Source organism: Maricaulis sp. (assembly GCF_048270095.1).
GTDB lineage: Bacteria > Pseudomonadota > Alphaproteobacteria > Caulobacterales > Maricaulaceae > Maricaulis.
In genome coordinates this window covers 1-56,566 of record NZ_JBLWTL010000018.1, presented here as the reverse complement: position 1 = coordinate 56,566, position 56,566 = coordinate 1, and the positions used below count along the sequence as shown (strand labels likewise).

Sequence of the window (56,566 nt, the reverse complement as noted above, 5' to 3'; positions counted from 1 at the left end):
TGGAACGCTGGCGCAGTGATGGCCGTGATTTCCCGGTCCTGATCCTGACGGCGCGCGATCGCTGGAGTGAAAAAGTCGCCGGCTTTGACGCCGGTGCCGATGACTATCTGACCAAGCCTTTCCATACCGAGGAATTGCTGGCGCGGTTGCGGGCCCTGACCCGGCGTGCGGCTGGCCATTCGACCTCGACGATTGAATGCGGTGGCCTGTCGATCGATACGCGCGGCGCGCGGGTCTTCATCGAGGGCAGCCCGGTGAAGGTGACCTCGCATGAATTCCGCATGTTGAGCTATCTCGCCCATCACCAGGACCGCGTCATCTCGCGCACTGAACTGGTCGAGCATATCTATGACCAGGATTTCGACCGCGACAGCAATACGATCGAGGTCTTTGTCGGCCGTCTGCGCAAGAAGATCGGCCAGGACCGGATCGAAACGGTTCGCGGTCTCGGTTATCGCCTGGTCGAACCGGTGACCCCACCCGTCTCGTGACCTCGCGCGTCTCCCTTGCCTTCCGGCTGTTTGCCGGCGCGGCGGCCTGGGCGCTGGCATTGCTGCTGGTTGGCGCGATCGCATTGAGCACGCTGTACCAACGCTCGGTCATCCGCACGCTGGATGACCGGCTGACCAGTATCGTCGGCGCTCTGGTCGCGGCGGCCGAGACCGACGCCGAAGGCGCGGTGGCACTGGCACGGCGCCCGTCGGATCCCGCCTATGGCCGCGTCTTCTCCGGGCGCTACTGGCAAATCGTCGACACTGCGCAGAGTGGCGAGGACAGCATCCTCATTGTCTCCCGCTCCTTGTGGGACGAGACACTTGCGGCCTCTCAGGGATTGCGCAACCGGGCCCAGGCCTCTCCAGGCCAGATTGTCACCGGGCGCGCCAAGGGTCCGGCCGGCGAGCCGTTGCGCGTCGTTGCCCAGGCCGTTCTCCTGCCGGACCGCGAAGGCGTCGTGATCATGATGGCCGGCGAGGATCGGCGGCCCGCAGATCGCGATGTTCGCAATTTCGCCATTACCTCGGCCGTGCTGCTGCTCGGTTTTGCGGCAGCGATCGCGGCGGGCGTCTTCTTCCAGGTCCGGATCGGTCTCGCGCCGGTCTTGCGCATGCGCAATAGTGTTGCCGATGTCCGCGAAGGACGGAGCGAACGCGTCGATGGCCAGTTTCCCACCGAGTTGCAACCGCTGGCCGACGAGCTCAACGCCATGCTCGATCATTCGCGTGAGCTGGTCGAGCGCTCGCGCACCCATGTCGGCAATCTGGCCCACGCCCTGAAAACCCCGATCGCAGTCCTGACCAATGAGGCGCGCGAAGCCGGGGATGATTTTGGCGATCTGGTCGGGCGCCAGACCGCCATCATGGCCGAACAGGTTGATCATCATTTGCGCCGGGCCCGCGCCGCGGCGCATGCCAAGGCGATCGGGGCCCGCACGGAAGTTGGTTCTACCGTCAGTGATCTCGCCCGTACCCTGACCAAGATCTACGCCCGGCGCGGCATTACCATCGATACGGCGCTGGCCGACGGTCTGTATTTCCGGGGTGAACGTCAGGATCTCGAGGAGATGGTCGGCAATCTGATGGACAATGCCGGCAAGTGGGCCGAATCGCGTGTTCTGGTCACCGCGCGCCAGGGCGACGAGCGCACACTTGAACTCCTGATTGAAGACGACGGACCGGGCCTCGACGCGGCTGGTTGCGAGAGCGCACTACAACGTGGAGTTCGTCTCGACGAAAAAGCACCTGGCTCGGGACTTGGCCTCGCCATAGTATCCGATCTCGCAAAGGCTTATGATGGCGAGGTTATTCTGTCTCGTTCCAGTCTTGGCGGCCTCTGCGTGCGCCTGGTTTTACCAGCCACGGCACGCTAAAGCGCCGTTAACCCAAACTGCTGAATACTCGACTTGCTTAAACATGGTCAGTATTTACGAATGGCAAATCTTTCGCCGACCCAACGGACCAAGCTTGAGGCGCTCTGGCGCAGCATGCCGTCGCGGATGCGCGCCGGCCTGTATGCGGCAGCGCAGGCGGGCGCTGCGACCGACCCCCAATCCGGGGATCTGCTCGCGGTGTTCGACGAACTCGAAGCGCTGATGACCGAGCCGGCTGGCGATCTCGCCAAGGCCTATCTGTTCGAACCCTTGCGGGCCCTGACCGCGGAGCCGGACTCGGTGCCGCCCTCGAAATTCCGCTTCAGTCCCGATGACCTCAGCAAGATGTGGGGGTGGCTCGGTCGGCAGATTGCCAAGGATCTTGTCGAGGAGGCGCGCAAATGCCGCAAGCCCGTCAGCGATCCGGTCTGGCATGATTTCCGGGCCCGTGCGGCCGCGGCCCTGGCCGAGGCCGTGGCCCGGGCAGACCGGGTGCCCAAGGATATGACGGCGCTGGACAAGCGCTTTGGCCCTCATTGCCGCTCCATGCTCCATGACGCGATTGATCTGCTTCGGTTCAGCGAACGGATCGCGGAGGTGATGGTGGGTATCCCGGCCGTCGTCGATGATTTCGATGCCGAGCTTTGCGAACAAGTCCGCGCGCAGCACGAGCAATTGATCACCGAAGCGCCCGAATCGGCAGTCTGGTTCCTTCTGCTCGTGATGGGGCGGCTGACCTCACCCTGGCAAATCTTTCGTGTCGTCGAGAAGATCGGCCGGCGCGGCGATGATCTCGTTGTCTCAAAGACCGAGCTCGCGGCGGTCGGGGACACGGTGCTGGCCGATACCGGCTATTTCTCGGCGAAGCTGAAACAGCCGCCGGCGAGCCGGGCCGAGGCCGAGCGCTATTTCGAGCTATTCGCGCGCTATGTCGGCTATTCAACCGGAATGGTGCAGGAATTCGGCATCCGCAAGGATGGCCGCTGGGGGCGCTCACTGTTCGGCTTGCGCGCCGAGGCCTCGACCAATGTCGAGAAGGTGATGGAGAAGGTGCCGCTCGCGCTCGATACCGGCCTGCCCGAGCCGCGCCGTGGCAAGAGCGGCCGCATCATCCCCGCTCAATTGCCGCCGACCGCCGCAATCGAGCGCGCCAACGGGCTGCTCTACTTCCTGCATCGTGCCCGCGAGCATGCCAATGCCGCGGCAATCGCCAGCGCCCAGAAGCGCCTTTACGATCAGGCAGAGCGACGGATGCAGGACGCGGGCAAGATGCTGGTTGATCTAGTGGCTGGCAGTTCGGGACAGAGCCGCGTCAGCGCCCAGGAATGCCTCGCCATTGTCGCCGACCTGCTCGACGCGGCAGGCAGCAGCGAGACCGCGGAATTGCTGCGCCGCCGGGGCAGCGCTGCCGCGGCATAGCGTCCTGGCGCGCAAGCCCGGCTTGCCATCTTCGCCCGGCACCCCTAATTCGCCCTGATGACTGATCCTTCCCCAACCGAGATCGCGCTTGAAGCGCGCCTGTCCGATGCGGCGCGGCTGTTTTCGCCGAGTGCGGCGCGCAATCGCGACGTGATCGGTGATTTGCTGGCGGGCCTGCTGCCGCCATCCGCTCGCGTGCTGGAGATTGGTTCGGGGACGGGCGAGCATGCCGTGTCGGTCTGTCAACGCCGGCCGGATATCGATTGGCAACCCAGCGACCCCGATGCCGCCTCCCGCGCCAGCCAGAATGCCTGGGCGGCCGAGGCGGCGCCGAATATGCGCCCTTCGCTCGATCTCGACCTAACCCGCCCAGGCTGGGCTGAGCCACTGGATGGCGTTGATGCCCTGGTCTGCCTGAACGTGATCCATATCGCGCCCTGGGCCGTGGCCGAGGCGATTGCAGCGGCGAGCCGTACGTTGCTGACGGGTGGTGGCCTGGTCTATCTCTATGGTCCCTATCTGGAGGGCGACGCGACAGCGCCGTCCAATATCGGTTTCGACCGCTCGCTCAAATCGCGCAATTCCCAATGGGGTGTGCGGGCGCGAAGTGATGTGGAGGCGCTGTTTGCCGACGCCGGCTGGGCTGCACCGGACCGTCATCAAATGCCCGCCAATAATCTGTCCCTCGTGTTTCGCCGCCGGAGTGCTTTGTGATGCGTCACCGTAATCGCCGTCTCGCCACGATTGGCCTGTCCGCGCTTGTCCTCGCTGCCGCCGTGGCGCTGGGCCTGTTTGCGCTGCGCGATTCGGTGGTCTTCTTCTATAGTCCGAGCGAGATCGCGAGCGCGCCGCCGGAGGCTGGCGAACGCGTGCGGGTTGGCGGGCTGGTGCTGGAGGAGTCCATCGATACCACAGGCGCTACGGACGGTGCCGCCTTTGCCATCACTGACCGGGTCGAGACTGTGCACGTCGTCTATGCCGGGATTTTGCCGGACCTGTTCCGGGAAGGTCAGGGCGTGATTGCCGAGGGCCGCTTTCGCGATGATGGCGTGTTTCAGGCCGAGACCGTGCTGGCCAAGCATGATGAGACCTATATGCCGCCGGAGGTCGCTGAAGCCCTGCGGGAGGCGGGCGTCTGGCAAGGCGATGAGACGGTCGGGGCTGCCGATCAAGCAGACGTGACCGCGCCGTCACAGCGATAGATTTGGCGTTGCCGGTCGCGGCCCTTATCTCTGTTCACCAGACAGGGAGACGATAATGGCCAGATCTGAACGCGTTGAATTCCCCGGGGCCCTTGGCGAAACGCTCGCCGCGCGGCTGGAGACTCCTGACGGGACGCCGCGCGCCTATGCGCTGTTCGCGCATTGCTTTTCCTGCTCCAAGGATATTCATGCCGCCAGTCGGATTTCGCGCCGCCTGGCACAGGCCGGTTTCGCGGTCCTGCGATTCGATTTCACCGGATTGGGGCAGTCGGACGGCGAATTCGCCAATACCAATTTTTCCTCCAATATCCAGGACCTGGTGAAGGCCGGCGAGTTTCTCGCCGAGCGCCATGAAGCGCCAGCCCTGATGGTCGGACACAGCCTTGGCGGCGCGGCGGTGATCGCGGCGGCGGTGCATCTGCCCTCGGTCCGTGCGATCGCAACACTGGCGGCGCCGGCCGATGCCGCGCATGTGCGGCATGCCTTCCACCCCGACATTGCCGAGATCGAGGCCAAGGGCGAGGCCGAGGTAATGCTGGGCGGGCGCCCCTTCCGCATCCGCAAGCAATTCCTCGAGGATATCGAGGACCATTCGCTGGAGGATGCCATTGCCGCGCTCAAGCCGGCACTGCTGATTGCGCATTCGCCGACGGACAATATTGTTGGCGTCGAGAATGCCACGCGGTTGTTCCGCGCCGCGCGCCATTCGCGCAGCTATCTCGACCTCGACGGCGCCGACCATCTGCTCAGTGACCCGGCCGATGCACGCCATGCCGCCGACGTGATCGCCGCCTGGGCCCAGCGCTATATCGGTGCCGACAAGACTGTCGGGGATGAGCGCACCGATACGCCGGCGCCGGCCGGTGAGGGCGGTGTCGTGGTGCGCGAAACCGGGCAGGGGCCCTATGCCAATCATGTCGTCGCCGGCCATCATGTGATGATCGCCGATGAACCGACCGATCTCGGCGGCGGTGATCGCGGCCCTGGGCCCTATGGCTTCCTCAATGCCGCGCTGGGCAGCTGTACCTCGATCACACTGCGCATGTATGCGACCCGCAAATCACTGCCCCTCGACCGCGTGACGGTCACTGTGCGTCACCGCAAGGGGGAGGTTGAGGGTCATGAAGGCAAGGTCGATATCTTTGATCGAGCCATCCGGCTGGAAGGCGATCTCGATGCAGACCAGCGCCGGCGTCTGCTTGAAATCGCCGATAAATGCCCGGTACACCGGACCTTGCACGGGCCAGCCCTGGTGCAGACGCGCGAGGAAGGCGGGGCCACTGAAATGTGACGGGTTGGTTACCGCCTGTAATGTTATTGTAATGTTTGAGACACGCCGCCGTCAGCTTCGCCCTGCCTAATCTGGCGACGGCTCGAACAAGAAAGGTCTGTCTTACCCATGTTGTCAGTTTCCAAAATCCGTCGCCTTGGCGGGGTTTCCGTTCTGGTCCTTGCTGCGCTCGCTGCCGGCTCCCTGCTCAATCAATCCATCGCCCCGGCTCATGCCATGCAGGCGATTTCGGAGCCGAATTTCGCAGCCGCCATCCCGACCGGCGCGCCGATGTCCTTCGCCGACCTGATCGAACATGTCAGCCCGGCTGTGGTGACAATCCAGGCCAGCTCGACGCCGGACGAGGCGCCTGCCGGCGTTGACCTCGATAATATGCCACCGCAAATGCGCGAATGGCTGGAGCGGCAGTTTGGCGGTCGCGCCGGGCCACAGGCCGCCCAGCCGCGCGAATCCCTCGGTTCGGGCTTCTTCATTTCCGCCGACGGCTATCTGGTCACCAATAATCACGTTGTCGATGGCGCCACCGAGATCACGATCGGTACCGCCGGTGGCGACACCTATCCCGCCCGCGTGATCGGCCTCGATCCGCAGACCGACCTGGCCCTGCTCAAGGTCGATGAAGAGATCGATTTCCCCTTCGTCACGCTCGAGGATCAGCCGCATTACCGCGTCGGTGACTGGGTTGTCGCCGTCGGCAATCCCTTCGGCCTCGGCGGTACGGCCACGGCAGGCATCATCTCGGCGACGGGCCGTGAAATCGGAAATTCCACCTATAATGATTTCCTGCAGATCGATGCCCCGATCAATCGCGGCAATTCCGGCGGCCCGACCTTCAGCCTTGACGGCAAGGTTGTCGGCGTGAACTCGCAGATCTTCTCGCCCACCGGCGGCAGTGTCGGGATTGGCTTTGCCATTCCGTCAGATGTCGCAGCACGCGTCGTCGCCGCCTTGCGTGAGAATGGCCATGTGTCGCGCGGCTGGCTCGGTGTCGGCATCCAGAATGTCACCGAGGATATCGCCAGTGCGATGGGACTTGAAGCCTCGACCGGCGCGATCATCAGCTCAGTCGTCGCGGGCGGCCCGGCTGACGAGGCCGGCTTCGAGCGCGAAGATGTCGTGCTGGAGGTCAATGGTGCCAGCGTCGAGAACTCACGCGACCTCACGCGCCGGATTGGCGATTTTTCGTCCGGCACCGAGGTCCGCTTCCGTATCCTGCGTGACGGCCGCGAACGTAATTTGCGCGTCGAACTGGGCGAACGCCCTGATGACACCACACTGACCCAGCTGCCGAGCCGGGAACAAGCCGAGGCGAGTGTCGATATTTTCGGCATGACCCTGTCGCAACTGAGCGACGAAGTGCGCGATGGCCGCGGCCTTGCCGCGGGTACGGTGGGTCTGGTGATCGAAACCCTGGAACCGGGCGGCGAAGCATCCCGCAAGGGTCTCTCGCGCGGCGATATCATTCTTGAGGCCGGTGGCCGTGCTGTCGGCACGACCGACGCGTTGAGAGACGCGATCAATGCGGCGCGGGCTGGCAATCGCAATGCGATTCTCCTGCTCGTCGAAACCCAGGCCGGCCAGCGCTATATCGCGCTCCAGCTCGGCGAAGCCGAATAACCGGGAGGACATATCCATGCGTATCCTGATTGTCGAAGACGACCGCGAAGCGGCAAATTATATTCGCAAGGGCTTGCGCGAATCCGGTCATGTGGCCGATCACGCGGCTGATGGCGAAGAGGGGCTGGAAATGGCCCGTGCCGCAGAATACGACGTGCTCGTCGTTGACCGGATGATGCCGCGCATGGATGGTCTGACGATGGTCGCCGCGCTGCGCGGTGACAATATCAGGACCCCGGTTCTGATCCTGTCAGCCCTCGGCGAGGTCGATGACCGCGTCGAGGGGCTGAAGGCTGGCGGCGATGACTATCTGGTCAAACCCTATGCCTTCGCTGAATTGCTCGCCCGGGTCGAGGCGCTGGCACGCCGGCGCGATCCCGATGCGGTCAAGACCCGGCTGGTGGTCGGCGATCTGGAAATGGATCTGCTGGCTCGCAAGGTGCTGCGCGGCGAGGAAGAAATCCTGCTGCAGCCGCGTGAATTCCGTCTGCTGGAATTCCTCATGAAACACTCCGGCCAGGTGGTGACACGGACCATGTTGCTGGAGAAGGTGTGGGATTATCATTTCGACCCCCAGACCAATGTGATTGATGTCCATATTTCCCGCCTGCGCTCCAAGATCGACAAACCCTTCCCGCGTGCATTGCTGCACACGGTACGCGGGGCCGGCTACCGCTTGCAGGCCTGACCGCGGGTGAGCAATCGCGGCGCCGCCTTTCTGAGAACAACGGCCTTCCGGCAAACCCTCCTGTCGGCCGGCCTGTTCGCCCTGTCGAGTTTCGTCATCCTGGCCTTCGTCTATGTGGCGTCGGCCGGGATGATGATGCGGCGCGCTGACGACGCGGTCCTCGAGGAGATGGAAGCGCTCGAAGCACGTTTCCAGGTGGGCGGCATTCGCGACATCAACCGTTATATCCTTCAGCGAACGGTCGGCGGCGGTGCGGACTATCTATACCTGCTGGTTCATCCATCAGGACGCGCCCTGTCGGGCAATCTCTCAGGCTTGCCCGATATCCAGCCCGATGATGAGGGGCGGCTGCAATTCACCTATCGGCGCCCCCCCGCCGGTGGCACCACCGAAACCGACAAGGATGAGCGGGCGGGCCGCGGCCGCGTCATCGAACTGCCCAGTGGCTATCGCCTGTTTGTCGGCCTCGATGTCGATGAGGAAAACCGCCTCGTCGGGCGGATGCTCAACACGATCCTGGCCGCCTCGGCGCTGGCCCTGGCGCTGGGCGTGGCGGCCGGCATTTTCGTCAGCCGCCGTTTCGTGCGCCGTCTGGATGGCATCAACGCGGTCGCGCGCAGCGTCAAGGCGGGTGACCTGAAGCGACGGGCGGCCCGAAATTTCACGGGCGATGAACTCGATGAATTGTCAGAAAACTTCAATGCCATGCTCGACCGGGTCGAGGCGCTGATGCATCGCATGCGACATACTGGCGACAGTATCGCCCATGATTTGCGGACACCGCTGACACGCATGCGCAACCGGCTCGATGAAGCCCTGCGCGAGGATGGGGATATCGAAGCGCGCGAGCAGGCGCTGGAACGCGCCGTCGCCGATACCGATGAATTGCTCGGGATCTTCAACGCCATTCTCAGCTTGTCGCGGCTGGAAGCGGGCGAAAGTCGCAGCGCCATGTCGCGGCTTGATCCGGCGGAAATCGCCATCGACCTCGCCGAGCTGTACCAGCCGGTTTGCGAGGATGAGGGCCTGTCATTTGACAGCGAAGTCCAGCAGGGGCTGCGGATGATGGGGGACCGCGGATTGTTGTCCCAGGCGCTCGCCAATTTGCTCGACAATGCCGTCAAATATACCCCCTCGGGCGGGGCTGTGGCGCTGCGTCTGCGCCAGACCGCCGACGGGCTGATCGAGTTCTCCGTCACCGACACTGGTCCTGGCGTGCCCGAAGCCGATCGCGAGCGCGTGGTCCAGCGCTTTGTGCGGCTCGACAATTCCCGCACCCTGCCAGGGTCCGGGCTCGGCCTGTCGCTGGTTCAGGCGATCAGCGATATCCATAATGGCCTGTTCCGGATCGAGGAAGGCCCCGGCCTCGTCGACGGCGAGCATGGCCCCGGTCTGCGCGCCTCGTTGAGCTTTCCTGTCGCGACAAAAGAGAGCAAGGCATAGGGCTTCCCCCGGCCGGGCAATCACGCCAGTTTGAGCCGATGTCTGACACACTTCCACTTCTCCATGGCGATCTTGCGCCCTTGCCCGGCCTCAGCCCCGGTCAGTGCGATCATCTGTTTGCCAGCTTGCCAGCCCATGTGCAGGCCGCGACCGCGTCAGTGCGGCCGTTTCTCGATAGTGCGTTTGCCGCTGCCCCCTATCTGGGGCGCCTGGCCCAGCGCCGCCCGGAGGGGCTGGCCGCCTGCACGCAGCAGAGCGCGGCCGCCCGGCTGGAGCAGGCCCTTGATGACGTCACCAATGCGGGCTCGGAATTCCCCGATATCGCCAGCCTCGATGCGGCCCTGCGCCGCGCCAAGGCGGATATGCATTTGCTGGTCGCGCTCGCTGATCTGTCCGGGCGCTGGGGTGTTCCGGACGTGACCGCTGCGGTTAGCTGTTTCGCTGACGCGGCGGTGCAGGCCGCCCTGTCTGGCCATGTCCGCTTCGCGGCGGCAGCCGGACGGGCCTTGTCTGTGCAGGATGCGGCCAACCCGCTGCCGGGCCTCTTCGTCTTCGCCCTCGGCAAGATGGGCACGGGCGAGCTCAATTATTCGTCCGACATTGATCTGGTCGCATTGTTTGATGCAGATGCGCTGTGCATGCCGGAGGACCAGGAGCCGCGCCAGCGCTTGCCGCGATTGCTGCAGGCAATCGTGCGCACGCTCCAGGATGTCACCGCCGACGGCTATGTTTTCCGGACCGATCTGCGGCTGCGCCCGGATCCGGGTTCGACCCCGGTGGTCCTGTCGACGGACGCGGCGCTGAATTATTATGAGTCCTACGGTCAGACCTGGGAGCGCGCAGCCTGGATCAAGGCGCGCTATTGCGCCGGGGATGCCGCTGCGGCACAGGCTTATCTCGACCAGATGCAACCCTTCATCTGGCGCCGGGCGCTGGATTTTGCGGCGATCGAGGATATTCGCGGCCTCGCCCGCCAGATCCAGACCGTCGGCCGCCGCGGCGAAATACAGCCCGCCGGGCATGATCTCAAACTGGGGCGCGGCGGTATTCGCGAGATCGAATTCTTCGCCCAGGTCCCGCAATTGGTGTTCGGTGGCCGCGATCCCAGCGTGCGGGTTTCGCCGACCCTGAAGGCGCTGGCGGCGCTGGAGGCGCGCGGCGTGGTTGATGCCGCAACGGTACAGTCCCTGAGCGAGGATTACCGCAGCCTGCGTTCGTGGGAACACCGCATCCAGATGCGCCAGGATGAGCCGAGCCAGACCCTGCCCCTTCGGGACGCCGATCGCCGCCATGTCGCGGCGATGGCTGGATATCCCGACCTCGCCGCCTTCGACTCTGAGGTTGAAGCCTTGTTGCGCCGCGTGCATGGCCATTTCTCTGATCAGTTCGAGGATGACGCCTCTTTGTCCTCGCAGGCGGGGACCTTGATCCTCACCGGAGTCGAACCAACGCCCGACACATTGGCAACACTGGAAACGCTCGGTTTCCAGCACGCCGACCAGGTCTGGAAACGGCTCAATGGCTGGGCTGGCGGCAAGGTGAGGGCGGCGCGCAGCCCGCGGGCGCGAACCCTGCTGGCCCAGATCGCGCCCCGGCTGGTCGACATCATGGCCGCTACCGGCGAGCCGGACGCGGCCTTTGTGCGTTTTGCCGCTTTCTTCGAGAACCTGCCGATGGGCGTGCAACCGCTTTCCCTGTTGATGAATGAGCCGGGTCTGGCGGCGGATCTGATCTCCATCCTGACGATTGCCCCGCGCATGGCCGCCGATCTCGCGCGCCGGCCCGACATGCTCGATGTGATGCTGGACAGCCGTTTTTCCGTGCCCCTGGTGCAGGACCCGCCCGATGACTTCCGGATCCGGTTGGGGGCGATGGTGTCGGCCTGCCACACCTATGAGGCCGCGCTCAATGCGGCGCGCCGGCTGGTCCGTGAAGAGCGTTTCCGGGTCGGTACCCAGATCGTGCGCGGCACAGCCGACGCGCAGACAGCCGGTGCCGCCTATTCCTCAATCGCTGATGCGGCGGTTGAATTCATGGCGCAAGCCGCTGAGCGCGAAACGGCGCGGCGCTCGGGCGACATGCCTGGTCGCTATGCGGTGCTCGGTCTGGGCAAGTTGGGTGGCCGCGAGCTGTCGGCGGATTCCGATCTCGATCTGATGATTGTCTATGACGGCGACGAGACCGCCCAGACCTGGTTCTCGCGCTTCGCCCAACGGCTGATCAGCGCCCTGTCCGCGCCGACCGAGGAGGGCGACCTCTATGAGGTCGACATGCAATTGCGGCCCTCGGGCAAGGCAGGACCCGTGGCCGTCCGGCTGACGCGTTTCGGCCAGTATTATTTCGACGAGGCCTGGACCTGGGAGCTGATGGCGCTGACACGGGCACGGGTGATCGCCGGCGACGAGGGGGTGAATGACGATCTTATCGCTGCGATCGAGGCGGCGCTGACGCGCCGGCGTCCGCGCCAGCAGGTGATCGCCGATGCGCGTGAAATGCGGCAGCGGCTCGAGGCCGCCCGGCCAGCCCGGACCGAATGGGATGTCAAGAGCCGCATTGGCGGGCTGCAGGACATTGAATTCATCGTCCAGACGCTGCAATTGGTCACCGCTCCCGATGGTCAGGTGATCCAGCATTCCACCGCGGCCGCACTCGCCGCGCTGGCGCGGTCCGGGGTCATCGCGGCGGATGATGCGGCCTTGCTTGCCGACACGGTCCATCTCTATCTCGGCATGGCGCAATTGCTGCGCGCGACGCACGGGACGGGTTTTGATCCGGCCGGCGCCAGCGCCGGCTTCATCCGCAGCCTGGTGGCGATGGCCCGGGTTGAGGATATGGACGGGTTGCGGGTGGCGCTAGACACCCGGTGTGTCACTGTGCGGGCCCTGTTTGAGCGCTATCTGGAGACGCGCTGAAAAAGCCGCGACGGATTTGCCGCCGGTCTGCGTTGAAGGGGTATGCGAGGACGCTGACAAACAGGATTACCCCGATGAAAAAACCATTTCTCACAATGATGCTGGCCGGATCGGCCATGCTTGTCGCCGGTGCCGTTGCGCAGGCCCAGCCCGGTCGTGGCGGTCATGACGGTCCCGGCCGGCATGGCGGCGGACAGGGTGGCGGCATGATGATGCTGCACCTGGCCGATGCCAATGGCGACGGCTCGGTCACACGCGCTGAAGTCGATGCCCTTCAGGCCGAGATGTTCGAGTGGAAGGATCGCAATGGCGATGGCTATCTCGATGCGGCCGACCAGTCGCCGGTTCGCCAACGGATGCGTGCCATGCATGAGGCCCGTGCCGATGAGGCCGCTGACCAGCCAGACGGCGAGGAGCGACGCTCCATGCGCCGTGGACATCGCGGTGAACGCGGCGATCAAGCCGAACGCGGTGACCGCGGTGATCGCGCCGAACGGGGCGGTCGTGGCGGACGTGGTGGCCGGGGCGATGCGGGCTTGCGCCGTGCCGATACTGATGACGACCAGCGGATCTCCCGCGCCGAATTCCTGGCCATGGAACGGCCCGGGTTTGACCGGCTTGACCAGGACAGCGATGGCGTGATCACGCCAGCCGAGCTGGACGCCGCTGCTGACGCGCGCCATGATCGGCGTCGCTGGTGGCGTAACTAGTGCCTTTGCCATGTTTGACGGGTACGGAATGGCAAATGAACCCCCGATCGCCAATGATCGGGTGGCCAGCCGTACCCGTAGCATGGCGATGGACATGACGGCTGGCGAGACCGATGAGGCGCTGATGGCGCGGATTGCCGATGGCGACCGCGCGGCTGCCGGTGAGTTGATGAACCGGCGCCTGCCGCGCATCATCGGTCTCGCGACCCGCATGCTCAATGATGCCGCCGCGGCGGAAGATGTGGCTCAGGAGACGTTTATTCGCGTCTGGAAGGCGGCCGCAAACTGGCAGCCTGGCCGCGCCCAGGTTTCCACCTGGATGAGTCGGATCGCGATCAATCTCTGCCATGATCGGCGCCGCAAGCATCGAGAATCCCTGCCGGAAACCCTGCCGGATCGCCCCGATCCGGGCCTGGGCCAGGAGGGGCAGCTGGTGCGTGCCGAGACTGAAAACCGGATCGCCGACGCTATGGTGCAATTGCCCGAGCGGCAAAGGCAGGCGATGGAACTCGTGCATTTCCAGGAGTTGAGCAATATCGATGCAGCTGACATTTTGTCCGTCAGCGTTGATGCCCTGGAATCCCTGCTCGCGCGGGGGAGGCGCAATCTCCGATCCATCCTGATCGGGGAAGCCGAAGATTTGATGTCGGGCTATCGGGCCCCGCAGCCACCGCAGACAGGTACAGAGCCATGACAGAAGAGCGATTTCGCCAGATCCTGAGTGCCTATGGCGCCAATCCGCAGCGCTGGCCGTCGGCCGAACGCGCGCAAGCCGAGGCTTTTGCGGCGCGCCACCCGGCCCAACTGGCTGCGGCGCTGGCCGCCGAAGCCGAACTCGATGCGCTGCTTGGCAAGGCCGAGCGCCAGCCGGGCGAGCTGCTGCAGCGTCGGATCTTGCGCAGCCTGCCGGAGGTCACCGTCTGGAATTGGCGCGCGCCCATGGCGGCCGCTGCGGCCCTGGTTCTGGGTGTCATGCTCGGCTTTTCCAGTGGCGCCCTGATTACACCGGCCGATGAGGTCGAGACTTATTATGCCGATGCTTTCACCGGTCTGGATGACGACTGGGTGGATTGGCTGGGAGGAGACGCATGAGATCGCCCACACCCTGGATTGCCGCCCTTCTGGTCTCCGTTCTGTTGAATGGCGCCCTGATCGGCTTCCTGGCCCATCGCAGCGCGGACGGACCGTCCTGGCGCAGCCATTCAGAGCGTGATCGCATGCATGGCCCATCGCCCCATGGCGGGTCCATGTCGTCCGGTTTTGATGTTCGCGGATTTCTTGGCGCCTTGCCGGAAGCCGAGCGCGAGTTGGCCGGTCAGCGTCTGCGCGCGAATATGGAGACGATGCGCGAAATCGGCCGCCAGGCTTTCGAGGCCCGGCGTGAGGCTGATGCGGTGCTGGCCGCCGAGCCCTTCGATCCGGAGGCGGCACGGGCCGCCCTCCAACGAGTCCGGGAAACCCGCCTCGGCTTCGAGGCCGGGATGGAAGCTTCGCTGATCGAGGTCATCGCCGGTCTGGATCCGGATGTGCGCGCCGCAGCGCTGGAAGCCGGCCGTCGCAACAGTTTTCGCGAGCGCCGGGGCCGCGGTGAGGGGCCGCGGGGTGAACGCCGCCGTCCAGAACCGGAGCATCGCCCCGAACCCGACCGGCCTTAACCGGCTTGATTATTCGTTGGCGATTAACCGGGATTTGACCGGCTCGCTGACGAATTCATCTTCATCCTCATCGAAATGTCCCGGGATCGCCTCGATCCCGGGAAGGCTGGCCGCAGCCGGAGCGGAATCGAGGGGCTGGTTCTGGCTGATCGGCAGTACGAAGCTCACCGTGGTGCCTTCGCCCAGCCGGGAGTCGATCGACAGCGAGCCGCCATGCAGTTCAATCAGGGATTTCGACAGCGCCAGGCCAAGTCCGGAGCCCTGATGGCTCTTGGAGTGCTGGCTCTCGATTTGTTCGAAGGGGCGACCAAGCCGCGGCAGGTCATCGGCCGCAATACCGATGCCGGTATCGGAGACCTGGAAGGCAACGCCAAGCCCTGACATGAAGCCGCGTATGGTCACGCGGCCGCCCTCAGGGGTGAATTTCACGGCGTTGGAAACCAGGTTGATCATTACCTGTTTGAACGCGCGCGGATCAACTTCGATCTCCGGCAGATCCGAAACATCGGCATGCAGACGCAATTGTTTTTCCTCGGCGCGGCCGCGGACGATGCGCACACATTGCTCGACCAGGTCGGCAGCATCGGTCGGTTCGGTCTGGAGCTGCATTTTGCCCGCTTCGATCTTCGACATGTCGAGGATGTCATTGATCAGGGCAAGCAGGTGCTGACCCGAGCCGAGAATATCCTTCATATACCCGACATAGCGCTGGTCCCCGATCGGGCCGAACATTTCGCGCAACATGATTTCCGAGAAACCGTTGATGGCGTTGAGCGGCGTGCGGAGTTCATGGCTCATATTGGCGAGGAATTCGCTCTTCGAGCGATTGGCTTCCTCGGCCCGGATCTTCTCTTCCTCGTACTTCTTGGCCAGATCGGCAATGCGGGCCTGGCTCCGCTTGACGTCGTCGACGGTCTTGCGTAGCTGCGCCTCGTTTTCGGTCAGCGCGGCTTCATGATGTTTGAGATCGGTGATGTCGGCACCGACGCTGACCAGGCCGCCATCGGCGGTGGCGCGCTCGGAATAGTGCAGCCAGCGGCCATCAGCCAATTCAATCTCATAGGTCTCGGTGCCCTCGGTATCACCATGGACGGCCTTGATGGCCAGGGCCGCGGCCTGCTCGACGGCGCCATAGGACATACCGGGCTTCAGCCGGCCGTCGGAGAAATTGAACAGGTCGCGGAACTTGCGGTTCCACAGCACGAGGCGTTGGCGGGAATCCCACAGCACGAAGGATTCTGTCATTGATTCCAGCGCCGCCCGCAGGCGGGTTTCGGCTGCGACGACGCGCGCCTGGGCACCCTTGCGATCGGTGACGTCAATCGCGACACCGACGATGCGCGCCTTGGTCGCGTCGCCGGCTTCGTTGAGAATGCCACCGCGCATTTGCAGCCAGACCGGGGCCGAGGCCGCCAGGACTTCCAGGTCGACTTCGCCACCCGTCGGTGCGCCGCGCATGGCGGCGCGCAGCTTGTCGCGATCCGGGCGGCTGAACAGCTTGAGGAATTCAGTACCGCTGCACTGCATTGCCTCACCAAGGCCAAGAATGCGCGCCAGCGAGTCGGTGACGAAGACAGTATCGGCCTCGGGATTCCAGTCCCAGACGCCGCAGCGTGCGCCCTCGATCGCGAAGCGGAAACGCTGTTCATTGTCGGCCAGTTGTTGGCGGGTTGAACGCAGTCGGCCCATCTGCATGAAAACCAGTGCGCTCAGCCCCAGCGCGACAAAAATCGGGGCGATGAACATCAACCCGTAGAAGAACAGCGTGCGGTACCAGGCATTCTGATTGATACGCATGGCGCCAAGCGCGTAGACGTGCAGATCCGTGCCGCTGATCGGCGCGACCGCAAACGTCACCTGTTCCTCACCGAAATGCGCCTGCGAGCTCGCACCACCACCGCCGGCGGCAAGCTGGTTGATGTAGGCATGCGTCAGCCCAAAGCGTTCGGCGAGCGGCGTGCCCGGGCGGGCGCCGGTGATACGTGGCCGGATCGCGAGCATCCCGCCGGCACCATCGGCGAGGGCGACAACGCGTTCCTCGCCCCAGTCGGGCAGGATGGTGAGAGCGGGCAGGCGTGCGACATAGGCACCCACGGTTCCGTCGCTGAGCTGCGCCGGCACGGCGAGGACCAGAAAAGCTTCGCCGGCAGCCGTGATCTCGGTCGTGAATCCTGACGGTGTGTCGAGGGCGGTGCCGGCAATCTCGCGCAGGCCGGTACCAGCCTCGCCTGACGCGAGCACGCGGCCATCGGGCAGTAGAAGTGCGAGCTCCGCGATCAGTTCGGACTCGGCCAGCGTGGCAAGGCGGGCCCTGGCAACCGTCTCGATGTCGCGCATTGCGGTATTGCGCAGATCGGTGCTGGCGAAAGACAGGGCGTAGCGCGCCTCGGCCAGCCGCCCGGTCACGCGCTCGGCCAGATAGCCGGCGGCATTGGCCTGCGACCGCTCCGCTTCGCTCACGAGCGCCTCGCGCTCCTGCTGGATTTTGACCAGAAGTATGCCGCCATAGGCGAGTGAAAACAGCACCATAGCGATGATGATCCACCCGGCGCCGCCATTGCGGCCGGGTTTGCGCGCGCGCGCACCCGGTGCCCGGGCCTGCGTCCGCGATGCGGCGCTGTCGGAGCGGGAGCTGTCGGTGCGGGTGGCATCCTGAATCATGACGACAAACTACGTTGCGTTTGCAGCCTCTGTCGACAGCCGATCCTCGTGACTCTCGCGGTCACGCTGCGTCGATGCCGTCCTCGCAACCCTCGCCCTCTTTAACGGCCTCGGTCTTGGCGCCAGCACGCCGGTCCGGACCGTGATAGCTGTGCTGTTCGCTGCTGGCGCGGCGACGGTCCGGTCCAAAATAGGTCTTGTTGCGGATAAAAGGGCGCGGCGCGTTGATGACCGAGGTCAGCTTGGCAAACATGTCGCGCGCGGTGATTGGTTTGCAGCAGAATTCGGTCACGCCGGCATCGCGGGCCGATTTTACCCGGCTGCGTTCGGAATAGGCGCTCAACATGACAATCGGGACCATCGGATTGGGGCTGTCATCTGCGGTGCGCACCAGGCGCACAAAGTCCAGACCATCCAGGATGTCCATCTGATAGTCGGTGATGATGATGTCGATGCCGTCCGAACGCACCATGTCGAACGCATCCGCCGGGTCGCGAGATTCGAAGATCGTCTTGATGCCGAAACCGTGCAGCAGAGTCCGCATGATCGTCAGCATGTAGCTATTGTCGTCGACGATGAGAACTTTCAACCGGCTGAGGTCTACCGCCATGATCTACCTATTGTCACATCAGGCGGCGCGCGAGGGGATGCGCCGCGGATCTGACAGCATCTTAAGCGGCAGAGGCTTACCGAAATAGTAACCCTGACCGTAAGTCACACCCAGCGCCTGCATTTGCTTGGCGCGTTGCTCGGTTTCGATCATTTCCGCAACCGTGTCGAGCTTGAGAGCCTGACACAGTGAGACCATGCCCTGGAGGATGGCGGTATCGCGTTCGCCGATCTCTTGCTGGCGCACATATGAGCCGTCAATCTTGACGATGTCGGCGGGAAATTCGCGCAGATACTGGAAACCGGCGGCGCCGGAACCGAAATCGTCGAGGCAGACCCTGTGGCCGCGTTCGCGGATTTTCTGGATGACCGCATTGGCGGTCTTGACGTTCTTGACGGTGGCGGTTTCTGTCAGCTCGAAGTGAAGGCGGCGGCGGTCGATCCGCAAATCGGCGAGCATTTGCAGGAATTTTTTACCCCAGGTGGGGTTCTCCAGCGATCGGCCTGACAGGTTGACGGCCAAGGCCGGACGATCGAAATCATCGCGCAGGAAATTGGCTGCAATCTCGACCATGGCCATATCGATCTCATAGATCAGGCCGGTGCTCTCGGCAAAACCGACGCTCTCTGAGATGGGCTGTCCGCCGGGCAGGCGCAGCAGGAGTTCGTAGTGCGCGACTTTGCCGGTGGCGAGCTCGACGATGGCCTGGGCATGGGGTTCGATCACACGCCCTGCGATGGTCGCCCGGATTTCATTCATCCGCTTGCGCGTATCCTCCATCATTTCGGCTGCAACTTTTTGCAGGCTCTGGACGTCGAGCACATTGGCGCTGTCGGCGGCCATATTGACGGCATGCAGGAAGGCCTGGATGGCGATTTCAGGTTCGAGTTCCGGCGCATCGGGGATGGAATCGATACGCACGCGGGTATTCTTGAGCGTATTGTCCTGAAGCAATTCCTCAATGCTGGCGCAAAGGGTTTTGAGGTCGGCGGAGACCGGATGGATCAGGGCGATACGGGCTGTGTCGACCTGTTTGGCAATGCCGCCGGTGCCGACTGTGTTCATGCATTCCGCCGTGATCGCCTGACGCAGCATATCCGCACGTTTGGCGCCGATCAGCCTGCTGAGGTCGTCAATCCCGTCGATTTGCAGGACCGACATGCTCATGGGAACGCCGGATTCGCGTGCTGTCGCGATAGCTCCCTGCGCGGCCCTGGCGAAGGCCTGCGGGTCGACCTCGGCCGGTGCGCTGAGGGCGGAAAATGACATCGCCCATCGAATTTTGTCGTCGTCACCGAGCAACCAGGCGCTCAACTGAGCCTCACGGCCACCCACAGCGACCCGTACAGGGCCGACGCGACGACCGGGTTTCAAACTCCGCATCAGGGCCGTCACGATGGGGCGCGATGTTCGATCAAGCCGCTGGGAAAAATCGACGTTTCCGCTATCGATGCTGGGTTCGCCGAGCGTCGCTGTCGCGCCGGCGGCGTAACAGGTCAACCCGTTCAAATCAGTCTCGATCAGAATGTCGGCCGCCGCAAAAGCGAAAGACAAAAACCGGTTTCTTTGTTCAATCAGCGACATTTAGAGCTTGGTTACCTCAAGACTAAACTCAACTTTGTGCCAAATTCATTAGAGTTGCGTTAAAGTACGCCGCGCTGTCAGGCGAGGTGAGGCGGGCTCACCGGGGCCGGAGCCGCGGGTTTGATGTTGATTTCGCGGACAATCTCATTGGCGCGGCGGGCCAGCGCACTCACGGCATCGGGCAGCTCGGTTTCCTCCGAGGCCAGCTTGATCAGTTGTTCGGCCAGCTCCAACAGCCCCGGGCTGCGGCTGAGAAGTCTTGCCTGGGCTTCGATCCGCACCGGATCGCGATCATACTCCGCCGCCGGGACGCGCCAGCCTCCCCAGTCTTTCGGATCCGTCACAACGACCGGGAATGTACCGGGAAAAGGGTGCCGGCTACACTCTTCCAGGCTTTGCCATTTATTCTTGGCGCGTAGCACCCGCCAATTTTCGCCGTCGACGCTTTCGACCTGTTCGGCCGCCAGCTCGTGCGTGGTGAAGTCGCGCCCGAGGCCGCAATCATAATAGACGCGGACCGGCTCCTCGACGTCTTTCACCCAATGAGGTTTGACGTGTTCGACGATCGCCCAGGTGCCGACCGGCGCCACGTAAACGCGTTGGTGTTTGTGAAACAGTGCTTTCGCCATCACTCATCCCTCCAGGCGGTGCCAGAGAAACACACGCGGATTGAAACGGGGTGAATCCCTTGTGCGGCATTTGAATCTTTGAGCGCCGGGCGGAAGACACAAATTGCCCAAGGGGCGCGTGCGCGCTATGTGGCGGCATGAGCCCTGATCGAACGCCCGATCGCCGCCTCAGCGTGGCGCCCATGATGGACTGGACCGACCGGCATTGCCGGGCCTTTCACCGTGTCCTGAGCCGGCACGCATTGCTGTATACGGAAATGGCGGTCGACAAGGCGTTGATCCATGGTGACCCTGAGCGGATTATCGGCTTCGATCCGGTTGAGCAGCCGGTTGCCCTGCAGCTCGGTGGCTCCGTGCCGGACGACCTCGCCCGGGCGGCGCGGATCGGGGCCGATTTTGGCTATGCCGAGATCAATCTCAATATCGGCTGCCCCTCGGATCGGGTGCAGTCAGGCCGGTTTGGCGCCTGCCTGATGCAGGAGCCCGAACTGGTCGCGGAGTGCGTCAGGGCGATGCGGGATGCCGTCGAAATGCCGGTGACGGTGAAATGCCGGATCGGCGTTGATGATCAGGATCCGGAAACCGCGCTGTTCGGCTTTGTCGATACGGTTGCGGCGGCGGGGGTGAGCAGCTTCGCAGTGCATGCGCGCAAGGCCTGGCTAAAGGGGCTGAGCCCGAAGGAAAACCGCACCATTCCGCCGCTCGATTATGATCTTGTACGGCGGCTGAAACAGCGTCGGCCCGAGCTTGAAATTATCCTCAATGGCGGACTGGAAAGCCTCGACCAGGCGCTCGCCGAGAGCGCCGGGCTGGACGGGGCCATGATTGGCCGCGCGGCCTATCACGACCCTTGGGTGCTGGCACGGGTGGATTCGCGGATTTTCGGACAACCAGACCCGGTCCCGACCCGCCATGACGCCTTGCTCGCCTATCGGCCCTATCTGCAGGCCCGGCTCGACGAAGGCGTGTCATTACATTCCATGACGCGTCACGTGCTGGGCCTGTTCCAGGGCTTGCCGGGCGCCCGCCATTGGCGACGCATCCTCTCGGAGAAAGCCAATCGGCCGGGTGCCGGCCTGGATGTGCTCGACGAGGCCAGTGCTGCTGTGCCGCAACAAGATGAGGCCGCATGATGACGGATATGCTTGTGTTGATCGGCGCCATGGCCGCGACGGGCGCCTTTGCCGGCCTGGTGGCCGGCCTGTTCGGGATTGGTGGCGGCGTCGTGATGGTGCCGGCCATGTATTACGCCCTCTCGGCGCTCGGCTATCAGGATGACAAGCTGATGCATGTCGCCGTCGGCACCTCGCTGGCCGTCATCGTCGCAACCTCGATGCGCAGCCTCTCGGCTCATGCCAAGCGCGGCGCGGTGGATTTTCAGGTGCTACGCAGCTGGGGGCCGTGGATTGTCGGCGGGACGCTGCTTGGCTCTGTGATCGCTGACCAGGTGTCGGGTCGGGTGCTGACGGGCTTGTTCGGCGGCATGGCGCTGTTGCTGTCGCTGCAATTCTTCTTCGGGCGTCCCGACTGGAAATTGCGCGACGAACTCCCGGGTGGTGCGGCGCGGGCCGGGCTGGGCGGACTGATCGGCATCATGTCGGCGATGATGGGGATTGGCGGCGGCGTGTTTGGCGTCACTCTGATGACGCTGTGCGGCAAGTCGATCCACAAGGCTGTCGCGACAGCGGCCGGTTTCGGTGTCGCCATCGGCCTGCCCGGCGCAGTCGGCTATATCGCCAATGGCTGGGGCTCCAACATTGTGCCCTATTCGCTGGGTTATGTGAATCTGCCCGCCTTCCTGCTGCTCGCGGGATCGGCTTTCTTCGTCGCACCGATCGGTGCCCGCCTGGCGCATGATCTGCCGGCAGCGACCCTGAAGCGCTTCTTTGCGATCGGCCTCGTGGTCGTTGGCGGGATGCTGCTGAAGGAGGCGGTTTTTGGGGGTTAGCGGAGCATTTTCAGCAAAAGTGGGCACCGGTTTTGCGGTTCGAAAATGCGACCACCGAGAATTAAGGCCGCAGGACCAGCTCATCGCCGCGGATCTCGACGCCGGAGAGGCGATTGAGGGCGGACATGCCGAGCAGGGATTGCGAACCGTCAATCATCACCATCGCGTCGACATCACGCAGTTCCAGACCACCCAGCCGCAGCGAGCGCAGGCGCACACCGGCCGCCGACGACGTGCCAGAGGCAGTCTGGACCGGCTGATTGAAGCGTAGCGCAGCGGTATCAATGCCGGCGCGTTCAGCATCGGCGCGGCTTAGCGCGACCATTGAGGCACCGGTGTCGACCAAGAATAGCACGGGTCGGTCATCGATCTCGGCGACGATGTAGAAATGTCCGTCGGCATGGCGCCGGATCGTCTGGGCGCCGCCGGCTTCGCCCTGGGCCCGTGCCGGCACCAGATTGCCGGCCATGCGCGCGCCGACCGTGGCGAAATCATCGCGCAGGGAATAACCGGCCAGCAGGACGAGACCGATCCCGATCCAGATGGCGAGATCGCGTATGGCGTGGCCGGGGCGAGTGGCAATGGCGCCGACCAGCCCGCCAGAAATCAGCACGACCAGACCGACCGCCTGGACCAGGCGCAGGGCGGTATCGCCCTCGTCGAGACTGCCGGGCGCGGCATAGCGCATCGCCAGCAGCACGGCGGCGGTGACCAGGGCGGCGAGGGCGAGATGGGGCAGCCAGCGTTTCACGATACCGCTCCGTTCGGGCCTGGATGCTGATCGGCATAATGCGCCTCGCGACCCGGCAGGGAGGCCAGGATCGCCTCGCGTTCGGCGTCGGAATACTTCGTCCAGCGGCCAAGTTCTTCCATCGTCCGGAAACAGCCGACGCACAGGCCGGCTGCCGGGTCGACGAAGCAGACTTTGACACAAGGGGTCTTGATCGGGGCAGGGTTCATGGCATGCAGCATTTCGCGCTGCGGCGCTTGAGGCAAGTACTTGCCGCCGCATGACCGGCCGGAATAGGGTGCTGCAGCGTTTTGCGGGGGATCAGATGGAAGATATGACGCTGCAATTGCGCAGTTTTGCCGGCCTGTTCGTGTTTGCCGGTCTGGCCTGGACCCTGGGGCCACGCCAGCGCTTCCCCGTCCTGCTCCTGCTTGGTTCGATCGGGATGCAATTGCTGATTGCCTGGCTGCTCTATTCCGTCACGCCCTTCCGCGCATTCCTGCAATCACTGACCGGCGTTGTGATGGTGTTGCAGGAGGTGACGAATGAGGGGGCGCAATTCGTGTTCGGCTACCTCTCCGGTGCGCCATCACCCTTCGTGCTCGATCCCGACGGCGGCAGCCTCTTCCTGTTTGCATTCCAGGCCCTGCCGATGGTGATTGTGCTCTCGGCACTGTCAGCCCTGCTCTGGCGCTGGCGTATTCTCGAACTCCTGGTGCGTGGCTTCGCCTATGCCTTCCGGCGACTGCTCAATCTGTCCGGCGCAGCCAGCCTGGGTGCGGCAGCGAATATTTTCCTGGGCATGACGGAAAGCCCGGTCCTGATCCGGCCGCGTCTGCCACAGATGAGCAAGTCCGACCTTTTCCTGATCATGACCGTCGGCTTTGCCACCGTCGCCGGATCGGTGATGGCGCTCTATGTCAGCCAGCTGACCGGCGTCATCGCGAATGCTGCCGGGCATATTTTTACCGCATCGTTGATTTCGGTGCCGGCGGCCGTATTGCTCGCACGCCTGATGATGCCCGCTGAACCGGACTCGGTGGAGGCGGACGCCGAGAAGATTCCCGCTCCGATCTATAATTCCTCGATGGACGCCCTGACGACCGGCGTGTCGGACGGGATGCGACTCTATTTCAACATCATTTTCATGCTGCTGGTCTTCACCGCCTTGGTAGCGCTGACGAATGTCCTGCTGGCCCTGCTGCCTGATGTGCATGACGTCCCCCTGAGCGCGGAGCGGATCTTGGGATGGCTATTCGCGCCGATCGTCTGGCTGGCCGGTATCCCCTGGAGCGAAGCGACGACAGCCGGTTCCCTGATGGGGCTCAAGACGGCCCTCAACGAGATTTACGCCTATGACCAGCTGGCCCGGTTGGGCGATGCCCTGAGCCCGCGCTCCAACCTGATCATGACCTATGCCCTGTGTGGTTTCGCCAATTTCGCCAGCGTCGGCATTTTGACCGGCGGCCTGGTCGCCATCGCGCCCTCGCGGCGTGAGGATATTCTCAACCTGGCACCGAAGGCATTGATCTCCGGCACGTTGGCGACCCTGATGACGGGCGCGGCGATCGGCGTCTTCCCGATGAGCCTGTTCGGCAGCTAGACGCCGTGGCGGGGCCAGAGCTTCGAGCTGAGCCAGCCTGTGGTGGAATTATCCTTCAACGCATCGCGATAGGCGTTTTCCATAAAGGCCTCCAGCCCGTCGAGATCGCCAAGCAGGTCGAGCCTTGTCTTCATCGGCAGTTCGGGATCCAGCCGTTTGACAAGGCGGGCGGGATTGCCAGCCATCACTGCATAGGGTTCGACATCCTTGGTGATGACGGCTCGGGCGCCGATCACGGCATGATCGCCAATCGTCACACCCTTGCCGATAAAGGCGCCATCGCCCACCCAGACATTCTTGCCCAGTTTCACAGGCTTGAAGGGAGGGGCCGGATCGACGCGATCATAGAGGGAATGCCAGTCGCAATCGGTGATCACTGATTCACGAGCGATCAGGCAGGCATCGCCAATCTCGATCGATCCCGCTGCCAGCAATCGTGTGCCGCCCGCCATGAAAACCCCGTCGCCCAATGTGATCCGGCCTTGCTGATCCTGCGGCGACCAGACAGTCAGACGCACCGGATCGGCAGCGCTGGCAATGATGTGCAGCTTGTCGCCGGCGATGATGTTCGGGCCGAAGACCTCGACATGCCAGGGGCGGACAATCTTGGGATCGCTGCCCAGGGTCTCGAAATGCGGTTTGAGGAAATGCCGTGTCCAGGCATTCTCATAGCCTTCCCAGAAATGGTGCATCCAGTAGGGGCGGTGATCACGGCGCATGGTGGCCTCTGGCAATGGCGGGAAAGCTGGAATAGAGAACGTCCATGACCGATACATCATCCGACGACCCGATCGAAGCCGTTATCCTGCAATTGGTGAAAGCCGCTCCCGAGGGGCGCTCCATCGCCCCGGAGGATGTCGCGCGCGCCGCCGATCCTGATAATTGGCACAAGCGCTTCGGCCATGTGCGCCAGGCCGCCATCCGGCTGATGCAAAAGGGTCAGGTGAACATCCTGCGCAAGGGCAAGCCTGTAACCGATGCCGAGACCTTCAAAGGGGTCTACCGGATTGGCCGCGTCTGACCTTTCTCCGCTTCTGAGTGAGATCCGGGCCTGCCGGATTTGCGCACCCCACATGCCGCATGAACCGCGCCCGATCGTGCAGGCTGCGCCTGACGCCAGAATTCTCATCATCGGTCAGGCCCCGGGCACGCGTGTGCAGGCTTCGGGTCGGCCGTTTACCGACCCGTCCGGTGACCGCCTGAGAGACTGGATGGGTGTTGATGAGACGGTATTCTATGACCCGTCGAAAATTGCCATTGCCCCGATGGGCTTCTGCTTTCCCGGGCTCGATGCGACCGGAGCCGATCTGCCACCTCGCACGGAATGCGCCCCGCTCTGGCAGGAAAGACTGATCGCTCGGCTGGGCAAAGTCCGGCTAACCCTTCTGGTCGGACTACATGCGCAGCGCTTTCATCTTGGTTCGCAGGTGCGAAAAACCATGACAGAGACAGTGCGCGAGGCTGAGGCCTTCGGGCCAGATTATATCCCCTTACCGCACCCGTCATGGCGGAATAGTGCCTGGTTGCGTAAAAACCCCTGGTTTGAGGCAAAAATTCTCCCATTGCTGCGCTGCCGCATAAAAGATTTGTTACAATAGCGTCTGATCACGATGTTTTCTCGCGCTTGTAACTGGCGGTGCGAAAGGGTATTCGAGCGCCGAATTTTGCAGCGATCACGCTGCGCCCATGGAAAAAGGGTCTGCGCTTCATGAGTGTCTTCGAGCACCCGTCTTTTGACAATCACGAGAAAGTCCTGTTCGCGACCGACGAACAGACCGGGCTGAAAGCCATTATCGGCGTTCATTCCACGGCCAGTGGTCCAGCTTGCGGCGGTTGCCGCATGTGGACCTATCCCAGTTCGACCGAGGCGTTGAATGACGCGCTGCGCCTGTCCCAGGGCATGAGCTACAAGAATATCATGGCCGACCTGCCGATTGGCGGCGGCAAAAGCGTGATCATGAAGCCGGCGGGCGATTTCGACCGCGTGGCCCTGTTTGAAGCTTTTGGCCGCGCCGTTGAAAGCCTGAATGGCGAATATATCAGTGCCGAGGATGTCGGCGTCAGCCCGGCTGACATGATGGCCGTGCGCCGCTTCACGACCCATGTGGTTGGCTTGCCGGAAGGCAAGGATGCGTCGGGCGACCCCTCACCGGTCACCGCTGAAGGCGTGTTCCGTGGCATGAAAGTATGTATCGAGCGCGCGCTCGGCAAAACCGATCTCTCCGGTGTCACCGTGGCGATCCAGGGCGCGGCGGGCCATGTCGGCTCCTATTTGAGCGGGCATTTGGCCAGAGCCGGCGCCAAGCTCATCATCACCGATATCAATGTCGACGGGCTCGAGCGCCTGAAGGCCGAATATGGCGCAACGATTGTCGGGCTCGATGAAATCTACGACCAGGATGCCGAGGTCTTCGCGCCGTGCGCATTGGGCTCCATCATCAATCCGGACACGATTGGCCGCATCAAGGCGAAGATCATTGCCGGCGCTGCCAATAACCAGCTCGCGACCCGCGATATGGGGGCCGAAATCATGAAGCGCGGCATCGTCTATGCGCCTGATTATGTGCTCAATGCGGGCGGTATCATCAACGTCATGGGCGAGATTGCCGGCGATTTCGACCCGGCCTGGGTGCAGGGCAAGCTGACCGGCCTCGAGCAGACGCTGGGCGAAATTCTCGACCAGTCCGACAAGGAAGGCCGCCCTTCCAATGTGATCGCCGACGAGATCGCCCGCCAGCGCATCGAGGAAAAACGCGCCGCCAAGGCCGCGTAGGCTCCGGCGCCTCCCGTCATAGTGATTCAAGTCGCCCCTGCCTTACGGCGGGGGCGATTTTTTGTGTCTGGAGGGGCGCTGCTAGACAGCCACTACCCGCACATAGACGGGGTCCAGCGCCACATTCACCCGATCGCCCGTGATGATCGAAATGGGAGAGGGCGCTTGCGCCGTCCATTCGCCCATCTCCCCTGAAAACCTGTAGGTCAGGTGCGGACCGGCAGAGCGGTGGCGGGTCATTGTGAAGGCGCCATTCTCGGCGGGTGTCAGGACAAAGGCGCGAGGCCGGATCAGGACGTTGACGCGCTGGCCCGCCGCAAGGCCCGGGGCCTCGGCTGGTCCGAAAGGCGTCGCGGCCCGGCCGTCGCTGACGCGGCTTTCGATGATTTCGACATCGCCGAGAAGTTTCGCTGCGGTGGCGCTCACCGGGTTCATCCACACCTCGCCCGGGGCACCGGTCTGGATGATCCGGCCGCCATCCATCAAGGCCAGCTCGTCGGCTACGGCCATGGCTTCCTCGGCATCATGGGTGACGATCAGCGCCGTCGTCCTGGCGGCTCTCAGCGTGTCCACAGTGCGCTCGCGCAGTTCGCCACGCAATCGGCGATCAAGGCCGGAGAAAGGCTCGTCCAGCAGCACGACAGCGGGGTGGGGCGCCAATGCGCGCGCAAGCGCGACGCGTTGCTGCTCTCCACCGGACAGCTCGTGTGGATAGGCTTTGGCGCGGTGACCAAGCTCGGCCACTTCCAGCTGGGCCAATGCGCGAGCCTTCTTGTCGGCACCGGAGAGCCCGAAAGCCACGTTCGCCAGTGCCGTCATGTGTGGAAAGAGGGCATAGTCCTGGAACACCATGCCGACCCGGCGCGCTTCCGGCGGCAGATGGATTTGCTTGTCATCCCAGATCGTCTCGCCGAGCCGGATCGAACCGGCGTCCAGGCGTTCCAGGCCGGCAATGGCTCGCAACAGGGTGGATTTGCCGCTGCCAGACGGCCCGAGCAGGGCGGTGATGTGGCCGGCGCGCAGGTTGAGATCTGCACCCGCCAGAGCGGCGTGATCGGCGCGGTAGCGATGTTCGGCACCGCGAATACTCAAGACTGTTTGCGCCTGCGTCATGCGGGCTCCCCCGGGCAGCATTCTAGCGATCCTGTCGCGACAGGTAGCGGGCGACGAAGATCATGGGAAGCAGCGCCACCAGCGGGATCAGGAGGGAGGGCAGGGCGGCCTCGCCGAGCCGCTCATCGCTCGCGTAATTATGCGCGATGATCGCCAGCGTGTCATAATTGAATGGGCGCAAGATCATCGTCGCTGGCAATTCCTTGAGGACTTCCACGAAGACCAGCAGACCCGCCGAGGTGACCCCGGCAGCGATCAGCGGCCAGTGGATCTGCCAGATCCGGCGGCGCTGTGTCGCGCCGAGTGTGCGCGCCGCGCCATCGAGCGACGCGGTGACGCGCGCCAGTGCGGTCTCGGCCGGGCTGATCGCGGCGGCGGCAAAGCGCGAGAGATAGGCCAGGACCAGGGCGGCGCCGGTGCTGGTGAGCAGAATCGGGAAGACATTGCCGGTCAGGCTGCGCCAGGCCGGGTCGATCAGGGCCTGGGTACCGGACAGGAGGGCGATCACACCAACCGCAGCCACCGCGCCGGGGACGGCATAGCCGAGACCGGCGGCGCGTGCGGCCAGGGTTGCAATCGCGGTGCGGCTGCGCAGGGCATAGGCGGTGCCCAGGCCAAGCGCTGCAGCGATCAGCGCGGTGATGCCGGCCAGGGTGAGGCTGTGCAGGCTGGCCGCAGCGAGCCCGCTCGCGGTCTCGGTTCGCAGTGCCAGCCAGGCCAGTCGCCCAAGCGGGATGATCATCCCCAGCATCAAGGGCAGCAGGCAGGCCATGAGCGCCGCCAGTGCGGTTATCCGGGTCAGCTGCAGCCGCGGGGCAGGCCTGTGGCGGCCGGCGGCGTTGATATTGCGGGCGCGGGTGCGCTGGGCGCGTTCCAGCCCGAAGACGAGGATGGCGACAAGGACAAGGACCAGTGAAAGCCGGGCGGCATCAACCAGCGAACCGGCGCCGCTCCAGGCTCGGATCAGGCCGATCGACAGGGTGGGGGCGCCGAGATGCGAGACGGTGCCGTAATCGGCCAGGCTCTCCATTACCACCAGCGCCAGACCGGCGGCGATGGCTGGACGCGCCATCGGCAGGGAGGTGCGCCAGAATGCGTTGAACGGTCCCGCTCCGAGCGTGCGTGCGGCGTTGTAGGCATCGGCCGATTGTCCGGCGAAGGCGTTGCGCGCCAGCAGATAGACATAGGGATAGAGGACGAAGGCGAACATCAGTCCCGCGCCTAGGCTGCCCCGTATCGTGGGAAAAAGCCCGCCCGTCATCGCCTGAAGGGGGCCGCCGGCATGGCTGAGATCGAGCCAGGCATAAGCGGCGACATAGGCGGGCACTGCCAGGGGCAGGATCAGAACCCAACCCAGAGTGCGGCGGCCGAAGAAATCGGTGCGGGCCATCAGCCAGCCGAGGCCGGTGCCGATCAGACCGGACCCGCCTGCGGCGATGAGGGCGACCACCGCCGAGGTCGCGAGATAGGTGGGCAGGCGGGTGCCTGCGAGGTGGCGCAGATAGTCGCCGGTTTCACCGGTCAGGGCGATCCAAGCTACGGCCAGCACCGGTGCCGCGCACAGCGTTGCCGCCAGAACAGCCAGCAAGAGCGTGCGGCCCGGCAACCAGTCGCCGAACCGGTTTGAGCGGGCCGTTGCCGCCATCGCTATTGCCAGCCGACCCGGTCAAAAATGCGCTGGGCGGTGGCATTATGATCGCCCAGTTCGGAGACATTGCGCTCATCCTCGACGAAGGGGAGCATCGCCTCCAGCGTCGGGTTTTCCCAGGCCGTATCGGCGATGGCGGGGATTTCATTGGTCATTTCGGCGAACATGCGCTGGGCATCGGGGCTGAAGAAGAAATCGATCAGCGCGCGCGCCTCGGCGGGGTGCGGTGCATTCGCGGCGATCCCGGCACCGGAGACATTGATGTGCGTGCCGGACGTCTGCTGGTTCGGGAAGAGCAGCGAAACCGTCCCGGCTGCGGCCTGGCGGGCAGGCTCGTCAGAATTCACCATCAGCGCATAATAGTAGTGGTTCACGACAGCTACATCACATTCCCCTGCCGCGACACCCTCAAGCTGGGTGGTGTCGCCGCCCTGGGGGGCGCGTGCCATATTGTCAACAAGGCCCTGGGCCCAGGCCTCAGCGGCCTCTTCGCCAGAACGTGCAATGATCGAGGCGAGCAGGGATTGATTGTATGCATTGCCGCTTGAGCGCACGCATATCCGGCCCTGCCAGCGCGGGTCGGCGAGGTCTTCATAGGTCTCGATCTCGCCGGGCTGAACGCGTGTATTTGAATAGGCGATGACGCGGGCGCGCTTGGCAATGGAGACCCAATACCCTTGGGGGTCGATCAGATTGGCCGGTATGCCGGCCGTGAGATCGCTAAAATCGCTCCGGGCAAACAGGCCGGCCTCCTCGGCGCGGTGCAGGCGCGCGGCATCCACGGTGATGATAACATCGGCCGGGCTACGCTCGCCATCGGCGCGGACGCGCTCGATCAACTGGTCGCCACCGGCGGTCACCAGATTGACCGTGATTCCGGTTTGCTCGGTGAAGGCCGCATAGATCGCGTCGTCGCTGGAATAGTGACGGGCGCTATAGACATTGACGACGCGGGCGCTGTCACTGTCCGTGGCAGCGGGTTGCGAGCAGGCTGCCAGAATGATGCTGGCGCCGAGAGCGAGGAATTTCACGGTTTTCATGTCACACCCAATCTGATTAATCAGCCTACCCTCTCTCATTTATGAGAACCTTTCGCAAGTAGTGTCCGCACCGGGACCAGGCGCGATGATGCGCATCAGCCCTGGAATGGTGCGATCCAACACAGAATCGCATTGCAGGCCGCAGCTTGTCAGGTCTGTTTCGGGTGGGGTGGAAAGTGGAAATGGTGGGCGATACTGGGATTGAACCAGTGACCCCCTCGGTGTGAACGAGGTGCTCTCCCGCTGAGCTAATCGCCCGGTATCCCGGAAAGCGCTCGTATAAGCACGCGCTTACGGGCGGTCAACTCCGCGTTCAGGCCGGTCTGCACTTGCCCCGCGACCGGGGTGCGACAACTTGACACATCAGTTTTGCCTCGTCACGGAAGCGTCATCCCTATATCAGCCCTCCCGAACCGGAAGCGCATCCAGCGCATCGGCGACTATTATCATCAGATTGGACGCAATTCCCGGCCGAGGGAAGCTTCGGTCGTATTGGAGGTATTGTTCATGAATAACGATCTGTGCACGCCGGAAGGCGCGCGCCGTCTTAAAGCGCGTATTGAAGCTTACTGGGCCGAGCGCGGCTATGACGTGAATGTCGATCTCGTCGAAGCTGGCTTTATGCCTGCCATGCGTTCCGCTCGCACCGATGTGCGCTCGAACCTGGTCAATGGCATGCCAACACGGCCTGCAAATGATGTCGGCCGCGAGCGTCGCTCCGCCTGATACCGACTAGGCTCGCCAGACTTCGGCGAGCACCCCCGGAATATCACCAAAATCATGCAGCAACCGGTCGGCTCCCAAGGAGCCGGCCGGTGCTTCGCTATAGCCATAGCTGAGCACAATGCTTGGCACCCTGGCGGCTCGCGCGGCATCCACGTCCGGTGCGCTGTCGCCGATCATGGCCGCGCGCAAATAGCCCGTGCCGAGCGCTGTGTGGACATGGTCCGCGGCGGGCTTCTTCGCTGTGGTGCGGTCGGGCCCGATGATGCGGGCGAAGTAGTCACTCAGCTTGAACTCGGCGATCAGCAAGTCTGACAGAACTGACGGCTTGTTGGTGCAGACCGACAAGGTGGCGCCTGCGCGTTGCAGACGCGCCAGTGTTGCCTCCACTTGCGGGAAGACCCGGCTGTGGGCGGCGATGTCGGCCTGGTAGATTTCAATGAAGCGCGCCACGAGTTCTGGCGTTGCCTCCGGTGGCAGAGGCCGGCCTTGCTGTGCGTAGGCACGTTCGATCAGGGCCTGGGCGCCGCGCCCGACCAGCGCGCGCAGATGATCGACCGGCACGGGGGTCAGCCCGTCGGGGACGATGACAGCGTTCAGCGCGCGCACCAGATCCGGTGCCGTATCGATCAGCGTGCCGTCGAGATCGAAGGCGATCGAGGCTTGGCCAAACAGGTCGGGGTCGAGAGGATCGGACATGTGAATTTGCTCTTTGAGGCTGGCGATAGCGTCGCTGTATGGTTACGCGCTATCGCACGATAGGCTATAGCGCCCTGACACATGTCCAACACGCTTTCGGTCCGAGAGGATAGCCCTATGTCACGATCCCGCGCTGCAGTCATTCTGGCTGCCGGACAAGGCACGCGCATGAAGTCCAAAACGGTCAAGGTGCTGCACGCTGTCGGTGGTCGACCCATGCTGGACTGGGCGATCGATCTGGCCGAGCGTAGCGATGCCGGACGGATGGTGACAGTCTTTGGCGCGCATTCGCCGGCGGTGCGCGATGCGGCCGAGGCGCTGGGGTCGGCGACGGCTTTGCAGGATCCGCCGCTGGGGACAGGGCATGCCGTGCTGGCAGCCCGCGAGGCGCTCGCGGACTTCAAGGGCGATGCAATCGTCCTCTATGCCGATACGCCGCTGATCAAGCCGGAGACGGTGGAGCGGGTATTCTCGGCGCTGGAAGGCGGGGCAGCGGTGGCCGTGCTGGGTTTCGAACCGGCAGAACCGGCCGCTTATGGCCGGCTCGTGCTCGACGATGAGGGGCATCTCGACAGGATTGTCGAATACAAGGATGCCTCCGAGGCGGAGCGGGCGATCGGCCTGGTCAATTCCGGCGTGCTGGCCGCGGATGCGTCGCTCCTGTTTGACCTGCTCGGTCAGGTCGGCAATGAGAATGCCAATGGCGAATACTACCTCACCGATGTCGTCGGGCTGGCGCGATCGCGCGGCCTGAAGGCGGTTGTGGTGCGAGCGGGCGCTGATGAAGTGCTCGGGGTCAATTCACGTGTCGATCTGGCCGAAGCGGAAGCGGCGCTGCAAGCCCGGATGCGCCGCGAAGCGATGAATGCCGGTGTCACGCTGGTCGCGCCGGAAACCGTGTTCTTCTCCTGGGATACCGAAATTGCGCGCGACGTGACCATCGAGCCGAATGTCGTCTTCGGGCCGGGTGTGACGATTGGCGAGGACGCGGTGATCCATGCCTTCTCGCATCTTGAGGGCGCGACGATCGGCGAGGGGGCCCATATCGGCCCCTATGCGCGTCTGCGCCCCGGCGCTCAAATCGGCGGCAAGGCCAAGGTCGGCAATTTCGTCGAGATCAAAAAGTCGCAGCTCGGAGAGGGTGCGAAAGTCAATCACCTCTCCTATGTAGGAGATGCCAGCGTGGGTGCCGGCGCCAATGTCGGTGCCGGGACGATTACCTGTAATTATGACGGCTTCGGCAAACATCGCACAGTGATCGGGGAAGGAGCCTTTATCGGCTCGAATACAAGCCTCGTCGCGCCAGTCACAATTGGCGCCGGCGCCATGACCGGATCGGGCGGTGTTATCACTGAAGACGTTCCGGCTGATGCCCTGGCGCTGGCCCGGGCAGAGCAAACCAACAAGGATGGCTGGGCGGCCCGTTTCCGCCTCGCCAAATCGACCCGAAAAGCCAGGAAGGACACGGCTTCATGAGTGTTGCAGACCGCCTGAAGGACAAGACGCTGTACCGGACCGCCTCCTTTGTTGACGGGGCATGGGTCCAGGGCGAAGGCGCCAAGCCAATTCTCAATCCGGCCAATAATGAGATGATCGCCGAAATCGGTGATGTTGGTGCCGATGGTGCCCGTTCGGCGATCGCCGCTGCAGCGACAGCGTTTGAGACCTGGAAGCGCACCTCCCCCTTCGAGCGCAGCAAGCTCCTGATGCGCTGGCACCAGCTGATCCTCGAGAACGCCGCTGATCTGGCCGTGTTGATCACGCTGGAAATGGGGAAGACCCAGCGCGAGGCGATGGGCGAAGTGGTCTATGGCGCGTCCTTCATCGAATGGTCGGCCGAGGAGGCCAAGCGCATCCATGGCGAGACGATGCAGCCGCCTTTCCCAAATTCGCGCGGCTGGACCCTTCACCAGCCGGTCGGCGTCGTCGCCTGCATAACGCCGTGGAATTTCCCCAATGCGATGATCACGCGCAAATGCGCCCCGGCCCTGGCGGCCGGTTGCACCATGGTAATCAAGCCGGCACCGGAAACGCCGCTCTCGGCCCTGGCGCTGGCTGAACTGGCCCGCCGCGCAGGCATTCCCGATGGCGTGTTCAACGTTATTTGCGGCGATGCCCAGGTGCTTGGCCCGGTCATGACCGGAACGCCCGAAGTCAAGATGATCGGTTTCACCGGCTCGACGGCGGTCGGCAAATTGCTGATGCGCCAGGCGGCTGATGGTGTAAAGCGGGTCGCGCTCGAGCTGGGGGGTAATGCACCGTTCATCGTCATGGATGACGCCGATATCGAGGCCGCAGCCGATGGCGTTATCGCCTCGAAATTCCGTGTCTCCGGCCAGACCTGCGTGTCGGCCAACCGCATCATCGTGCAGAGCGGTGTCGCGGATCGTTTCGTTGCTGCGCTGGAGGCACGTGTCTCCAAACTTAAGCCCGGCGACGGGTTTGACGGCACATCTGATCTCGGCCCGCTGATCCATCATGAAGCCGTCGCGCGGGTTGATGCCCTGGTGCGCAATGCCCGCGAGAGCGGTGCCCGGATTGTCACCGGTGGCAAGCCGCTGGTCGACGAGCTCGGCGGTGCTTTCTACGCCCCGACCCTGATCGAGGGAGGCAATCCGACGATGGATCTGGCCTGTTTCGAGATTTTCGGGCCGGTCGCCTCGATCTATCGCCTCGACACCGAGGAAGAGATTCTGCGTCTCGCCAATGACACGCCCTATGGGCTTGCGGCCTATGTTTATACGCGGGACGTCAATCGCGTTTATCGCATCACTGAGGGGCTCGATTACGGCATGATCGGCGTTAATGCGCCGATGGTCGGCTCGGCCTCGACGCCCTTTGGTGGCATGAAGGAATCGGGGATTGGCCGCGAGGGTGGCAAGTGGGGCGTCGAGGAATTCTCTGAGCTCAAATACGTGCTGCTCGGAGGTGTTGAAGCATGAGTGCCAACCGCCAGAAGACCTTTGCCGCCGCTGCCGCCCTGGCCTATGTCGAAGACGGCATGACGCTGGGGCTCGGTTCCGGCTCGACGGCCGAGATCTTCGTCCGCCTGCTCGGTGAGCGGATCAAGGACGGTTTGCGCATCCAGGCGGTGGCGACCTCAAACCAGACAGCAGAGCTGGCGCAGGAAGTCGGCGTGCCGTTGATTGATGTCGACCATGTCAATCATATCTCGGTGACCGTCGATGGCGCCGATGAGGTCGACGGTCATTTCCAGCTCATCAAGGGCGGCGGCGGTTGTCTGTTGCGCGAGAAGATCATCGCGCATGCGTCCGATCTGATGATCGTTGTGATCGACGAGAGCAAGCTGGTCTCGAAACTGGGCCGGTTTGCATTGCCGGTTGAAGTTGACCGGTTTGGCTTCTCCATCACCGCCAAGCAGATTTATGACGTGCTGCGGGCCTGCGGTATCGCCAAGCCCGACGTTCAGCTGCGCCGCAAGGGCGACGGGCTGGAGCCCTTCGTCACCGATGGCGGCCATTACATCCTCGATTGTGCCTGTGGCGCGATCCCGGACGCAGCGATGGTGGACTACCGACTGAAGGCGCTGCCGGGTGTCGTCGAGCACGGCCTGTTCATCGGCCTCGCCCGTGTGGTGATTGTCGGCGAGGATACTGAAGCGCGCGTTCTGGAATTATAGGGGAGAAAAGTGATGAAGTTTCTGAAGCAATTGACCGTTTTGAGTGCGGCGTTCCTGGCGTCGGCCCTGCTGTTCGCAGCACCGGCAGCGGCGGATGAGCGCGAAGCGCTCGCCCGACAACTCGCCGAGCAGGTCGGTGCGGTCGATCTGGCCTCAAGCATGATTGATTCAATGGCGCCGATAATGCGGGCTCAAATCCAGTCGAGCGCGCCGCAATTGACCGACGAGCAGCTCGACACCGTCGTGGGAATTCTGCTCGCGGAATTTGAAGCGTCCCAGGGCGAACTGACCGATCTGATCGTGATGCTCTATGCGACCGAGTTCACCGAAGCGGAATTGCTCGGGGCGATCGAGTTCTACGAAACCGAACTCGGCCAGGTCTTGCTCGCACGGATGCCGGTCCTGATGGAGCGTTCTGTCGTCGCAGGTCAGCAATGGGGCGCTGATGTCGCACAGCGGGCCTTGCCGAGAGTTCAGGAATACCTCGCCACTATTGAATGACGTCGCAGCAGGAGACAATCCCGATGACCCAATATGATTACGACCTCTTCGTCATCGGCGCCGGTTCCGGCGGTGTGCGCGCTGCGCGCATGGCGCGTCAATATGGTGCGGGGAAAGTGGCGATCGCTGAGGAATACCGGGTCGGAGGCACCTGCGTGATACGCGGCTGCGTGCCGAAAAAATTCCTCGTCTATGCCAGTGAATTCGCCAAGACGTTCAAACTGGCGGAGAGCTATGGCTGGTCAGTCGGCAAGCCGACCTTCGATTGGGAGAAGCTGATCGCGGCCAAGGATGCCGAGATCGACCGGCTGTCTGGGATCTATTGGCGCAATTTGTCCAATTCCGGCGTTGAGATCATTGAGGATCGGGCGGTCTTCGAGGATTCGCATACACTGCGCCTGGTGAAATCCGGCAAGACCGTCACCGCCGGCAAGATCCTGGTCGCAACTGGCGGGACGCCCTTCGCGCCAACCGATATTGAAGGCCATGAGATGGGGATTTCCTCCAATGAGGCTTTCCATCTTGAAACTCTGCCCAAGCATGTCGTGATCGCCGGCGGCGGCTATATCGCCTGTGAGTTCGCCCAGATTTTCGCTGGCATGGGCTCGCAGGTCTGCCAAGTCTATCGCGGAGATACCGTACTGCGCGGCTTTGACGATGATGTCCGCAGCCATGTCCACGAAGAATTGGTTCGCTCGGGCGTGCGGGTCATCACCCATGCGGTGTTCGAGAAAATCACCGATCTTGGCGATGGCATGAAACGGGTGCAGCTTTCCAATGGCAGCCATGTCGATGCTGATATGGTGATGTATGCCATCGGCCGAGACCCCCATGTTGTCGGGCTGGGCTTGGACAAGGCTGGCGTCGAACTTGATGAGAAGGGGGCGATCAAGGTCGATGCCTTCTCGCAGACCAGCGTCGAGCACGTTTACGCGGTGGGTGATGTCACCAATCGGGTCAATCTGACCCCGGTGGCGATCCGCGAGGGGGCGGCCTTTGCGGCCACCGTATTCGGCGGCAATCCCACCGCCTATGATCACAATGACATCGCATCGGCAGTCTTCACCCAGCCTCCGGTTGGATCGGTTGGTCTGTCTGAGGCCGATGCGCGCAAAGCCTTTGCGCAGGTCGACATTTACAAGACCAGTTTCCGGCCCATGAAAATCTCGCTGACCAATGACGCCAGTCGTATGTTGATGAAACTTGTCGTCGATGGGGAGACAGACCGGGTTCTGGGCGTGCATATTGTCGGGCCGGATGCGCCGGAGATGATCCAGATGGCGGCAATTGCCGTGAAGGCGGGGCTGACCAAGGCCCAGTTTGACCTGACTTGTGCCGTGCATCCGACCAGTGCCGAAGAACTGGTGACCATGAAGGAAAAATGGTCGCCACCCGAATTGAAAGCTGCTGAGTGATATGAGCTGGTCCCCGAATTCATGGCGTTCCAAACGCGTCGAACAAATGCCCAATTATGCCGATCCGGCGGCGCTTGATCGCGCCATTGCCGAGCTGGCGAATCGTCCGGCGCTGGTGTTTGCCGGCGAAGCACGGCGCTTGCGTCGCCAATTGGCTGATGTCAGTGCCGGCAACGCCTTCCTGCTTCAGGGCGGCGATTGCGCGGAGAGCTTCAAGGAGTTCTCGACCGAAGGCGTGCGCGACACCTTCCGTGTCCTGCTGCAAATGGCGGTCGTGCTGACCTTTGCGGCCTCCAAGCCTGTCGTGAAGCTGGGCCGCATCGCCGGCCAGTTCGCCAAGCCGCGCTCTGCCGACCTGGAGACGATCGACGGGGTGTCCCTGCCGAGCTATCGCGGTGACAGCGTCAATGACATGGCCTTTACACCGGAGGGGCGTCAGCCCGACCCGCAACGACTGATCCGTGCCTATGACCAGTCGGCCTCGACGATGAACTTGCTGCGTGCCTTTGCTTCGGGCGGCTATGCCGACCTGAATAATGTGCATCAGTGGACGCTCGACTACGTCAAGGACAGTCCGGCGAATGAACGCTATATCGAGACCGCCAACCGGATTTCCGAAGCGCTGGCTTTCATGAAGGCCTGCGGTGTCGGCCGGGATAGTGCGCCCTCGCTGGAGACGGTGGACTTCTTCACCAGCCATGAAGCGCTTCACCTGCCTTATGAGGAGGCCCTGACCCGGCGCGATCCCAATTCCGGGCAGTGGTATGCGACCTCGGCGCACATGGTGTGGATTGGCGAGCGGACGCGTCAGCTCGACGGCGCGCATGTTGAATATGCCCGCGGCATTTCCAATCCGATCGGTGTTAAATGCGGGCCGACCATGAAGTCCGATGACCTGCTTGCCCTGATCGACGCGCTCAATCCGACCAATGAAGCGGGGCGTCTTGTGCTGATCACCCGGATGGGCGCCAATAATGTCCGCGAGAAGCTGCCGGCCCTGGCCCGTGCCGTGACGCGGGCCGGGCGCAAGGTGGTTTGGTCGAGCGACCCGATGCACGGCAATACGATGAAGACCGAGAGCGGCTACAAGACGCGTGACTTTGAGCGCGTCCTCAACGAACTCGAAGGCTTCATGGATGTGCTCTATGCCGAAGGTGCCTATCCGGGCGGCGTCCATATCGAGATGACGGGCAGCAATGTCACCGAATGTGTCGGCGGCGCCAATGCGGTCACCGAGGCCGATCTGGCATCGCGCTATCACACGCATTGCGATCCGCGATTGAACGCCGAGCAGGCGCTCGACATGGCCTTCCGGATTTCGGAATCGCTCAAGCGGGTCCGGACCAGCCGCAGCACCGACGCAGCCTGATTGCCGCCCCGTCAGGGGCTCACCTGATCGCGCAAAGAAAAACGCCGCCCGAATCGCTTCGGGCGGCGTTTCATCAGAGCTGTAAGGCGCTGATTAGATATCTTTGAGGGCAGCAGCCGGACGGAATGCCGCCTGGGTGCGAGCCTTCGACATCATCTTCTCGCCGGTGCGCGGATTGCGCACTTCACGAGCTTCACGATGTTTGGCGTGGAACGTGCCGAAACCGGCAAGCTGGACGCTGTCATTGCCTTTGACCGAGCCGATGATGGCATCGATCGCAGCGTCGACGGCGTCGCCCGCTTGAGTGCGGGACAGGCCGGTCTTTTCGCTGACGGCTTTGGCGAGGTCTGACTTGTTCATAGGGTTCCCCCCAGTTTGTCGCGTTCCGGCCGACACGGTCATCGCATCTAGCCGGTTTTTCGCGTGTTCGTTGACTGGTCAACAAGGCCAACAACCGGGCCTGTTTGCAAGCCTCAACAGGTGAATCGGGCCGAAATCGCTGCATTTTTATAGGCAAAACCCTGAAATAGGCCCTATGGCCCCTCAATTGCGTGCCTGGAAAGGCATGTTTCAAGGTGAACCAGACCCTAATACACCCGCCGCGATTCGGGCGATTCGCGTGCTGCCCTTCGCTTTGGCGGCCGCTGTGGGGGCATATTTGCTGCTCGAGCGCTTCGGAGTCGGCCCGGACTGGTCCGCCGGACTGGCAGCAATCGCGGGCGGCTGGGTCCAGGGAAGATTGTCGCGGCGCTGATTTCGCGGCCCGGCAACGCGATGTCTCGCGAGGTCCTGAAGCCCCGGTCGTGGTAGCTCAGGACCTCGTCGAGTGAATGCGCGATCTCGTAGGTGTCGCGCCCGGCCTGGATCAGATCTTGACCAGCATCTTGCCTTTGTTGAGTCCGGCGAACAGGCCGGCGAAGGCTTCCGGCGCCGTCTCGATCCCGTCCATAATGGTCTCGGCCGGCGTAATCTTGCCCGCCATCATCCAATTGCTCAAATCCTTGATGAATTCAGGTTGGATATCGAGATGGTTGGAGACGATGAAGCCCTGGATCTTCAGCGACTTTCCGACGATGAAAGTCAGGTTGTCGGTGATGCTGGCCGGCTCGGCGTCATTATAGCGCTGGATCATGCCACAGGCCGCCATGCGCCCGAATTGCTTCATCGTGTTGAGGGCTGCGGTGAAGTGTGTGCCGCCGACATTCTCGAAATAGCCATCAACGCCTTCTGGCACGGCCGCCCGGATGGCCGCGGTGAGGTCATCCGTCGCCTTGTAGTCAATGGCGTGGTCAGCCCCGATGGTCTTGAGATAGTCACACTTCTCCTGGCCGCCAGCGGTAGCGACGACATTGGCACCCATCGCCTTGGCAAACTGGATCCCGGCCGAACCGACAGCGCCGGCACCGGCGGACATCCACATGGTTTCACCTGCCTGGAGATCGATGATGCGGCGGATGCCGACATAGGCGGTCAGCCCGGTCAGGCCAGCAATGCCGAGAAAGGCTTGTGGTGGCAGCAGGCTGGTATCGATCTTCTGAACCGCCTTGCCCGAGGCGGTGTAGGCTTCGCGCCAACCCAGCATCGACATGACGTGATCGCCTGGCTTGAGCCCGTCAAACCGGCTTTCCACGACCTCACCGACGGCGCCGCCCTCCATCACCGCACCCAGCTTGAACGGGTCGATATAGGTTTTGATGCCGCTCATCCGGCCACGCATATAGGGATCGACCGAGATGTAGAGATTGCGCACCGTGACCTGGCCTTCGGCCGGAGCCGGCAGGTCGGTTTCGACGACCGAGTAGTTTTCGGCTTTCGGGGCGCCTTTGAGATAGGCATTGAGGTGGATTTCACGAGACTTCATAATGTCTCTCCTTGCGAAGGGTTGGGGAGGGGACCGTTCCGGTTGATCCAGAATCGCTGATTTCGCACGACATCGCTGACTGCACGGGGCCGCGATTGGGCAGTTGGTAGAGCGGATTGTTCCAGCGCGAGGCTGTCTGCCTTGAAATTAGTGTCACCGGCCATCCCCTCCAATCTCGCTTCATGGTAGAGCGCGGACGCCGGACCGCAAGTAGGGGAGGCTGAAGCCAATGCAGACCACGTCCAACCACCCCGCCGGGATTGTCCTGCGCCGCGGCGAACGCAGTGATATCGCGGCCCTGACCCGCGTCTTCTACCGCGCTGTGCGCGAGGGGGCGGGACCGGAATATTCCACCGAACAACGCGCGGCCTGGGCGCCGGCACCGCCGGAAGTCGAGGCCTGGGACAAGCGCCTGACGCCGCAGGCCGTCTTCGTTGCCGAACTGGATGGTGCGGTGATCGGTTTCATGAGTGTCAAGTCTGATGGCTATATCGACCTGGCCTTTGTCGATCCCGAGCATATCGGCCAGGGTGTGGCGCAACTCCTGTATGACCGCCTGGAAGCCCATGCCCGCGAAACCGGGATGGAGCGACTTTACAGCGATGCCAGCGCACGGGCCCGTATCCTGTTTGAACGTCAGGGCTGGACGGTCGAGGCGGCGCAGAAGCCGATGATTCGCGGCGTTGAATTGCACAATTACCGCATGACCAAAGCGCTCGGCGACGAGGAATAGGCCCGGCCAATGGCGCGATTGTGCGCCGCCCGGGGTGTGACTGTCACTTGATTGCCCGGCCCGCACTTGTATGGAGCCGGTATTCGACAGGGCCGGTATGGGTCTGCGGCGGGTATTGCCAGGGAATGTAGAGAAGATGTCAGATTCCATGATTATCAGGGCAGGCGTTGTCGGCGCGGGCGTCTTCGGTGGTTTTCATGCCGCCAAATATGCCGCCGACGAGCGCGCCGATCTGATCGGGATTTATGATCCCGACCTGGAGCGCGCCCGGGCGCTGGCCACCAAGCATGGTGTCCGCAGCTTTGATACGCTCGCGGCCCTGATCGCGGCCTGTGATGCGCTGACAGTTGCCAGCCCGGCCGTCCATCATTTTGAGGCTGCCGCGGCGAGCCTGGCCTCGGGCCGGCATGTGATGGTTGAAAAGCCGGTCTCCTCTTCTGTGGAAGAGGGGCGCGAATTGATCGCGCTGGCCGCCGCGCATGGCTGTGTGCTTCAGGTCGGGCATCAGGAACGCTTCGTCTTCAACGCGATGGGCCTGTTCCAGGTGCCGGTCGCACCAAAGCGCATCGTCGCCCGCCGCATGGGACCGCCTTCGGAACGCAATCTCGATGTCTCGGTGACGCTGGATCTGATGATCCATGATCTCGATCTGGCGATTGCCCTGGCCGGTGCCGCTGTGACCAAGGTCGAGGGCAAGGTCGATCAAGGCCGTTTCGGCCATCCCGACATCGCCGAGGCCGTGCTGACGTTTGAAAATGGCTGCGTCGCCGAGCTGAGCTCGAGCCGGGTGCATCATGAGCGCGATCGCAAGATGCGGGTCGAATATGCTGAGGGTGTCGTCGATGTCGATTTCATCGCCAAGACATTCGAGAATACCACGCCCTTCACGCTCAATCCCGACTTCGCCGACACAGACATGGCGCGCGATTCGCTCGGCGCCAATGTAAAGGCCTTCATCGCCTCCGTGCTCGATGGTGCCCCGGTCGCTGTGCCGGGTATTGCCGGCTTGCGGGCACTTGATGCGGCACGCGCCGTCGATGGGGCGCGGGTCTACGGATCCTGACGTCGCTTGCCGGACGCGGCGCAGCGGGATAGATCGCGGGCCATGACCCAGACAGTGAAAATCCTCTCCGCCCAGCTCAACCCGGTGGTTGGCGATGTCGCCGGCAATCTGGCCCGCGCCCGCGCCGTCCATGGAGATGCCCGCGCTCGCGGCGCCGATCTGGTCGTGTTTCCAGAGCTTTTCCTGCTTGGCTATCCGCCCGAGGACCTCGTGCTCAAGCCGGCCGCCGTCGAGGCCTGCCAGAGAGCGCTCGAGACACTGGCGCTGGACACCCAAACCGGGCCGGCGATTCTGATCGGTCTGCCCTGGCGCCAGGACGGTTTGCTGTACAATGCCGTCGCCCTGCTTGATGAGGGCTCGGTGTTGGCCCTGCGCTTCAAACATGACCTGCCCAATTACGCTGTCTTTGATGAGAAGCGCGTCTTCGCGCCCGGTCCGCTGCCGCAGATTGTTGAATGGCGCGGTATCAAGCTCGGCCTGCCAATCTGCGAGGATATCTGGTTTGCCACAGCGCCTGATGCGCTGATCCAGCAGGGTGCCGAGATGATGATCTCGATCAATGGTTCGCCCTGGCGGCGCACGATCGAGATCGAGCGCCAGACGGCCTTTGCCCGCTGGTATCAGCGCTGGACAGGGCCGAAGGCGCTGATCTTCGTCAACCAGATTGGCGGCCAGGACGAGCTCGTTTTCGACGGTGCCAGCTTCTCGCACGACAGCGATGGCGCTGAATGCCAGCGCCTGCCGGCCTTCGAGGAGGCGCTGGATCTGGTCAGCTGGACCCGCACCGGGGCGGGCTGGCACGGCGAGGGCGCGCAGCAGGTCAAACCCCTCACCGGACTGGAAGCCGACTGGCTGGCGATGTGCCGGGGCCTGGGCGATTACGTCAACAAGAATGGTTTCCCCGGTATCGTGATCGGCATGTCCGGCGGCATCGATAGCGCCATCAGCGCCGCCATCGCCATCGACGCGCTGGGGCCGGACAAGGTCTGGGCGGTGATGATGCCGTCGAAATATACCAGCGAGGAGAGCCTTGAGGACGCCAGGGATTGCGCCCGGCGCCTCGGCATTCGCTATGACATCATCGATGTCGAGCCGGCGATTGCCAGTTTCGGCCAGGTGCTGGCCCCGGCCTTTGCCGGCACCGAGCCCGACGCCTCCGAGGAAAATATCCAGTCGCGGGCCCGCGGTGTCGTGTTGATGGCCCTGTCCAACAAGTTCGGACCGATGGTGTTGTCGACCGGCAATAAATCGGAAATGGCCGTCGGTTATGCCACGCTCTATGGCGATATGAATGGCGGCTATAACGCCCTCAAGGATATCTACAAGACAGAAGTCTACGAGCTGGCGCGCTGGCGCAATGCGGCGGCGGAACCGGTCGGGCTGGGCCCCGCCGGCGCGGTGATCACCCCGCGTATCATCACCAAAGCCCCCAGTGCCGAGCTGCGTCCTGATCAGACTGACCAGGACAGCCTGCCACCCTATGAAATCCTCGACGCCATTCTCTACGGCCTGATCGAAGACGAAAAGGCGCCGCGCGATCTCGTCGCCGAAGGCTATGACGCCGATACTGTGCGGCGGATCGAAAACCTGCTCTACCGCGCCGAATACAAACGCCGCCAGGCCCCGCCCGGGGTGAAGATCGGCTCGAAGAATTTCGGCCGCGACCGCCGTTATCCGATGACAAATCGCTTCCGCGCTGACTGACCGGCACGCCGAAATCTCCACGCGGCGTGCCGCTGGAGGTTTGAGCAGGTCACCTCTTGGTGGGAGGTGTGTGGGACGCCGGCGAATGCCGTTAAGCGCTATGGTTAGTGAGTGTGACATCCGGGACGTCCCACACGTGGAGATTTACTCGGACGCCTTGCGGCCCCCGTCTCGAAACCGGAGTGGATGATGCGGTCGAGCTTTATGCCGCCTTCCGCTCCGGTGGCCACGCCGGGACTCGGGCTGTCACCCCTCTATCCGGACGAGCTCCACGCTCCCGACCGCCGCAAATGACTGAGCTCACGCCTCCCGTGCGACCGGAACAGCTGAAGTATGCGCGCAGCGTGTGGGGGCGGGGATAAGTTGGGCTCAACAAACCGCCACAAATCGTCATCCCAGCGCAGGCTGGGACCCAGTTCATAAGGCGCAAGCGTGTGATAGATAGGCGCTATCTGGATTCACGACGGCGCGTGAATCTGGGTCCCAGCCTGCGCTGGGATGACGATGATTTGAGCGTTGGATGCTGGATAAGTGGCCGGCCGCGCACCATCCAACCAAAACATCACCCTCCCCCGGAGGAGCGCAGCGAATTCCAGGGCCCGCCATCCGCTGACCGCCTGGCTGGCTTCCCTTTTGGCAATCCCCGGAACAAGTCCGGGGGAATAGATAATTGTATTTGTTGGAGAAGTTGCCCGCGCGCGGCCGCAGACCGCCCTGAAAAACCAGCCCTCACCCGGCCAGAGCGGGATTGAAACTCAACAGATTCTACCCGCATGCAGCGGAGAAAACGAGTGCTGGTCAGGCATCACTCGTTCCCATCCGATTTCTCTGACATCACAACCGCAAGAGTCGAGAATGCGGTCAATAAAAATGCGCTCTTCAAAAATGATATCAAAAAGCGTTGAGCAATGCTGAGCTCATATTTCCACCCCAAGAACACTTCTGTTCCAACCTCGACGCCAACGAAAAGGAATGCGAGCACAACACTCGCGAGCAGTCCGAGGAGCGCATACTTGGTCGTCTTCCGAATAATTCTACGTACCCGCCCCATCCATTGCCCCTAAAACAAAGTCCCCTGCCCGGCCGCTTTCGGCTTCACCTTCGGGCGTGGCTTCGCTTTCGGGCGCGCCACCGGCGCCGGCGGCACCGCACCGGGCTCGCCATCAATCACTGCCCCGCGCCGTGCATCGGCAAACTCGAGCTCGACGCTGGCCCCTGACGCCAGACTGCCGCCCGTCCGCACCAGCTTGCCATCCCCGTCACGCACCAGCACGAAACCGCGCTTCAGCGCCGAGGTGTGACTGAGCGCCTCGAGCCGGGCGCCCCAGTTTCCCAGGGCCCGGCGCTGATCACGCAGGATGCGGGTGGCGGCGGGCGCCAGGCGCCCGGACCGATCCGCAAGACGTTCGCGCTTTTGCTGGATATCACGGCGCAGGGTGACGGGGCGCAGGCGGGCGGTCAGCACAAGGAGTTTCGAACGTTTCTCCGCGGCACCCGCCAGCAAGGCCCCGTCGAGCTTGTCGGCGACCATGTCGAAGCGCTGGCGTTTCAGTTCCAGCAGAGAGGTCGGGCGCGGCAGGGCGCGCGCGGCCGAGCGCAGCTCGGTCCGGCGGCGTTCAATCAGGCGCGACAGACCGGCGACCAGGCGTCCGCCGAGTGTGTCGAGGCTGGCTTTCAGTTCAGCACGCACGGGAACCGCGATTTCGGCAGCGCCCGTTGGTGTGGGCGCGCGGCGGTCGGAGGCATAGTCGATCAGCGTCGTATCGGTCTCATGGCCGACGGCGGAGATCAGCGGAATTTGCGACTCGAAGGCCGCGCGGACGACGATTTCCTCGTTGAAGGCCCAGAGGTCTTCAATCGAGCCGCCACCGCGCGCAACGATGATCAGGTCGGGGCGAGGTACGCGCCCGCCCGCTTCCAGCGCGTTGAAACCCTTGATCGCTTCAGCGATCTGCCCGGCGGCGGCCTCACCCTGCACCAGCACCGGCCAGAGCAGGACATGGCAGGGGAAACGGTCGCGCAGGCGGTGCAGGATATCGCGGATCACAGCGCCGGTCGGCGAGGTAACGACGCCAATGGTGCGCGGCAGAAAGGGGATGGCCTGTTTGCGATCGGCGTCGAACAGGCCTTCGGCGGCGAGTTTTTTGCGGCGTTCATCGAGCAGCGCCATCAGCGCGCCGGCGCCGGCCGGTTCCATGGTCTCGACAATCAGCTGGTATTGCGAGCGGCCAGGATAGGTCGACATCCGCCCTTCGATGATGACCTCAAGGCCCTCTTCCGGCTTGAAGCGGAAATGCGCCGCCGTGCCCTTCCAGGCAATCGAAGTGATGACGGATTTCTCGTCCTTGAGGTCGAAATAGACATGGCCCGATTTGGCGACCACGACACGGCCGAGCTCACCGCGCACACGGACATGGCCAAAGGCGTCCTCGACGGTGCGCTTGAGCGATCCGGCCAGTTCGGAAACGGAGAATTCGTGGATATTGCCTTGGGTCACGTCCATGCTTCACTTGGTAAGGCGGATTCGCCCCTGCCGCAACGGCGCGAGGGACTCGCAGCGAAGCCTGGTTTACGATAGGGCGGGCTTGAGATTTGCAGGAGATCGAGATGAAGGTTCTGGTTATCGGATCCGGCGGGCGCGAACACGCCCTGGCCTGGAAAATCGCCCAGAGTCCCGTCCTGACCGAGCTGATTGCGGCGCCTGGCAGCGCGGCGATCGGTGAACTGGCCGAATGCGTCAATATCCCGGTGTCCGATCTGGACGGCCTGGTTGACCTGGCGCGTGAACGGGCGGTGGATCTGGTGGTGATCGGCCCGGAAATTCCGCTGTGTGAAGGCCTGGCCGACAAGCTGCGCGCCGTCGGTATCGCTGTGTTCGGCCCCTCAAAAGCGGCGTCGATGCTGGAAACCTCCAAGGCCTTCGCCAAGGATTTCTATGCCCGTCACAATGTCCCGACCGCACGCTATGGCGTGTTCGACGATGCGGACAAGGCCAAGGCCTTTCTCGACGAATTCGAAGCCCCCTATGTGCTGAAGGCCGACGGGCTCGCGGCCGGCAAGGGCGTGGTCATCCCGGAGACACGCGCCGAGGCGGAGGCCGAGATTGATGCCTTCCTGTCCGGCAAGTTCGGCGATGCCTCGCGCACCCTGGTGATCGAGGAATTCATGCGCGGTGAGGAAGTGTCGATCTTCGCCCTGTGCGATGGCAAAACGGTGCTCTATTGCGGTGCGGCCCAGGATCACAAGCGCGTCGGCGAAGGCGATACCGGCCCCAATACCGGCGGGATGGGCGCTTATTCACCGGCCCCGATTGCCACCCCGGCGCTGATCGACACGGTGATGAAAACCATCATCGAACCCACCGCGGCCGGCCTCACCGCCGAGGGCACACCGTTTCAGGGCGTGTTGTTCGCGGGCATCATGGTCACAGCGGACGGGCCAAAGACGGTCGAGTTCAATATCCGTTTCGGCGATCCGGAATGCCAGGTCCTGATGGCGCGCATCGCCAATGACATCCTGCCCTATCTGAAGGCTGCAGCGAGCGGTCATCTCGACCAGATGCTGCCCATCGACTGGTCGCCGGAACCTGCGATCACGGTCGTGATGGCGGCGAAGGGTTATCCCGGCGATTATCAAAAAGGTTCGGTGATCGAAGGCGTCGATGCCGCCAATACGATGGACGGGGTGCATGTCTTCGAGGCTGGCACATCGCGCGACGCCCAGGGACGCCGCATCGCCGCGGGTGGCCGGGTGCTCAATGTCACCGCGACCGGGGAAAGCCTGCACTATGCCGCCGACCGGGCCTATACAGCCATCGACGCGATCAAATGGCCGGACGGCTTTTGTCGCCGCGACATAGCCTGGCGTGCGCTCAAGACCCATTAGGGCAGTGCGTCCGCCGCAGGAGAATTGACTTCCCGGCCAGCCGGGGCATGTTTGACGCCAAGAAATCAAATGGCGGGGAGACAAGCATGTTACGTTCAATGGTCGCAGCGATTGCTTTGATGGCAGCCGGCGGTATCGCCCAAGCGCAAGACGCGGCGGACGGAAATGCCGGTCTCACGGTTATTCATGCCGGCCATTTGCTGGCTATTCCCGGTCAGGCGGCGAGCGGCAATAGCTCCATTCTGATCCGCGACGGCCGTATTGAAGCGATCCAGTCCGGTTTCGTTACGCCGGACGGCGCCGCGATCATCGATCTGTCCGATCAATTTGTCCTGCCCGGCCTGATCGACAGCCATGTGCATTTGCAGGGCGAACTCAGCCCCGAGGGCCGCTTGCTGGAAGTCACCGAAAACAGTGCTGACCTGGCGCTGAACGGCGCGCGCCATGCGCGCACGACGCTGATGGCCGGCTTCACCACGGTCCAGGATGTCGGCGGCGATCTGGAAGCTTCGACCGGGCTGCGCGATGCGATCCGTGATGGCGATGTCATCGGCCCGCGCATGCGCGTCTCCGGCCCCGCCGTAACACCAACCGGCGGCCATGCCGACGTCAATGGTTTCTCGACCGCTGTGATGGACACACTGACCAGCCGCGCCGCCTGCAATGGTCCGGCCGATTGCCGCCGTGCCGTGCGCGAACTGGTGCGCGCCGGCGTCGATGTAATCAAGATCACCGCCACCGGCGGTGTCCTGTCCAATACGGCTGCAGGCGTTGAGCAGCAATTCTTCGATGACGAGCTGGAATCCATTGTCGGCGCCGCGCACATGATGGGCCGCCGGGTCACGGCGCATTCCCACGGCGTCACGGGCGTCAATTCCTTCCTCGAGGCCGGCGGCGATTCGATCGAGCACGGCACCTATCTCGATGCCGCCTCGATCCGTCTGTTCCGCAGCCGCAATGCCTATCTCGTCCCGACCCTGCTGGCCGGAGCCACCGTCGCCGAGATCGCGCAAACCGCCAGCTGGATGACCCCGTCGGTGCGGGACAAATCGCTGTCGGTCGGACCGATCATGCTGGATATGGCGCGGCGCGCCCACCAGGGCGGCGTCATGATCGCCTTTGGCACTGATAGTGGCGTCTCGGTTCATGGCATCAATGCCCGCGAATTCGAACTTCTGGTCGAAGCTGGCATGACCCCGATGGAGGCGATTGCCTCGGCGACCGTCAACGCCTCGGCGCATCTGCAGATGGACGCGGATATCGGCACGATCGAAGTCGGTAAATATGCCGACATCATCGCCGTCGACACCAATCCGCTGGACGATATTTCGGCGCTGCTCGATGTCGACTTCGTGATGCAGGGCGGCGTCGTCTACAAGCACGAGGACTGATCCGGCAGCGCTGCGGTCTGACCGCGGCATCACGGTATTGAACACGGCTGCCCGCAGGCGGTCCGGTAAACGGATGCATTATGTCTCAGATTGATAGCAATTTTTCCGGTACCAAGGACGTCGCCGAGGCGCTGGCCTTCGATCAGGCGGCCTTGGCGGCATGGATGGCCGGTCATGTCGCCGGCTATGCCGGACCGCTCGGCGTCAGCCAGTTCAAGGGCGGTCAATCCAATCCGACCTACAAGCTGGAAACACCGTCGAAAAGCTATGTCCTGCGCCGCAAACCGCCGGGCAAGCTCTTGCCGTCAGCGCATGCAGTGGATCGCGAATTTCGCGTCATGAAGGCCCTGGGCGAGGCCGGTTTCCCCTGCCCCGTCATGTATGGCCTGTGCATGGACCGCGATGTCATCGGCACCGAATTCTACGTCATGGAATTCGTCGAGGGCCGGATCTTCTGGGATCCGCTCCTGCCGGGCATGGAACCGGCCGAACGCGCCGCGATCTATGATGCATCCAACGCCACCCTGGCGCATCTGCACAGCATTGATGTCGAGGCGGCCGGCCTGTCGGATTACGGCAAGCCAGGCGACTATTTCCAGCGCCAGATCGGGCGCTGGACCAAGCAATACCGGGCCGCCGAAACCGACACGATCGAGGCGATGGACAAGCTGATCGACTGGCTGCCCACCGCTGCGCCGGAGCAGGAGCGCATCAGTGTCGTGCATGGTGATTACCGGCTCGACAATATGGTTTTCCACCCGACCGAGCCACGCGTTATCGCGGTGCTCGACTGGGAATTATCGACCCTGGGCGATCCGATGGCGGATTTCACCTATCAGCTGATGGGATGGATGGTGCCGCCGGCGATCCGCAATGGATTCCTGGGCGTCAACCTCGCCCCGCTCGGCATTCCCGATGTCGAAGCCTATACCGAAGCCTATTGCGCCCGCACCGGCCGGGCCGGAATTCCGGAGCTCGATTTCTACTTCGCCTATAATCTCTTCCGCCTCGCCTCGATCTGCCAGGGCATTTATGCCCGGGCCCTGCAGGGCAATGCGTCCAATTCCAAGGCCTTGGAGACGGCCCAGGCCGTCAAACCGCTGGCCGAAGGTGCGTGGGGATTTGCGAAAAACGCCGGCGCCTAGGATGGGCTGTCATCGTGCTTGCGCTCGGATTTGTGCTTCGATTCATTGTAGCTGGCGTTCGCGACCAGGACGACCATGGACAGAATGAAGACCGCCAGAGGCCATAGATTGATCTCAATCGAACCGATCATTGCCTGCCTCCAACTCACCAGCCCTGTATGCACAATGCATACTGGCAATCAATGCCATACCACCGAGGATAACGCTCCCCGGATCGACATGTCCACCTTGCGCGATGACCGATACGCCGATCGCACCCAAGCCCCCCGCACGGCACAAGGTCTCCCAGTTTCGCCACACCGATATATTCGGTCGACGGAGCGGAAAGATGAAACCGTCCATTGTGGTACCTGCCAGGCTGACAAGCGCGCTGAGCATTGTGAGAATTGTGGACCACATGAACTCAATAATACACGTTCCCGTTGTGTTCCGCAAGCGCAATCCCACGGAATGCCCAACCCGGCGCCCGCTCCATGACCATCATTATCCTGATCATTTCCGTCTTCGTCACCGCCTTTATTTCCGGCGTGTTTGGCATGGCCGGGGGGCTGATCCTGATGGGTTTGCTGGCGATGATCCTGCCGGTGTCCGCGGCGATGGTGGTGCATGGTGTGGTGCAGACCGTCTCCAATGGATGGCGCGCCATCCTCCTCGGCAAATGGATCGACTGGCGCATCCTGGGTATTTATCTGACCGGCTCGGCGCTGGCCGCTATCGTGTTGTTTTTCGCGGCTTTTCAACTACCGAAACCATGGCTGTTCATCGCCCTTGGCCTGGTACCGGCAGTGATCTGGGTGCCGCAGAACTGGCTCAAACTTGATGCCGGCAATCCGGTTCAGGCGGTAATTTGCGGCTTTCTGGTGACCGGGCTGAATACCGTCGCGGGCGTCTCCGGGCCGCTGGTTGATGTCTTTTTCGTCGCCACGCCACGCGACCGGCGCATCATTGTGGCGACCAAGGCGGCGACCCAGGTCATCTCACACCTTGTCAAGGTAGCCTATTACATCGCCCCGGCGATGGCTGCCGGTGCCCTGCCGCAAACCCACTGGTTATTGATCGCAGGCCCATTGGCCGTCATCGGCACCACGCTGGGCGCGCGGCTGCTGGAGGTGATGAGCGATGTCCAGTTCCGTAACTGGACGAAATGGATCGTGACAGGGATTGGCGCGATCTATGTGCTACGGGGGATTTTGCTTCTCACCGGGAATTGAGCCATGCAGATCGAACCCCGTATTCTTGAAAATGACATCGTCCGGCTGGAGCCGCTGACCGGGGCGCATCGCGAGCAATTGCGGCCGCTGGCGGCGGAGGCCGAGCTGTGGGCCCTGACCTCGATCCGCGGCGATGGCGAGCATTTCGATGCCTGGTTCGATCTCATGATGACCGGGCAGGCGCACGGCGACCAGGTCTCGCATCTGGTGCGGCGGCAAGGCGATGGCGCGGCGCTGGGCCATAGCGCCTATCTGGGGATCACACCGGCCCATAAACGGCTGGAGGTCGGCTGGACCTGGTATTGCGCCGCGGCCCGCGGCAGCACGGTCAACCCGGCCTGCAAACGCCTGCTGCTCGGCAATGCCTTCGACAACGGTGCCGAACGTGTCGAGCTCAAGACGCATCACAAGAATCTGCGCTCACAGAATGCGATGCTGAAAATGGGCGCCACGAAGGAAGGCGCGCTGCGCCATCATCTGCTGTGCTGGACCGGCGAGTGGCGGGACTCGGTGTATTTTTCCATGCTCAGGGATGAGTGGCCGGCGGCACGAGCCGGCCTCGATGCACGGATTGCGGGCGCAGATTAAGCCCCCATTGAAACATCACAAAGGATGGCAACGGGGCTCACCCCCTCGCCGAGCCCCGCTGGCACGTATTCGACCGCTAAAGCCACCACCTTCGGACGACAGGGGCGATGGTACGAGCTTCTCATAGCGAACGAACGAATTTATGGTTGCCAGAGCGTGCTGCTATGAAATCGCCACAACCGAGGGGGCCGTCTCTTGAAGGCAACGGAGAAGATCAAGATCTTTGGCCGGATGACGTGGGCAATCCCAATGATGGGGATCGCGCATTATTTCGGACTTTCTCTCGGAGTGTGGCTGTTTGGGGCACTCTTGGCTCGAAATATAACCATTGAAACCAGAGCGTTGGCTGGTCCGTCGATAAAAAGGAAACTTGCACGTGTCGATTGGGGCAAATCATGGATAGGCCCTAACATTATCCAAGCGATACGCTCAGCACTGAATAGTATTCAACAAAGTTTAATATATTCAGCTTTCGGGATTGCCACCCTATTATACGCTCAGATTATTTTGAATAGAGGAATAAACATCCATGTATCAAGCATCGCGAGTTGGGAAAGAAGACTATTCGAGACCCGCGAAGCAATCTCATCGGCACTGAGTTTTGAAGTCATATTTTGCGTGCTTTTGTTGGGTTTAATTTTCTGGCTAATCACACTCAAGACCAGGCCTTTGGTTTGGATTGGAAATTCCTACAAGGCCTTAGGGGTCGCGGCGACAGTTCTCGGAGCTGCAAGCAGCTTCACCTTCGTCACCTACGCCTCGAATTCAGCGGCCGCCGACTCGGAGCGCCAACATTTGGCCGCTGCCTTCCGGCGAACAGAACTTGAGTTGGCGAACGCGCGGCGTCAGTTATCCGCCGCAGGTTGGCTTGCTCAAGAAATCTGGCAAATGGAAAATCGTCAGCGCTATGCTCGGGACTTGGGAATTATCGTTACGCAAGTTCGAGAGGCCTGCACCGGTGCCCGTGAAGAGTTTTTCGCAAGGCACGAACATGCGGAACGGGAGCGGCTCGCGCGCGACATAAGGGCTGTCGAGTACCAGGAGAACGGGGATCATCGTTCCGGGCGCAGCAGACAGTTATCGATGCATCAACGGTCCCTGGCGACCGCGGCCAACCCAGATTACTGCCCATTGCGCGGGGCCAATCTACTACTCGGCAGAGCGGCCATTCGAGGTTGGTCAGATTGGAAACCCAGTGCACACCCCGTTCCAATGCTGGAAAGCGCACCTGGTTGGGGGGTGAGCGAGAGCGACGCGGGCTGGCTGAACCGGTGGCGGCGCTCGCACAATCTCCACTTTCGCGACGCTTTTGACGTGCTCACCGAACGCCGTTCGGAAGTTCAAAGGACCCACAGCGCCGCGAATGCATTGCGCGATCTTTCCTCATCCATGCTGGCCCGATCATCTGGAATCTCTGCCGAGGGCTTTTGGGATTTGCTCGTTAGCGCGATGATCGATGCAACAGCGGAGCGAATGGTGGCGACGGCAGAGGAGCTAGTCGGTGCTCGGTGGCACGCACTCGTTTCGAACCCAATCCAGCACGCCCTCGAACCGATTGCCCCAAACGCGATAGCGAGTTCCCTCGAAGCCCCAGCAGAGCCCTTTCCTGGGCGCCCCGCTGATGGGACAGCACTGCGAAACCTGTCGGAGTTAGCGGGATCGGAGGCAGGCCCAGACGCGGCCTGGAGCATCGAGCGGCTTGCGGCAGCGGTCAACCTAAGGATGGAGGCCGAGCTTGCCGAGGACACTCGCAGGGCACGGCAAGCCCGAATAGGCCGACTGAACGCACAGCGCCACCAGCAACGATGGCGGCGAAATATCTTGCGCGCCCTGCGGCACGCGATCTGATGGCGCGCCGCAGGGCAAGAGCCAACAGCCTAAATTCCATTGCAATACCAAGCGACGCCCGCAAAATTCTTGCGAAGCACGGGGACGGCACCGCACACCACCAGCGTGTCCTTCAATAAATCCACGCGCCCCGGCTCACACGCCATCGCTTTTTCGCTTGCGCCGGGCGCGGAAGAATCCGCGCAACAGCGCGGCGCTCTCTTCGGCCAGGATGCCGGACGTGACCTGCGGCCGGGAATGGCAGGTTGGTTGCTGGAAGAAGCGCGGGCCGTGCGCAACGGCGCCGCCCTTGGCATCATCGGCACCATAAACCAGCCGGCCGATGCGGGCATGGGAGATGGCGCCGGCACACATGGCGCAGGGCTCCAGCGTCACAAACAACTCCAGACCGGGCAGCCGGTAATTGCCCAGTTTTGCCGCTGCAGCGCGCAAGGCGAGTATTTCTGCGTGCCCGGTTGGATCATGACCGGCAATCGGGCTATTATGAGCACTTGCGATGATCTCGTCCGTGGCCGGATCGACGATGATCGCACCGATTGGCGTTTCGCCGGCTTGTGCTGCCGATTGTGCCAGGCGTAGTGCCGCCTCCATAAACCCGGTATCTCGCGAAATTGTCATAGCGGCGGCGTAGAGCGCCAATGGGAAAGGGTCAAGTTTGACCGACGCAGTCCAGAGCGGCGAACGCATCGCCAAATATCTTGCCCGTGCCGGCGTCGCTTCGCGGCGCGAGATCGAGCGCATGATTGAAGGCGGCCGCGTCAAGGTTGACGGCAAGACGCTCGACACCCCGGCCTTCAAGGTGACCGGCCAGGAAGTCATCATCGTCGATGGCATCACGGTCGAGACACCGGAGGCAACCCGGCTATGGCTGTACCACAAGCCCGCCGGCCTGGTGACGACGCATAGCGACCCGGAAGGGCGCGAAACCGTGTTCGACAAGATTCCCAAGGAAATCGGCCGGGTGATCTCGATCGGCCGGCTTGATCTGACGTCGGAAGGCCTGCTGCTCCTGACCAATGACGGTGCCCTCGCCCGCGCCCTGGAACTGCCCTCGACCGGCTGGACGCGGCGCTATCGGGCCCGCGCCTTCGGCACGATCGACAATGCCGCCATCGCCAAACTACAGGCCGGCATCACGGTTGAGGGGATCAAATACGGCCCGATGGAAGTCGATGTCGAACGCGAGACCGGTTCCAATATCTGGCTGACGATCGGCATCAAGGAAGGCAAGAATCGCGAAGTGCGCCGTGCCCTCGATGCTGTCGGTCTGCGCGTCAACCGGCTGATCCGGATCGCCTATGGCCCGTTCCAGCTCGGCACGATCGACCGCGGCGAGGTCAAATCCATCGCCTCGCGCATCCTCAAGGACCAGTGCGGACATTTGATGGAGCCCGGACATGTGTTCGAAGAGCTGGCCGCGGCCAGCGCCCGCCCCGCCAAACGCCCGGCCAAGCGCACCATGGGCGGGCCCGGCCAGCCTGGCTTCGCCAAACCGGTCCAGTTTCTGGAAGATTCAAACACACGCGGCCCGCGCAGCCGTCCGGACCCGAAACGCGCTGACTCCAAACCCCCCGCTTCCAAACGCCCCGATTCCAAGCCGCCCGATGCCAACCCGGCCGGCCCCAACCGCGCCGCGCCGGGCGGCGG

At 63.0% G+C, this 56,566-nt stretch carries 53 protein-coding genes and 1 tRNA gene (1 of these 54 cut by a window edge); 37 read left to right on the top strand and 17 right to left on the bottom strand.

Going from position 1 to position 56,566, the window contains the following annotated elements; translation table 11 throughout:
• The 14 genes from ACN0YJ_RS10835 to ACN0YJ_RS10770 all read left to right on the top strand — a co-directional run.
• Positions 1-491, top strand: partial view of a response regulator transcription factor gene (locus tag ACN0YJ_RS10835; RefSeq protein WP_091767890.1) — the 3' portion only. It extends 187 nt beyond the left edge of the window; 491 of the gene's 678 nt are visible here — the last part of the coding sequence; its start codon lies beyond the left edge, outside the window; its stop codon occupies positions 489-491.
• Positions 488-1,867, top strand: a complete 1,380-nt coding sequence (locus tag ACN0YJ_RS10830) for a sensor histidine kinase (protein ID WP_417496199.1) — start codon at positions 488-490, stop codon at positions 1,865-1,867. The genes ACN0YJ_RS10835 and ACN0YJ_RS10830 overlap by 4 nt, the downstream gene beginning before the upstream one ends.
• Positions 1,868-1,927: 60 nt before the next feature.
• A complete protein-coding gene (locus tag ACN0YJ_RS10825; RefSeq protein ID WP_417496198.1) occupies positions 1,928-3,286 on the top strand; it encodes a hypothetical protein in 1,359 nt (452 codons plus the stop codon).
• A gap of 57 nt (positions 3,287-3,343) precedes the next feature.
• On the top strand, positions 3,344-4,000 hold the full coding sequence (locus ACN0YJ_RS10820) for a DUF938 domain-containing protein (protein ID WP_417496197.1): 657 nt from the start codon (positions 3,344-3,346) through the stop codon (positions 3,998-4,000).
• Positions 4,000-4,488: a cytochrome c maturation protein CcmE gene (gene ccmE / locus ACN0YJ_RS10815; protein WP_417490149.1), complete on the top strand. Its 489-nt coding sequence runs from the start codon at positions 4,000-4,002 to the stop codon at positions 4,486-4,488. The genes ACN0YJ_RS10820 and ccmE overlap by 1 nt, the downstream gene beginning before the upstream one ends.
• Before the next feature lie 55 nt (positions 4,489-4,543).
• Positions 4,544-5,779, top strand: coding sequence for an alpha/beta fold hydrolase (locus ACN0YJ_RS10810; RefSeq protein WP_417496196.1), 1,236 nt, complete (start codon positions 4,544-4,546; stop codon positions 5,777-5,779).
• Between the two features lie 108 nt (positions 5,780-5,887).
• On the top strand, positions 5,888-7,396 hold the full coding sequence (locus tag ACN0YJ_RS10805; protein ID WP_417478569.1) for a Do family serine endopeptidase: 1,509 nt from the start codon (positions 5,888-5,890) through the stop codon (positions 7,394-7,396).
• Positions 7,397-7,412: 16 nt separating this feature from the next.
• Positions 7,413-8,084, top strand: coding sequence for a response regulator transcription factor (locus ACN0YJ_RS10800; RefSeq protein WP_417478570.1), 672 nt, complete (start codon positions 7,413-7,415; stop codon positions 8,082-8,084).
• Between the two features lie 6 nt (positions 8,085-8,090).
• Entirely contained in the window at positions 8,091-9,527 is a 1,437-nt protein-coding gene (locus ACN0YJ_RS10795) for an ATP-binding protein (RefSeq protein ID WP_417478571.1), read from the top strand.
• 38 nt (positions 9,528-9,565) lie between these two features.
• Entirely contained in the window at positions 9,566-12,439 is a 2,874-nt protein-coding gene (locus ACN0YJ_RS10790; RefSeq protein WP_417496195.1) for a bifunctional [glutamine synthetase] adenylyltransferase/[glutamine synthetase]-adenylyl-L-tyrosine phosphorylase, read from the top strand.
• A gap of 74 nt (positions 12,440-12,513) precedes the next feature.
• On the top strand, positions 12,514-13,149 hold the full coding sequence (locus ACN0YJ_RS10785) for a hypothetical protein (RefSeq protein ID WP_417478573.1): 636 nt from the start codon (positions 12,514-12,516) through the stop codon (positions 13,147-13,149).
• 28 nt (positions 13,150-13,177) lie between these two features.
• Positions 13,178-13,843: an RNA polymerase sigma factor gene (locus tag ACN0YJ_RS10780; protein ID WP_417478574.1), complete on the top strand. Its 666-nt coding sequence runs from the start codon at positions 13,178-13,180 to the stop codon at positions 13,841-13,843.
• Complete coding sequence (locus tag ACN0YJ_RS10775; RefSeq protein WP_417496194.1) at positions 13,840-14,241, top strand: hypothetical protein; 402 nt, start codon at positions 13,840-13,842, stop codon at positions 14,239-14,241. The genes ACN0YJ_RS10780 and ACN0YJ_RS10775 overlap by 4 nt, the downstream gene beginning before the upstream one ends.
• The gene (locus ACN0YJ_RS10770) at positions 14,238-14,804 is read left to right on the top strand and encodes a periplasmic heavy metal sensor (protein ID WP_417496193.1); all 567 of its coding nucleotides are present in this window, start codon (positions 14,238-14,240) and stop codon (positions 14,802-14,804) included. The genes ACN0YJ_RS10775 and ACN0YJ_RS10770 overlap by 4 nt, the downstream gene beginning before the upstream one ends.
• A gap of 9 nt (positions 14,805-14,813) precedes the next feature.
• Here ACN0YJ_RS10770 and ACN0YJ_RS10765 read toward each other — a convergent pair whose 3' ends face one another.
• The 4 genes from ACN0YJ_RS10765 to ACN0YJ_RS10750 all read right to left on the bottom strand — a co-directional run bounded on the left by ACN0YJ_RS10765 (position 14,814) and on the right by ACN0YJ_RS10750 (position 20,288).
• Positions 14,814-17,465, bottom strand: a complete 2,652-nt coding sequence (locus ACN0YJ_RS10765; protein WP_417496192.1) for a PAS domain-containing sensor histidine kinase — start codon at positions 17,463-17,465, stop codon at positions 14,814-14,816.
• A 61-nt stretch (positions 17,466-17,526) separates the two neighbouring features.
• Complete coding sequence (locus ACN0YJ_RS10760) at positions 17,527-18,075, bottom strand: response regulator (RefSeq protein ID WP_417478578.1); 549 nt, start codon at positions 18,073-18,075, stop codon at positions 17,527-17,529.
• Positions 18,076-18,093: 18 nt separating this feature from the next.
• Entirely contained in the window at positions 18,094-19,629 is a 1,536-nt protein-coding gene (locus ACN0YJ_RS10755) for an EAL domain-containing protein (protein ID WP_417478579.1), read from the bottom strand.
• Between the two features lie 107 nt (positions 19,630-19,736).
• Positions 19,737-20,288, bottom strand: a complete 552-nt coding sequence (locus ACN0YJ_RS10750) for a hypothetical protein (protein WP_417489978.1) — start codon at positions 20,286-20,288, stop codon at positions 19,737-19,739.
• Positions 20,289-20,425: 137 nt separating this feature from the next.
• On the opposite strand from ACN0YJ_RS10750, the gene dusA reads away from it, so the two are divergent.
• Together dusA and ACN0YJ_RS10740 are read left to right on the top strand one after the other, a co-directional pair.
• Positions 20,426-21,421, top strand: coding sequence for a tRNA dihydrouridine(20/20a) synthase DusA (gene dusA / locus ACN0YJ_RS10745; RefSeq protein ID WP_417496191.1), 996 nt, complete (start codon positions 20,426-20,428; stop codon positions 21,419-21,421).
• A complete protein-coding gene (locus tag ACN0YJ_RS10740; RefSeq protein WP_417496190.1) occupies positions 21,418-22,236 on the top strand; it encodes a sulfite exporter TauE/SafE family protein in 819 nt (272 codons plus the stop codon). The genes dusA and ACN0YJ_RS10740 overlap by 4 nt, the downstream gene beginning before the upstream one ends.
• Positions 22,237-22,297: 61 nt before the next feature.
• Here the strand turns inward: ACN0YJ_RS10740 and ACN0YJ_RS10735 are convergent, their stop codons facing one another.
• Together ACN0YJ_RS10735 and ACN0YJ_RS10730 are read right to left on the bottom strand one after the other, a co-directional pair.
• On the bottom strand, positions 22,298-22,987 hold the full coding sequence (locus tag ACN0YJ_RS10735; protein ID WP_417496189.1) for a retropepsin-like aspartic protease family protein: 690 nt from the start codon (positions 22,985-22,987) through the stop codon (positions 22,298-22,300).
• Entirely contained in the window at positions 22,984-23,196 is a 213-nt protein-coding gene (locus ACN0YJ_RS10730) for a DUF1289 domain-containing protein (RefSeq protein WP_417496188.1), read from the bottom strand. Before ACN0YJ_RS10730 ends, ACN0YJ_RS10735 begins: the two co-directional genes overlap by 4 nt.
• Before the next feature lie 95 nt (positions 23,197-23,291).
• Here ACN0YJ_RS10730 and ACN0YJ_RS10725 point away from each other — a divergent pair, with 95 nt between their 5' ends.
• Entirely contained in the window at positions 23,292-24,569 is a 1,278-nt protein-coding gene (locus ACN0YJ_RS10725; protein ID WP_417496187.1) for a NupC/NupG family nucleoside CNT transporter, read from the top strand.
• Here ACN0YJ_RS10725 and ACN0YJ_RS10720 read toward each other — a convergent pair.
• A complete protein-coding gene (locus tag ACN0YJ_RS10720) occupies positions 24,566-25,288 on the bottom strand; it encodes an acyltransferase (protein WP_417496186.1) in 723 nt (240 codons plus the stop codon). The genes ACN0YJ_RS10725 and ACN0YJ_RS10720 overlap by 4 nt on opposite strands.
• Before the next feature lie 44 nt (positions 25,289-25,332).
• Here ACN0YJ_RS10720 and ACN0YJ_RS10715 point away from each other — a divergent pair, with 44 nt between their 5' ends.
• From ACN0YJ_RS10715 to ACN0YJ_RS10705, 3 genes are all read left to right on the top strand, one after another.
• On the top strand, positions 25,333-25,590 hold the full coding sequence (locus tag ACN0YJ_RS10715) for a DUF3253 domain-containing protein (protein ID WP_417478587.1): 258 nt from the start codon (positions 25,333-25,335) through the stop codon (positions 25,588-25,590).
• Between the two features lie 52 nt (positions 25,591-25,642).
• On the top strand, positions 25,643-26,167 hold the full coding sequence (locus ACN0YJ_RS10710) for a uracil-DNA glycosylase family protein (RefSeq protein ID WP_417496185.1): 525 nt from the start codon (positions 25,643-25,645) through the stop codon (positions 26,165-26,167).
• 110 nt (positions 26,168-26,277) lie between these two features.
• On the top strand, positions 26,278-27,342 hold the full coding sequence (locus ACN0YJ_RS10705; RefSeq protein ID WP_417478589.1) for a Leu/Phe/Val dehydrogenase: 1,065 nt from the start codon (positions 26,278-26,280) through the stop codon (positions 27,340-27,342).
• A gap of 81 nt (positions 27,343-27,423) precedes the next feature.
• Here ACN0YJ_RS10705 and ACN0YJ_RS10700 read toward each other — a convergent pair whose 3' ends face one another.
• The 4 genes from ACN0YJ_RS10700 to ACN0YJ_RS10685 all read right to left on the bottom strand — a co-directional run bounded on the left by ACN0YJ_RS10700 (position 27,424) and on the right by ACN0YJ_RS10685 (position 31,401).
• On the bottom strand, positions 27,424-28,455 hold the full coding sequence (locus ACN0YJ_RS10700) for an ABC transporter ATP-binding protein (RefSeq protein WP_417496184.1): 1,032 nt from the start codon (positions 28,453-28,455) through the stop codon (positions 27,424-27,426).
• Between the two features lie 22 nt (positions 28,456-28,477).
• Positions 28,478-30,100 (bottom strand): ABC transporter permease, encoded by a 1,623-nt coding sequence (locus tag ACN0YJ_RS10695; RefSeq protein WP_417496183.1) that lies wholly within the window; start codon positions 30,098-30,100, stop codon positions 28,478-28,480.
• A gap of 2 nt (positions 30,101-30,102) precedes the next feature.
• Complete coding sequence (locus tag ACN0YJ_RS10690; RefSeq protein WP_417478592.1) at positions 30,103-31,143, bottom strand: extracellular solute-binding protein; 1,041 nt, start codon at positions 31,141-31,143, stop codon at positions 30,103-30,105.
• Positions 31,144-31,326: 183 nt separating this feature from the next.
• Positions 31,327-31,401, bottom strand: a tRNA-Val gene (locus tag ACN0YJ_RS10685).
• Between the two features lie 249 nt (positions 31,402-31,650).
• Between ACN0YJ_RS10685 and ACN0YJ_RS10680 the strand changes: the two genes are divergently transcribed.
• Positions 31,651-31,869, top strand: coding sequence for a phosphoglycolate phosphatase (locus tag ACN0YJ_RS10680; protein WP_091767813.1), 219 nt, complete (start codon positions 31,651-31,653; stop codon positions 31,867-31,869).
• Between the two features lie 6 nt (positions 31,870-31,875).
• Here ACN0YJ_RS10680 and ACN0YJ_RS10675 read toward each other — a convergent pair whose 3' ends face one another.
• Positions 31,876-32,565, bottom strand: coding sequence for an HAD hydrolase-like protein (locus ACN0YJ_RS10675; protein WP_417496182.1), 690 nt, complete (start codon positions 32,563-32,565; stop codon positions 31,876-31,878).
• Positions 32,566-32,682: 117 nt separating this feature from the next.
• Between ACN0YJ_RS10675 and glmU the strand changes: the two genes are divergently transcribed.
• The 6 genes from glmU to ACN0YJ_RS10645 are packed head-to-tail and all read left to right on the top strand — an operon-like array spanning position 32,683 to position 39,490.
• A complete protein-coding gene (gene glmU / locus ACN0YJ_RS10670; RefSeq protein ID WP_417478594.1) occupies positions 32,683-34,041 on the top strand; it encodes a bifunctional UDP-N-acetylglucosamine diphosphorylase/glucosamine-1-phosphate N-acetyltransferase GlmU in 1,359 nt (452 codons plus the stop codon).
• Positions 34,038-35,507, top strand: a complete 1,470-nt coding sequence (locus ACN0YJ_RS10665; protein WP_417496181.1) for an NAD-dependent succinate-semialdehyde dehydrogenase — start codon at positions 34,038-34,040, stop codon at positions 35,505-35,507. The genes glmU and ACN0YJ_RS10665 overlap by 4 nt, the downstream gene beginning before the upstream one ends.
• The gene (gene rpiA, locus ACN0YJ_RS10660; RefSeq protein ID WP_417478596.1) at positions 35,504-36,205 is read left to right on the top strand and encodes a ribose-5-phosphate isomerase RpiA; all 702 of its coding nucleotides are present in this window, start codon (positions 35,504-35,506) and stop codon (positions 36,203-36,205) included. The genes ACN0YJ_RS10665 and rpiA overlap by 4 nt, the downstream gene beginning before the upstream one ends.
• Positions 36,206-36,217: 12 nt before the next feature.
• Complete coding sequence (locus tag ACN0YJ_RS10655) at positions 36,218-36,706, top strand: DUF2059 domain-containing protein (protein WP_417478597.1); 489 nt, start codon at positions 36,218-36,220, stop codon at positions 36,704-36,706.
• Between the two features lie 23 nt (positions 36,707-36,729).
• Positions 36,730-38,121, top strand: coding sequence for a glutathione-disulfide reductase (gor, locus tag ACN0YJ_RS10650; protein WP_417478598.1), 1,392 nt, complete (start codon positions 36,730-36,732; stop codon positions 38,119-38,121).
• Position 38,122: 1 nt separating this feature from the next.
• Positions 38,123-39,490 (top strand): class II 3-deoxy-7-phosphoheptulonate synthase, encoded by a 1,368-nt coding sequence (locus ACN0YJ_RS10645; protein ID WP_417478599.1) that lies wholly within the window; start codon positions 38,123-38,125, stop codon positions 39,488-39,490.
• 93 nt (positions 39,491-39,583) lie between these two features.
• Here ACN0YJ_RS10645 and ACN0YJ_RS10640 read toward each other — a convergent pair whose 3' ends face one another.
• Together ACN0YJ_RS10640 and ACN0YJ_RS10635 are read right to left on the bottom strand one after the other, a co-directional pair.
• Positions 39,584-39,850 carry an HU family DNA-binding protein gene (locus ACN0YJ_RS10640; RefSeq protein ID WP_091767795.1) on the bottom strand — a complete coding sequence of 89 codons (267 nt, stop codon included), beginning with the start codon at positions 39,848-39,850 and terminating at the stop codon, positions 39,584-39,586.
• Positions 39,851-40,355: 505 nt separating this feature from the next.
• Positions 40,356-41,351, bottom strand: coding sequence for an NADP-dependent oxidoreductase (locus ACN0YJ_RS10635; protein WP_417478600.1), 996 nt, complete (start codon positions 41,349-41,351; stop codon positions 40,356-40,358).
• A gap of 229 nt (positions 41,352-41,580) precedes the next feature.
• Here ACN0YJ_RS10635 and ACN0YJ_RS10630 point away from each other — a divergent pair, with 229 nt between their 5' ends.
• The 3 genes from ACN0YJ_RS10630 (at position 41,581) to ACN0YJ_RS10620 (ending at position 44,851) form a co-directional block, all read left to right on the top strand.
• A complete protein-coding gene (locus ACN0YJ_RS10630) occupies positions 41,581-42,084 on the top strand; it encodes a GNAT family N-acetyltransferase (protein WP_417478601.1) in 504 nt (167 codons plus the stop codon).
• 148 nt (positions 42,085-42,232) lie between these two features.
• Positions 42,233-43,147 (top strand): Gfo/Idh/MocA family protein, encoded by a 915-nt coding sequence (locus ACN0YJ_RS10625; protein ID WP_417478602.1) that lies wholly within the window; start codon positions 42,233-42,235, stop codon positions 43,145-43,147.
• Between the two features lie 42 nt (positions 43,148-43,189).
• A complete protein-coding gene (locus tag ACN0YJ_RS10620) occupies positions 43,190-44,851 on the top strand; it encodes an NAD+ synthase (protein ID WP_417496180.1) in 1,662 nt (553 codons plus the stop codon).
• A 1,060-nt stretch (positions 44,852-45,911) separates the two neighbouring features.
• On the opposite strand, the gene xseA is transcribed toward ACN0YJ_RS10620, so the two are convergent.
• Complete coding sequence (gene xseA, locus ACN0YJ_RS10615; protein ID WP_417496179.1) at positions 45,912-47,354, bottom strand: exodeoxyribonuclease VII large subunit; 1,443 nt, start codon at positions 47,352-47,354, stop codon at positions 45,912-45,914.
• Between the two features lie 104 nt (positions 47,355-47,458).
• Here xseA and purD point away from each other — a divergent pair, with 104 nt between their 5' ends.
• From purD to ACN0YJ_RS10600, 3 genes are all read left to right on the top strand, one after another.
• On the top strand, positions 47,459-48,736 hold the full coding sequence (gene purD, locus ACN0YJ_RS10610; protein WP_417496178.1) for a phosphoribosylamine--glycine ligase: 1,278 nt from the start codon (positions 47,459-47,461) through the stop codon (positions 48,734-48,736).
• Positions 48,737-48,822: 86 nt separating this feature from the next.
• Entirely contained in the window at positions 48,823-50,127 is a 1,305-nt protein-coding gene (locus tag ACN0YJ_RS10605; RefSeq protein WP_417496177.1) for an amidohydrolase family protein, read from the top strand.
• Between the two features lie 80 nt (positions 50,128-50,207).
• Complete coding sequence (locus tag ACN0YJ_RS10600; RefSeq protein ID WP_417496176.1) at positions 50,208-51,272, top strand: phosphotransferase; 1,065 nt, start codon at positions 50,208-50,210, stop codon at positions 51,270-51,272.
• Here the strand turns inward: ACN0YJ_RS10600 and ACN0YJ_RS10595 are convergent.
• Positions 51,269-51,403: a hypothetical protein gene (locus ACN0YJ_RS10595; protein ID WP_417496175.1), complete on the bottom strand. Its 135-nt coding sequence runs from the start codon at positions 51,401-51,403 to the stop codon at positions 51,269-51,271. The genes ACN0YJ_RS10600 and ACN0YJ_RS10595 overlap by 4 nt on opposite strands.
• Positions 51,404-51,745: 342 nt before the next feature.
• On the opposite strand from ACN0YJ_RS10595, the gene ACN0YJ_RS10590 reads away from it, so the two are divergent.
• The 3 genes from ACN0YJ_RS10590 to ACN0YJ_RS10580 all read left to right on the top strand — a co-directional run bounded on the left by ACN0YJ_RS10590 (position 51,746) and on the right by ACN0YJ_RS10580 (position 54,919).
• Positions 51,746-52,483 carry a TSUP family transporter gene (locus tag ACN0YJ_RS10590; protein WP_417496174.1) on the top strand — a complete coding sequence of 246 codons (738 nt, stop codon included), beginning with the start codon at positions 51,746-51,748 and terminating at the stop codon, positions 52,481-52,483.
• 3 nt (positions 52,484-52,486) lie between these two features.
• Positions 52,487-53,071 carry a GNAT family N-acetyltransferase gene (locus tag ACN0YJ_RS10585; protein ID WP_417489238.1) on the top strand — a complete coding sequence of 195 codons (585 nt, stop codon included), beginning with the start codon at positions 52,487-52,489 and terminating at the stop codon, positions 53,069-53,071.
• Positions 53,072-53,266: 195 nt separating this feature from the next.
• Positions 53,267-54,919 carry a hypothetical protein gene (locus tag ACN0YJ_RS10580; protein ID WP_417496173.1) on the top strand — a complete coding sequence of 551 codons (1,653 nt, stop codon included), beginning with the start codon at positions 53,267-53,269 and terminating at the stop codon, positions 54,917-54,919.
• 135 nt (positions 54,920-55,054) lie between these two features.
• On the opposite strand, the gene tadA is transcribed toward ACN0YJ_RS10580, so the two are convergent.
• A complete protein-coding gene (gene tadA / locus ACN0YJ_RS10575) occupies positions 55,055-55,537 on the bottom strand; it encodes a tRNA adenosine(34) deaminase TadA (protein WP_417477661.1) in 483 nt (160 codons plus the stop codon).
• A gap of 37 nt (positions 55,538-55,574) precedes the next feature.
• Here tadA and ACN0YJ_RS10570 point away from each other — a divergent pair.
• Positions 55,575-56,566 (top strand): pseudouridine synthase (locus ACN0YJ_RS10570; protein WP_417496172.1); only part of this gene is annotated, 992 nt, incomplete at its 3' end.

Coding starts and splice junctions, on each gene's coding strand:
- ACN0YJ_RS10825 (WP_417496198.1), top strand. CDS start 1,928: ATGGCAAATCTTTCGCCGACCCAACGGACCAAGCTTGAGGCGCTCTGG.
- ACN0YJ_RS10820 (WP_417496197.1), top strand. CDS start 3,344: ATGACTGATCCTTCCCCAACCGAGATCGCGCTTGAAGCGCGCCTGTCC.
- ccmE (WP_417490149.1), top strand. CDS start 4,000: ATGCGTCACCGTAATCGCCGTCTCGCCACGATTGGCCTGTCCGCGCTT.
- ACN0YJ_RS10810 (WP_417496196.1), top strand. CDS start 4,544: ATGGCCAGATCTGAACGCGTTGAATTCCCCGGGGCCCTTGGCGAAACG.
- ACN0YJ_RS10805 (WP_417478569.1), top strand. CDS start 5,888: ATGTTGTCAGTTTCCAAAATCCGTCGCCTTGGCGGGGTTTCCGTTCTG.
- ACN0YJ_RS10800 (WP_417478570.1), top strand. CDS start 7,413: ATGCGTATCCTGATTGTCGAAGACGACCGCGAAGCGGCAAATTATATT.
- ACN0YJ_RS10790 (WP_417496195.1), top strand. CDS start 9,566: ATGTCTGACACACTTCCACTTCTCCATGGCGATCTTGCGCCCTTGCCC.
- ACN0YJ_RS10785 (WP_417478573.1), top strand. CDS start 12,514: ATGAAAAAACCATTTCTCACAATGATGCTGGCCGGATCGGCCATGCTT.
- ACN0YJ_RS10780 (WP_417478574.1), top strand. CDS start 13,178: ATGGCAAATGAACCCCCGATCGCCAATGATCGGGTGGCCAGCCGTACC.
- ACN0YJ_RS10775 (WP_417496194.1), top strand. CDS start 13,840: ATGACAGAAGAGCGATTTCGCCAGATCCTGAGTGCCTATGGCGCCAAT.
- ACN0YJ_RS10770 (WP_417496193.1), top strand. CDS start 14,238: ATGAGATCGCCCACACCCTGGATTGCCGCCCTTCTGGTCTCCGTTCTG.
- ACN0YJ_RS10765 (WP_417496192.1), bottom strand. CDS start 17,465: ATGATTCAGGATGCCACCCGCACCGACAGCTCCCGCTCCGACAGCGCC.
- ACN0YJ_RS10760 (WP_417478578.1), bottom strand. CDS start 18,075: ATGGCGGTAGACCTCAGCCGGTTGAAAGTTCTCATCGTCGACGACAAT.
- ACN0YJ_RS10750 (WP_417489978.1), bottom strand. CDS start 20,288: ATGGCGAAAGCACTGTTTCACAAACACCAACGCGTTTACGTGGCGCCG.
- dusA (WP_417496191.1), top strand. CDS start 20,426: ATGAGCCCTGATCGAACGCCCGATCGCCGCCTCAGCGTGGCGCCCATG.
- ACN0YJ_RS10740 (WP_417496190.1), top strand. CDS start 21,418: ATGATGACGGATATGCTTGTGTTGATCGGCGCCATGGCCGCGACGGGC.
- ACN0YJ_RS10730 (WP_417496188.1), bottom strand. CDS start 23,196: ATGAACCCTGCCCCGATCAAGACCCCTTGTGTCAAAGTCTGCTTCGTC.
- ACN0YJ_RS10725 (WP_417496187.1), top strand. CDS start 23,292: ATGGAAGATATGACGCTGCAATTGCGCAGTTTTGCCGGCCTGTTCGTG.
- ACN0YJ_RS10720 (WP_417496186.1), bottom strand. CDS start 25,288: ATGCGCCGTGATCACCGCCCCTACTGGATGCACCATTTCTGGGAAGGC.
- ACN0YJ_RS10715 (WP_417478587.1), top strand. CDS start 25,333: ATGACCGATACATCATCCGACGACCCGATCGAAGCCGTTATCCTGCAA.
- ACN0YJ_RS10710 (WP_417496185.1), top strand. CDS start 25,643: ATGCCGCATGAACCGCGCCCGATCGTGCAGGCTGCGCCTGACGCCAGA.
- ACN0YJ_RS10705 (WP_417478589.1), top strand. CDS start 26,278: ATGAGTGTCTTCGAGCACCCGTCTTTTGACAATCACGAGAAAGTCCTG.
- ACN0YJ_RS10700 (WP_417496184.1), bottom strand. CDS start 28,455: ATGACGCAGGCGCAAACAGTCTTGAGTATTCGCGGTGCCGAACATCGC.
- ACN0YJ_RS10695 (WP_417496183.1), bottom strand. CDS start 30,100: ATGGCGGCAACGGCCCGCTCAAACCGGTTCGGCGACTGGTTGCCGGGC.
- ACN0YJ_RS10690 (WP_417478592.1), bottom strand. CDS start 31,143: ATGAAAACCGTGAAATTCCTCGCTCTCGGCGCCAGCATCATTCTGGCA.
- ACN0YJ_RS10680 (WP_091767813.1), top strand. CDS start 31,651: ATGAATAACGATCTGTGCACGCCGGAAGGCGCGCGCCGTCTTAAAGCG.
- ACN0YJ_RS10675 (WP_417496182.1), bottom strand. CDS start 32,565: ATGTCCGATCCTCTCGACCCCGACCTGTTTGGCCAAGCCTCGATCGCC.
- glmU (WP_417478594.1), top strand. CDS start 32,683: ATGTCACGATCCCGCGCTGCAGTCATTCTGGCTGCCGGACAAGGCACG.
- ACN0YJ_RS10665 (WP_417496181.1), top strand. CDS start 34,038: ATGAGTGTTGCAGACCGCCTGAAGGACAAGACGCTGTACCGGACCGCC.
- rpiA (WP_417478596.1), top strand. CDS start 35,504: ATGAGTGCCAACCGCCAGAAGACCTTTGCCGCCGCTGCCGCCCTGGCC.
- ACN0YJ_RS10655 (WP_417478597.1), top strand. CDS start 36,218: ATGAAGTTTCTGAAGCAATTGACCGTTTTGAGTGCGGCGTTCCTGGCG.
- gor (WP_417478598.1), top strand. CDS start 36,730: ATGACCCAATATGATTACGACCTCTTCGTCATCGGCGCCGGTTCCGGC.
- ACN0YJ_RS10645 (WP_417478599.1), top strand. CDS start 38,123: ATGAGCTGGTCCCCGAATTCATGGCGTTCCAAACGCGTCGAACAAATG.
- ACN0YJ_RS10640 (WP_091767795.1), bottom strand. CDS start 39,850: ATGAACAAGTCAGACCTCGCCAAAGCCGTCAGCGAAAAGACCGGCCTG.
- ACN0YJ_RS10635 (WP_417478600.1), bottom strand. CDS start 41,351: ATGAAGTCTCGTGAAATCCACCTCAATGCCTATCTCAAAGGCGCCCCG.
- ACN0YJ_RS10630 (WP_417478601.1), top strand. CDS start 41,581: ATGCAGACCACGTCCAACCACCCCGCCGGGATTGTCCTGCGCCGCGGC.
- ACN0YJ_RS10625 (WP_417478602.1), top strand. CDS start 42,233: ATGATTATCAGGGCAGGCGTTGTCGGCGCGGGCGTCTTCGGTGGTTTT.
- ACN0YJ_RS10620 (WP_417496180.1), top strand. CDS start 43,190: ATGACCCAGACAGTGAAAATCCTCTCCGCCCAGCTCAACCCGGTGGTT.
- xseA (WP_417496179.1), bottom strand. CDS start 47,354: ATGGACGTGACCCAAGGCAATATCCACGAATTCTCCGTTTCCGAACTG.
- purD (WP_417496178.1), top strand. CDS start 47,459: ATGAAGGTTCTGGTTATCGGATCCGGCGGGCGCGAACACGCCCTGGCC.
- ACN0YJ_RS10605 (WP_417496177.1), top strand. CDS start 48,823: ATGTTACGTTCAATGGTCGCAGCGATTGCTTTGATGGCAGCCGGCGGT.
- ACN0YJ_RS10600 (WP_417496176.1), top strand. CDS start 50,208: ATGTCTCAGATTGATAGCAATTTTTCCGGTACCAAGGACGTCGCCGAG.
- ACN0YJ_RS10595 (WP_417496175.1), bottom strand. CDS start 51,403: ATGATCGGTTCGATTGAGATCAATCTATGGCCTCTGGCGGTCTTCATT.
- ACN0YJ_RS10590 (WP_417496174.1), top strand. CDS start 51,746: ATGACCATCATTATCCTGATCATTTCCGTCTTCGTCACCGCCTTTATT.
- ACN0YJ_RS10585 (WP_417489238.1), top strand. CDS start 52,487: ATGCAGATCGAACCCCGTATTCTTGAAAATGACATCGTCCGGCTGGAG.
- tadA (WP_417477661.1), bottom strand. CDS start 55,537: ATGACAATTTCGCGAGATACCGGGTTTATGGAGGCGGCACTACGCCTG.